General features: G+C 65.7%; 44 protein-coding genes and 1 pseudogene (1 of these 45 running past the window's edge). 22 read left to right on the top strand and 23 right to left on the bottom strand.

Going from position 1 to position 57,671, the window contains the following annotated elements; translation table 11 throughout:
- Together XcuCFBP2542_RS12320 and XcuCFBP2542_RS12315 are read left to right on the top strand one after the other, a co-directional pair.
- Nucleotides 1-385: the 3' portion of a M4 family metallopeptidase gene (locus XcuCFBP2542_RS12320; RefSeq protein WP_104603852.1), read on the top strand. 1,211 nt of this gene lie to the left of the window's left edge; the window shows 385 of its 1,596 coding nt (coding positions 1,212-1,596); its start codon lies beyond the left edge, outside the window; it ends in the stop codon at nt 383-385.
- 109 nt (nt 386-494) lie between these two features.
- On the top strand, nt 495-980 hold the full coding sequence (locus XcuCFBP2542_RS12315; protein WP_104603851.1) for an Mpo1 family 2-hydroxy fatty acid dioxygenase: 486 nt from the start codon (nt 495-497) through the stop codon (nt 978-980).
- Nucleotides 981-1,085: 105 nt separating this feature from the next.
- Here the strand turns inward: XcuCFBP2542_RS12315 and XcuCFBP2542_RS12310 are convergent, their stop codons facing one another.
- Nucleotides 1,086-1,988, bottom strand: a complete 903-nt coding sequence (locus tag XcuCFBP2542_RS12310) for an NAD-dependent epimerase/dehydratase family protein (RefSeq protein WP_104603850.1) — start codon at nt 1,986-1,988, stop codon at nt 1,086-1,088.
- A 169-nt stretch (nt 1,989-2,157) separates the two neighbouring features.
- Here XcuCFBP2542_RS12310 and XcuCFBP2542_RS12305 point away from each other — a divergent pair, with 169 nt between their 5' ends.
- The 6 genes from XcuCFBP2542_RS12305 to XcuCFBP2542_RS12280 are packed head-to-tail and all read left to right on the top strand — an operon-like array spanning nt 2,158 to nt 8,107.
- Complete coding sequence (locus XcuCFBP2542_RS12305; protein ID WP_104603849.1) at nt 2,158-4,986, top strand: monovalent cation/H+ antiporter subunit A; 2,829 nt, start codon at nt 2,158-2,160, stop codon at nt 4,984-4,986.
- Nucleotides 4,986-5,360, top strand: coding sequence for a Na+/H+ antiporter subunit C (locus XcuCFBP2542_RS12300; RefSeq protein ID WP_104603848.1), 375 nt, complete (start codon nt 4,986-4,988; stop codon nt 5,358-5,360). The genes XcuCFBP2542_RS12305 and XcuCFBP2542_RS12300 overlap by 1 nt, the downstream gene beginning before the upstream one ends.
- Nucleotides 5,357-6,901, top strand: coding sequence for a monovalent cation/H+ antiporter subunit D (locus XcuCFBP2542_RS12295; RefSeq protein WP_104603847.1), 1,545 nt, complete (start codon nt 5,357-5,359; stop codon nt 6,899-6,901). Before XcuCFBP2542_RS12300 ends, XcuCFBP2542_RS12295 begins: the two co-directional genes overlap by 4 nt.
- Nucleotides 6,898-7,404, top strand: coding sequence for a Na+/H+ antiporter subunit E (locus XcuCFBP2542_RS12290; RefSeq protein ID WP_104603846.1), 507 nt, complete (start codon nt 6,898-6,900; stop codon nt 7,402-7,404). The genes XcuCFBP2542_RS12295 and XcuCFBP2542_RS12290 overlap by 4 nt, the downstream gene beginning before the upstream one ends.
- Nucleotides 7,401-7,685: a K+/H+ antiporter subunit F gene (locus tag XcuCFBP2542_RS12285; protein ID WP_104603845.1), complete on the top strand. Its 285-nt coding sequence runs from the start codon at nt 7,401-7,403 to the stop codon at nt 7,683-7,685. The genes XcuCFBP2542_RS12290 and XcuCFBP2542_RS12285 overlap by 4 nt, the downstream gene beginning before the upstream one ends.
- Nucleotides 7,682-8,107: a Na+/H+ antiporter subunit G gene (locus tag XcuCFBP2542_RS12280; RefSeq protein ID WP_104603844.1), complete on the top strand. Its 426-nt coding sequence runs from the start codon at nt 7,682-7,684 to the stop codon at nt 8,105-8,107. The genes XcuCFBP2542_RS12285 and XcuCFBP2542_RS12280 overlap by 4 nt, the downstream gene beginning before the upstream one ends.
- A gap of 26 nt (nt 8,108-8,133) precedes the next feature.
- Here the strand turns inward: XcuCFBP2542_RS12280 and hmgA are convergent, their stop codons facing one another.
- From hmgA to hppD, 3 genes are all read right to left on the bottom strand, one after another.
- A complete protein-coding gene (hmgA, locus tag XcuCFBP2542_RS12275; protein WP_104603875.1) occupies nt 8,134-9,447 on the bottom strand; it encodes a homogentisate 1,2-dioxygenase in 1,314 nt (437 codons plus the stop codon).
- Between the two features lie 36 nt (nt 9,448-9,483).
- Nucleotides 9,484-9,876 (bottom strand): endonuclease domain-containing protein, encoded by a 393-nt coding sequence (locus tag XcuCFBP2542_RS12270; protein ID WP_104603843.1) that lies wholly within the window; start codon nt 9,874-9,876, stop codon nt 9,484-9,486.
- Nucleotides 9,877-10,031: 155 nt separating this feature from the next.
- Nucleotides 10,032-11,147, bottom strand: coding sequence for a 4-hydroxyphenylpyruvate dioxygenase (gene hppD / locus XcuCFBP2542_RS12265; RefSeq protein WP_208800438.1), 1,116 nt, complete (start codon nt 11,145-11,147; stop codon nt 10,032-10,034).
- A gap of 121 nt (nt 11,148-11,268) precedes the next feature.
- Between hppD and XcuCFBP2542_RS12260 the strand changes: the two genes are divergently transcribed.
- A complete protein-coding gene (locus tag XcuCFBP2542_RS12260; protein WP_104603841.1) occupies nt 11,269-11,757 on the top strand; it encodes a MarR family winged helix-turn-helix transcriptional regulator in 489 nt (162 codons plus the stop codon).
- Nucleotides 11,758-12,043: 286 nt separating this feature from the next.
- Here XcuCFBP2542_RS12260 and XcuCFBP2542_RS12255 read toward each other — a convergent pair whose 3' ends face one another.
- The 3 genes from XcuCFBP2542_RS12255 to XcuCFBP2542_RS12245 all read right to left on the bottom strand — a co-directional run bounded on the left by XcuCFBP2542_RS12255 (nt 12,044) and on the right by XcuCFBP2542_RS12245 (nt 15,390).
- Nucleotides 12,044-12,634: a thioredoxin family protein gene (locus XcuCFBP2542_RS12255; RefSeq protein ID WP_104603840.1), complete on the bottom strand. Its 591-nt coding sequence runs from the start codon at nt 12,632-12,634 to the stop codon at nt 12,044-12,046.
- 11 nt (nt 12,635-12,645) lie between these two features.
- Nucleotides 12,646-14,157 carry a peptide MFS transporter gene (locus XcuCFBP2542_RS12250; protein WP_104603839.1) on the bottom strand — a complete coding sequence of 504 codons (1,512 nt, stop codon included), beginning with the start codon at nt 14,155-14,157 and terminating at the stop codon, nt 12,646-12,648.
- Between the two features lie 333 nt (nt 14,158-14,490).
- A complete protein-coding gene (locus XcuCFBP2542_RS12245) occupies nt 14,491-15,390 on the bottom strand; it encodes a tryptophan 2,3-dioxygenase (RefSeq protein ID WP_104603838.1) in 900 nt (299 codons plus the stop codon).
- Nucleotides 15,391-15,815: 425 nt separating this feature from the next.
- Here XcuCFBP2542_RS12245 and XcuCFBP2542_RS12240 point away from each other — a divergent pair, with 425 nt between their 5' ends.
- From XcuCFBP2542_RS12240 to XcuCFBP2542_RS12220, 5 genes are all read left to right on the top strand, one after another.
- Nucleotides 15,816-19,403, top strand: coding sequence for a lamin tail domain-containing protein (locus tag XcuCFBP2542_RS12240; protein WP_104603837.1), 3,588 nt, complete (start codon nt 15,816-15,818; stop codon nt 19,401-19,403).
- Nucleotides 19,404-19,578: 175 nt separating this feature from the next.
- Complete coding sequence (pdhA, locus tag XcuCFBP2542_RS12235) at nt 19,579-20,667, top strand: pyruvate dehydrogenase (acetyl-transferring) E1 component subunit alpha (protein ID WP_104603836.1); 1,089 nt, start codon at nt 19,579-19,581, stop codon at nt 20,665-20,667.
- On the top strand, nt 20,660-21,730 hold the full coding sequence (locus XcuCFBP2542_RS12230) for an alpha-ketoacid dehydrogenase subunit beta (RefSeq protein ID WP_167526812.1): 1,071 nt from the start codon (nt 20,660-20,662) through the stop codon (nt 21,728-21,730). Before pdhA ends, XcuCFBP2542_RS12230 begins: the two co-directional genes overlap by 8 nt.
- 1 nt (nt 21,731) lies before the next feature.
- Nucleotides 21,732-22,115, top strand: a complete 384-nt coding sequence (locus XcuCFBP2542_RS12225) for an SH3 domain-containing protein (protein WP_104603835.1) — start codon at nt 21,732-21,734, stop codon at nt 22,113-22,115.
- Nucleotides 22,112-23,629: a dihydrolipoamide acetyltransferase family protein gene (locus tag XcuCFBP2542_RS12220; RefSeq protein WP_104603834.1), complete on the top strand. Its 1,518-nt coding sequence runs from the start codon at nt 22,112-22,114 to the stop codon at nt 23,627-23,629. The genes XcuCFBP2542_RS12225 and XcuCFBP2542_RS12220 overlap by 4 nt, the downstream gene beginning before the upstream one ends.
- Before the next feature lie 211 nt (nt 23,630-23,840).
- Here the strand turns inward: XcuCFBP2542_RS12220 and XcuCFBP2542_RS19380 are convergent, their stop codons facing one another.
- Nucleotides 23,841-24,755, bottom strand: coding sequence for a hypothetical protein (locus XcuCFBP2542_RS19380; protein WP_158251449.1), 915 nt, complete (start codon nt 24,753-24,755; stop codon nt 23,841-23,843).
- A 269-nt stretch (nt 24,756-25,024) separates the two neighbouring features.
- On the opposite strand from XcuCFBP2542_RS19380, the gene XcuCFBP2542_RS12210 reads away from it, so the two are divergent.
- Nucleotides 25,025-26,302 (top strand): DEAD/DEAH box helicase, encoded by a 1,278-nt coding sequence (locus tag XcuCFBP2542_RS12210; RefSeq protein ID WP_104603832.1) that lies wholly within the window; start codon nt 25,025-25,027, stop codon nt 26,300-26,302.
- A 57-nt stretch (nt 26,303-26,359) separates the two neighbouring features.
- Here the strand turns inward: XcuCFBP2542_RS12210 and XcuCFBP2542_RS12205 are convergent, their stop codons facing one another.
- From XcuCFBP2542_RS12205 to XcuCFBP2542_RS12195, 3 genes are all read right to left on the bottom strand, one after another.
- Nucleotides 26,360-26,692 (bottom strand): DUF6172 family protein, encoded by a 333-nt coding sequence (locus tag XcuCFBP2542_RS12205; RefSeq protein ID WP_104603873.1) that lies wholly within the window; start codon nt 26,690-26,692, stop codon nt 26,360-26,362.
- A 183-nt stretch (nt 26,693-26,875) separates the two neighbouring features.
- Nucleotides 26,876-27,307, bottom strand: coding sequence for a VirK family protein (locus XcuCFBP2542_RS12200; protein ID WP_104603872.1), 432 nt, complete (start codon nt 27,305-27,307; stop codon nt 26,876-26,878).
- A 250-nt stretch (nt 27,308-27,557) separates the two neighbouring features.
- Nucleotides 27,558-28,967, bottom strand: a complete 1,410-nt coding sequence (locus XcuCFBP2542_RS12195; RefSeq protein WP_104603831.1) for an FAD/NAD(P)-binding protein — start codon at nt 28,965-28,967, stop codon at nt 27,558-27,560.
- 633 nt (nt 28,968-29,600) lie between these two features.
- Between XcuCFBP2542_RS12195 and XcuCFBP2542_RS12190 the strand changes: the two genes are divergently transcribed.
- Nucleotides 29,601-30,359, top strand: coding sequence for an SDR family NAD(P)-dependent oxidoreductase (locus XcuCFBP2542_RS12190; RefSeq protein ID WP_104603830.1), 759 nt, complete (start codon nt 29,601-29,603; stop codon nt 30,357-30,359).
- Nucleotides 30,360-30,463: 104 nt separating this feature from the next.
- On the opposite strand, the gene XcuCFBP2542_RS12185 is transcribed toward XcuCFBP2542_RS12190, so the two are convergent.
- The 8 genes from XcuCFBP2542_RS12185 to glgA all read right to left on the bottom strand — a co-directional run bounded on the left by XcuCFBP2542_RS12185 (nt 30,464) and on the right by glgA (nt 43,721).
- Nucleotides 30,464-31,096, bottom strand: coding sequence for an NAD(P)H-binding protein (locus XcuCFBP2542_RS12185; protein WP_104603829.1), 633 nt, complete (start codon nt 31,094-31,096; stop codon nt 30,464-30,466).
- 16 nt (nt 31,097-31,112) lie between these two features.
- Nucleotides 31,113-33,275 carry a glycogen debranching protein GlgX gene (gene glgX / locus XcuCFBP2542_RS12180; protein WP_104603828.1) on the bottom strand — a complete coding sequence of 721 codons (2,163 nt, stop codon included), beginning with the start codon at nt 33,273-33,275 and terminating at the stop codon, nt 31,113-31,115.
- Nucleotides 33,276-33,405: 130 nt separating this feature from the next.
- Entirely contained in the window at nt 33,406-33,591 is a 186-nt protein-coding gene (locus tag XcuCFBP2542_RS12175; RefSeq protein ID WP_104603827.1) for a DUF2934 domain-containing protein, read from the bottom strand.
- 30 nt (nt 33,592-33,621) lie between these two features.
- The gene (gene treY, locus XcuCFBP2542_RS12170) at nt 33,622-36,222 is read right to left on the bottom strand and encodes a malto-oligosyltrehalose synthase (protein ID WP_104603826.1); all 2,601 of its coding nucleotides are present in this window, start codon (nt 36,220-36,222) and stop codon (nt 33,622-33,624) included.
- Nucleotides 36,219-38,150, bottom strand: coding sequence for a 4-alpha-glucanotransferase (locus tag XcuCFBP2542_RS12165; RefSeq protein ID WP_104603825.1), 1,932 nt, complete (start codon nt 38,148-38,150; stop codon nt 36,219-36,221). Before XcuCFBP2542_RS12165 ends, treY begins: the two co-directional genes overlap by 4 nt.
- Nucleotides 38,147-39,904: a malto-oligosyltrehalose trehalohydrolase gene (treZ, locus tag XcuCFBP2542_RS12160; RefSeq protein WP_104603824.1), complete on the bottom strand. Its 1,758-nt coding sequence runs from the start codon at nt 39,902-39,904 to the stop codon at nt 38,147-38,149. Before treZ ends, XcuCFBP2542_RS12165 begins: the two co-directional genes overlap by 4 nt.
- Before the next feature lie 2 nt (nt 39,905-39,906).
- Nucleotides 39,907-42,141, bottom strand: coding sequence for a 1,4-alpha-glucan branching enzyme (locus XcuCFBP2542_RS12155; RefSeq protein ID WP_104603823.1), 2,235 nt, complete (start codon nt 42,139-42,141; stop codon nt 39,907-39,909).
- Nucleotides 42,138-43,721: a glycogen synthase GlgA gene (glgA, locus tag XcuCFBP2542_RS12150; RefSeq protein ID WP_104603822.1), complete on the bottom strand. Its 1,584-nt coding sequence runs from the start codon at nt 43,719-43,721 to the stop codon at nt 42,138-42,140. Before glgA ends, XcuCFBP2542_RS12155 begins: the two co-directional genes overlap by 4 nt.
- Before the next feature lie 475 nt (nt 43,722-44,196).
- On the opposite strand from glgA, the gene XcuCFBP2542_RS12145 reads away from it, so the two are divergent.
- Complete coding sequence (locus XcuCFBP2542_RS12145; protein WP_104603821.1) at nt 44,197-45,825, top strand: GGDEF domain-containing protein; 1,629 nt, start codon at nt 44,197-44,199, stop codon at nt 45,823-45,825.
- A 76-nt stretch (nt 45,826-45,901) separates the two neighbouring features.
- Here the strand turns inward: XcuCFBP2542_RS12145 and XcuCFBP2542_RS12140 are convergent, their stop codons facing one another.
- A complete protein-coding gene (locus tag XcuCFBP2542_RS12140) occupies nt 45,902-46,843 on the bottom strand; it encodes a DUF808 domain-containing protein (RefSeq protein WP_167526811.1) in 942 nt (313 codons plus the stop codon).
- A gap of 231 nt (nt 46,844-47,074) precedes the next feature.
- On the opposite strand from XcuCFBP2542_RS12140, the gene XcuCFBP2542_RS12135 reads away from it, so the two are divergent.
- The 4 genes from XcuCFBP2542_RS12135 to XcuCFBP2542_RS20040 all read left to right on the top strand — a co-directional run bounded on the left by XcuCFBP2542_RS12135 (nt 47,075) and on the right by XcuCFBP2542_RS20040 (nt 52,869).
- Entirely contained in the window at nt 47,075-48,781 is a 1,707-nt protein-coding gene (locus XcuCFBP2542_RS12135; protein WP_104603820.1) for an ABC1 kinase family protein, read from the top strand.
- Nucleotides 48,782-48,956: 175 nt separating this feature from the next.
- Nucleotides 48,957-50,462 (top strand): hypothetical protein, encoded by a 1,506-nt coding sequence (locus XcuCFBP2542_RS20045; RefSeq protein WP_249027648.1) that lies wholly within the window; start codon nt 48,957-48,959, stop codon nt 50,460-50,462.
- Nucleotide 50,463: 1 nt separating this feature from the next.
- On the top strand, nt 50,464-52,296 hold the full coding sequence (locus tag XcuCFBP2542_RS12125) for a hypothetical protein (RefSeq protein WP_104603819.1): 1,833 nt from the start codon (nt 50,464-50,466) through the stop codon (nt 52,294-52,296).
- A gap of 27 nt (nt 52,297-52,323) precedes the next feature.
- On the top strand, nt 52,324-52,869 hold the full coding sequence (locus XcuCFBP2542_RS20040) for a hypothetical protein (protein WP_249027647.1): 546 nt from the start codon (nt 52,324-52,326) through the stop codon (nt 52,867-52,869).
- Nucleotides 52,870-52,886: 17 nt separating this feature from the next.
- Here the strand turns inward: XcuCFBP2542_RS20040 and XcuCFBP2542_RS12115 are convergent, their stop codons facing one another.
- Nucleotides 52,887-55,310, bottom strand: a complete 2,424-nt coding sequence (locus XcuCFBP2542_RS12115) for a DUF3772 domain-containing protein (RefSeq protein WP_104603870.1) — start codon at nt 55,308-55,310, stop codon at nt 52,887-52,889.
- 353 nt (nt 55,311-55,663) lie between these two features.
- Here XcuCFBP2542_RS12115 and XcuCFBP2542_RS12110 point away from each other — a divergent pair, with 353 nt between their 5' ends.
- Complete coding sequence (locus XcuCFBP2542_RS12110; protein ID WP_104603818.1) at nt 55,664-56,005, top strand: HPF/RaiA family ribosome-associated protein; 342 nt, start codon at nt 55,664-55,666, stop codon at nt 56,003-56,005.
- Nucleotides 56,006-56,350: 345 nt separating this feature from the next.
- On the opposite strand, the pseudogene XcuCFBP2542_RS20035 reads toward XcuCFBP2542_RS12110, so the two are convergent.
- Nucleotides 56,351-56,581 (bottom strand): annotated as a pseudogene (locus XcuCFBP2542_RS20035) (transposase); the annotation flags it as partial.
- Between the two features lie 135 nt (nt 56,582-56,716).
- On the bottom strand, nt 56,717-57,592 hold the full coding sequence (locus XcuCFBP2542_RS12100; protein ID WP_146090329.1) for a tetratricopeptide repeat protein: 876 nt from the start codon (nt 57,590-57,592) through the stop codon (nt 56,717-56,719).
- Between the last annotated feature and the right edge of the window lie 79 nt (nt 57,593-57,671).

Raw genomic sequence — 57,671 nt, 5'->3', positions numbered from 1 at the left:
CAAGCCGAGCCTGGATGGCAATTCGCCAGACTGCTATCGCAACACCTTGGGCTCGATCGATGTGCACTACAGCTCCGGCGTGGCCAACCATTTCTACTACCTGCTGGCCGAAGGCGCGGTGGTGCCAAGCGGCTTCGGTACGGGCACCAGCTACAACGTCACCCCGGCCGGGCTGGTCTGCAATGGCAACACCGCATTGACCGCGATCGGCCGTGCCGCCGCCAGCCGCATCTGGTACCGCGCGCTCACGGTCTACATGACCTCGTCCAGCAACTACGCGGCCGCGCGCCGGGCCACGCTGAGCGCGGCCAGCGACCTGTATGGCAGCAGCTCCACGCAGTACCTCGCCGTGGCAGCGGCGTGGAGTGCGGTGTCGGTGAACTGATGCCCGCACGACGCTGCCACGCGATTGCCGCGCGGCAGCGTCTGGTTTTCCGCACAGTGCCACCTCGGCCGTTCGCACGCGTATGCTTGGGTCATTCCTGGGAGGGAACATGACCGAACGCACCACCACCGCACGCGCGATCGACCGCTATTTCGCCAGCTATTCTGATGACCATCGCAACGCCACCAATCAGCACATCCATGTAGTGGCCGTGCCGGCCATCCTGTGGTCGGTGGTGGCCCTGCTCTGGTGCATCCCGGTCGGCGGCACCTGGTTCAGCAGCGGGGTGTGGGCGGCGCTGACGATGTTTGCGGCATGGTCGTACTACAACCGGCTGTCGCGCCCGTTGGGCCTGGGCATGCTGGGGATCTTCTTCTTCTTCGGCTGCCTGTGCCGCTTGATCGAGGCCAGGATCGGGCTGGGTGGCCTGTTCGCCACCGGCCTGGCGGTCTTCGTGGTGGCGTGGATTGCGCAGTTCGTCGGGCACACGATCGAAGGGCGCAAGCCGAGCTTCCTGACCGACCTGACCTATCTGCTGATCGGGCCGATCTGGGTACTGGCCAAGCTCTATCGCCAGCTGGGCTGGCGTTATTGAGGCTGGCTGGGACACCGCCATCCTGCGCAGGCAGCCGCAGCGGTGCAGGGCCACAAACGCTCCACGCTTTGCCGTAGCCCAGTGCGCACGATCGCCGCAGCGGCCTTATTCGCCGATGCCAAGTTCTTCCGGCAGCGGCCGGAACGCGCGCGGGGCGTAGCCGAAATCCCGGCGTGCCGGTTCCAGATCGAACACCAGGTCCTGCCGCAGGCGTCGCAACGCGGCCGCATTCATCCCGCGCAGGCGTCCCAGCCGCTGGGCCGCGCCGAGGGCGAGGCCGAACAGGCTGGGCGGCACCCGGTACAGACGTGCGGGCCGTGGCAGCGCGGCGAGCACCCGCTCCACCATCTGCAGATAGGCCAGCACCTCGCCACCGCCGAGGGCATAACTGCGTTGCTGGGTGGCCGGCTGCGCAAGCACCGCCAGTGCGGCATTGGCCAGGTCGTCCACATGCACCGGTTGGCGCAGGCCGGTGGCGTCGGCAGGCAGCACGAAGGCGCCGGTGCGTCGGGCAAGGCCGGCAATCTGGGTCAGCGTCTTGTCGCGTCCGGCACCATAGACCAGGGTAGGACGCAGGACGGTCGCCGTGGCGCCGCGCGCCTGCGCCGCAGAAAACAGCGCCTGTTCGGCGATGGCCAGGCGCTGCGCCACGTCGCGTTCGGCCGCATCGCTGGAATGTTCCTTGACCTGGACGCTGGTGGAGCCGAAGGCGACGATACGCGCGGCGGCGACCGGGTTTTGCGCATACCAGCGCGCGAAATGATCCAGCGGCCCGCAACTGAAGATCGCCTCATAGGTCTCGCCCGCCGCTGGCGGCATCGCCAGATCGCCCTGCCGCCAGATCAGGCCCGCACGCGCCGCGCGCGGCTGGCGCGACCATGCCGTCACCTGCCAGCCGCCAGAGAGCAACCGGGTCAGCAGGCGCTCGCCGATCTGTCCGCTCCCGCCAAAAACCAGGGCGCGGGGCGCAGATGCAGCAGCGGTTGGAGCAGGATTGGCAGCGGTCACAGGATGCAAGACACCGGTCGCAAGATGACCGCAGCATACCGAGTACCCCACGCCGATGCGTCGCCGTTCGGCCACGCCGGTATCGCCTGCGCAGGGTCGGCTTTGACATGGACGTCAGTCAACGGTTTGTTAAGCTCTCTGGCCTGCTCGCGAATCTCGTGTTCCCTGCATGCCTTTTTCACTGGAAATCCTGCTTGCGCTGCCGTTGCTGATGGCAGCGGCCGCTGCGCTGTCCTGGCGCGCGCCCCGTTCGATCACTGCGTGGTTGGCTGCGGCCGCGCCGTTGGCCGGGTTGCTGGTGCTCGCCGCGTTGACGCCGGCGGTGCTGCGCGGGGAGGTGATTGCCAGCGAACATGCATGGTTGCCGCAGATCGGCTTGTTGTTCTCGCTGCGGATGGATGGACTGGCGTGGATGTTCGCGCTGCTGGTGCTGGGCATTGGCGCGCTGGTGGTGATGTACGCGCATTACTACCTGAGCGCGCGCGACAGCGCATCGCGCTTTTTCGCCTACCTGCTGCTGTTCATGGGCGCGATGCTCGGCATGGTGCTGTCGGGCAATCTATTGCTGCTGATGGTGTTCTGGGAACTCACCAGCATCAGCTCGTTCCTGCTGATCGGCTTCTGGTCGCATCGCCGGGATGCGCGCGATGGCGCGCGCATGGCCTTCGTGCTGACGGCCGGTGGCGGCCTTGCGTTGCTCGGCGGCGTGTTGATGATCGGCCGCATCGTTGGCAGCTTCCAGCTGGATGCGGTGCTGGCCGCCGGTGATGTGATCCGCGCCAGTCCACTGTATCCATCTGCGCTGGGCCTGGTGCTGCTGGGCATCTTCACCAAGAGCGCGCAGTTTCCATTCCACTTCTGGTTGCCGCAGGCGATGGCCGCACCCACGCCGGTGTCGGCCTACCTGCACTCGGCCACGATGGTGAAAGCCGGTGTGTTCCTGCTGGCGCGTCTGCATCCGGCGCTGGCCGGCACCGACCTGTTCTTCTACACCGTCACCAGCGTCGGTGCGATCACGCTGCTGGTGGGCGCGTGGTATGCGATCTTCCAGCACGATCTCAAGGGCGTGCTGGCGTATTCGACCATCTCGCATCTGGGCCTCATCACCATGCTGTTCGGGCTGTCCACCCCGATGGCCGTGGTGGCCGGTGTGTTCCACATCCTCAACCACGCGGTGTTCAAGGCCTCGTTGTTCATGGCGGCGGGCATCATCGACCACGAGACCGGCACGCGCGACATGCGCAAGCTGGGCAACCTGCGCCGCCTGATGCCGTTCACCAGCGCGCTGGCCATCACCGCCTCGCTGGCGATGGCCGGCATTCCGTTGCTCAATGGATTCCTGTCCAAGGAAATGTTCTTTGCCGTGGCGCTGGAAACCGACGCGCCGCAATCGATGCGCGTGCTGGCCAGCATCGCGGCGCTGCTGGCTGGCCTGCTGGGTGTGGCCTACAGCCTGCGGTTCGTGTACGACACCTTCTTCGGCCACGGCCCGCGCGATCTGGACACCACCCCGCACGAGCCGCCGCGCTGGATGAAGATTCCGGTGGAGGTGTTGGTGGTCATCTGCGTGGCGGTGGGCATCGTGCCGGCATGGACGGTGGCGCCGGTGCTGCGCGCCGGTGCCAGCGCCATCCTCGGCGAGCGCCTGCCCGACTACAGCCTGGCGCTGTGGCATGGCGTCAACTGGCCGCTGGCGATGAGTGTCGCGGGTATCGTCGGCGGCACGTTGCTGTACATCGCATTGCGCCGCACGCTGGATCTGTACGCGGTGCAGAACCGTTCGCCCGGCAAGGCCGTGTTCCAGTGGAATCTGCGCGCCCTGTTCGCCGCCACCACACGCATGACCGACGCGGTGACCAACGGTTCGCTGCAACGCATGCTGATGCTGCTGGTCCTGAGCGCGGTGGTGGTGGCATCCGTGCCGTTCCTGCAGGGGGGTGCCCTGCCGGTCTGGCCCGCTCCGGCGCCGATGCCGCTGCTGGGCTGGATGGTGTGGCTGCTGATGATGGCGTGTGCGCTGGGCAGCCTGTTCCTGTACCGGCAGCGCCTGCTGGCGGTGCTGGTGCTGGGCGGCACCGGGCTGGCGGTCAGTCTGACCTTCGTCTTGCTGTCTGCGCCGGACCTGGCCTTGACCCAGCTGCTGGTGGAGATGATGACCCTGGTGCTGATGCTGCTGGCGATGAATTACCTGCCCGAGCGTTCGCCACCGGAACGCGCGCGGCTGCGTCAGCTGCGCGATGTCGGCCTTGCGGTGATCGGTGGCGCCGGCCTGGCCGCGCTGTCCTATACGCTGATGACCCAGCCCAGCCCCACCGTGGCCGGCGAGCTGCTGCAGCGTGCGTTGCCCGAGGCTTACGGGCGGAACGTGGTCAACGTGATCCTGGTGGATTTCCGCGGGTTCGATACCTTCGGCGAGATCACCGTGTTCGCCATTGCCGGGCTGGTGGTGCATGCGCTGCTGCGGCGCGCGCGCATGGCACCGGAGCGCAGCATGCCGGGGCCACCGATCAAGCTGCCGGTACCGGCCGACCTGGCGCAGATCATGTTCCCGCTGACGCTGACGGTGTCGTTGTTCCTGTTCCTGCGCGGTCACAATGCGCCGGGCGGCGGTTTCATTGCCGGCCTGGTGCTGGCGGTGCCGTTGCTGATGCAGTACGTGATCCAGGGGACCGCCTCGGTGGAGTCGCGCTTCGGCTTCGACTACATCCGGCTGATCGGTATCGGACTGCTGTGCGCCCTGCTGAGCGGTGCGGGCGCGCTGGCGTTCGGCCTGCCGTTCCTGAGCAGCGGGCACCTCACCCTTTCATTGCCGCTGCTGGGTGAGCTGGAGCTTGCCAGCGCGCTGGGCTTTGATATCGGCGTGTATCTGGTGGTGTTCGGCGCGGCGATGTTGATGCTGTCGATGATGGGCACGATCAAACCGTCTCGCACGCGCACCTCGCAGCGTGGCGAGATCGACCCCACCCAACGGTCGACACGCACCGCGGAGCAGCATTGATGGAACTGGCAGTGGCAAGCGCGATCGGCGTCCTGACCGCATTGGCGATCTACCTGCTGCTGCGTGCACGCAGCTTCGATGTGATCCTGGGGATGACCTTCCTGTCGTATGCGACCAACCTGCTGATCTTTGCCGGCGGGCGCTTGCGCAGCGGCCAGCCACCGGTACTGCGCGAAGGTGTCCCGGCGGATCTGCAGCACTACACCGACCCGCTGCCGCAGGCGCTGGTGCTGACGGCGATCGTGATTGCGTTTGCGATGACGGCGGTGAGCCTGGTGCTGGCGATCCGCAGCCGCAGCGACAATGGCAGCGATCATGTCGATGCACATGAAGATGCCGCCACCGGCATCGATACCCGGCAGGCACGCCGATGAACCATCTGCTGATCCTGCCGATCCTGATCCCGATGCTTGGCGCGTGCGCCTCGCTGTTCGTGGAGCACCGCCGCTATGGGCCGCGTGTGCAGCGCAGCGTGGCATGGACCAGCGTGGCCTTGCTGGCGATCGCGGTGATCGCGTTGTTCGCACGCGCCGCCGACGGGCAGATCCTGGTCTATCTGCTGGGCAACTGGCCCGCGCGGCTGGGCATCGTGCTGATGGGCGACCGCCTGTCGGCATGGATGCTGTTGACCACCTTGATCCTGGGCGCGGCCTGCCTGCTGCATGCCTGTGCCGGCTGGGACCGGCGCGCGCCGCACTTCCACGCGCTGTTCCAGTTCCAGCTGATGGGCTTGAACGGCGCCTTCCTGACCGGCGATATCTTCAACCTGTTCGTGTTCTTCGAAGTGATGCTGATCGCCTCCTATGGCCTGCTGCTCAGTGGCGGACGCGGCCTGCAGATGCGTGTGGGGCTGCATTACGTGGTATTCAACGTGTGCGCCTCGACGCTGTTCCTGATCGCGCTGGGGCTGCTGTTCGGGGTGTTCGGCACGCTCAACATGGCGCAGCTGGCGCAGCGCATCGCCGCGCTGCCGGCACAGGACCTGCCGCTGGCCAAGGCCACGCTGGGAGTGTTGCTGGTGGTGTTCTGCAGCAAGGCAGCGTTGCTGCCGTTGTATCTGTGGCTGCCGGAAACCTATGCGCGCGCGCCGGCGGCCGTGGCCGCCCTGTTCGCCATCATGACCAAGGTGGGGCTGTACGCGACGCTGCGCGTGTGCAGCCTGTGGTTCGGCGCCGGCGCCGGTGCGTTGCAGGGTTTCGGCCGGCATGCACTGCTGTGGCTGGGCATTGCGACCTTGCTGATGGCCGCCTTCGGGGTGATGGCGGCATCCCGCCTGCGGGTGATGGTGTCGTATCTGGTGGTGTTCTCGGCGGCAACGTTGTTCATCGCGTTCTCGCTGGACGATGCGCGCGCACTCGGCGCGGGCCTGTATTACCTGCCGCATAGCAGCTTCGTGGCAGCCGCCTTGTTCATGGTGTCGGACCTGATCCGGCGACGGCGTGGCAGCGCCAGCGATCGCAAGGAAGTGGTGGCGCCGCTACCCGGACGTGCGATTCCGGGCAGCATGTTCCTGATCGCCGCGATCGCGGTGGCCGGGCTGCCGCCGCTGTCCGGATTCCTGGCCAAGGCCGCGTTGTTGCAGCATGTGCCCGCGGGCCTGGTCGGCCCGGTCTGGGGTGCCATCCTGGGCGGTAGCCTGCTGGTGGTGATCGGGCTGACCCGTGCCGGCGTGCGCCTGTTCTGGCGGGTGCCGGCGGCGGCCGAGGATGCACCCGAACTGCAACCGCCGCGTCGCGGCCGCATGCGGCCGGTGGAAACCGCCGCCACGCTGGTGTTGCTGGCCGCGCTGCTGGCGATGACCGTGGCGGCCGGGCCGTTGATGCGCTACACCGATGCCGCCGGCGCGCAATTGCGCGACCCGGGCGCCTATGTGGACCAGGTGCAGGCCAGCGCACCATTGCGGAGGGCGCCATGAACGCACCGGTGTCGTGGCGCCGTCGGATCTTCCCGTCCATCCCGCTGAGCGTGACGGTGTTTGTGTTCTGGTTGCTGCTCAGCGACAGCTTCGGCCCGCAGCAATGGGTGTTGGGCGCCTTGCTGGGCGTGGTGGTACCGATCTTCGCGGCGCGGCTGGACCGTGAATTCGCGCGCATCGGTTCGTTGCGCTCGGTACCGCGCATGCTGCTGGTGGCCGCCGGCGACATCGTGCGTTCCAACATCAAGGTGGCCATGCAGGTGCTGGGGCCGGAATCGCGCATCCACCCGGGCTTCATCTGGGTGCCGCTGGACATCGCCAACATCCATGGTATCGCGGCGCTGACCAGCATGATTACGCTCACCCCCGGCACGGTCTCGGCGGCGCTGTCGGACGACCGCAAGTATCTGCTGGTGCATGTGCTGCACCTGGACAATCCAGATGCGCTGATCGCCGAGATCAAGCACCGCTACGAGAAGCCCCTGATGGAGATCTTTCCATGACCGGTCACACGTTCATCGAATCGACCATCGTCATCTGCATGCACACGGTCGGCCTGGCCATGCTGATGGCGTTGTGGCGCCTGTTGCGCGGACCGACCGTGCCCGACCGCATCCTGGCGCTGGACACATTGTCCATCACCGCCATCGCCGAGCTGATGCTGCTGGGCATGTACCTGGATTCGCCGGTCTACTTCGAGGCCGCGCTGGTGATCGCGATGCTGGGCTTCGGCAGCACCGTGGTGTTGAGCAAGTACGTACTACGGCGGGACATCGTCGAATGATCGCGCTGACCGAATACCTGCTCAGCGCCTTGCTGCTGGTGGGGACCTTCTTCATCCTGATCGGCGCATTGGGCCTGGTGAAGCTGTCCGACTTCTTCAAGCGCCTGCATGCACCGACCAAGGCCAGCACGCTGGGCGTGGGCTGCGTGCTGCTGGCCTCGGTGGGCTACCACCTGTTCCTGGGCGCGGACCCGCAGCCGCGCGAGTTGCTGATTACCGTGTTCCTGTTCATCACCGCGCCGATCAGCGCCCACCTGATGGCCAAGGCCGCGCTGTCGCTGATGATGGAAGACCGGCCGGAGGTGCCCAACCAAGGCGAGATGGAGCAGGAGGGCTTGCCGACGCCGGCCACGCAGGGGGATGTGGGCGAGAACGCAGAGACCGCCAGGCAGCACGAACGGCCGTCGTCCGACCCGCGCTGAGTCCTCGTCTACTGCGCACCGACGGGCTAGTCTGCCGCGCCCAAGCCGGGCGCCTTGAACCCGGCACGCAAGCCGTCCCAGCAGCGCTGGTAGTCGCCCTGGCGATGCGCGGCCTGCAAGGCCTGCTGGGTGGGCCGCAACACGGCGCGGGTTTCGAACATGAAGGCCATGGTCTCGGCGATGACGTCCGGGCGCGACAGATCCGCCTGCGAGGCCTTGTCGAAGGTGGCCGCATCCGGGCCATGCCCGCTCATGCAGTTGTGCAGCGAGGCACCGCCAGGCGCGAAGCCTTCGGCCTTGGCATCGTAGACGCCGTGCACCAGGCCCATGAACTCGCTGGCCACGTTGCGATGGAACCACGGCGGGCGGAAGGTGTGCTGTGCCACCAGCCAGCGCGGCGGGAAGATCGCAAAGTCCATGTTGGCGGTGCCGTGCGTGTCGCTGGGCGAGGTCAGCACGGTGAAGATGCTGGGATCGGGATGATCGAAACTGATCGAGCCGATGGTGTTGAAGCGGCGCAGGTCGTAGCGAGACGGCGCGTAATTTCCATGCCAGGCCACCACGTCCAGCGGCGAGTGATCGATCTGCGCACGCCACAGATGGCCCTGGAACTTGGCAACCAGCTCGAACGCACCGTCGCGCTGCTCGAACGCCGCACGCGGGGTCTGGAAATCGCGCGGATTGGCCAGGCCATTGGCACCGATCGGCCCCAGGTCCGGCAGCCGCAGCAAACCACCGAAGTTTTCGCAGACATAGCCGCGCGCTTCACTATCGAGCAGTTCCACCCGGAAACGCACACCGCGCGGTATCACGCCGATCTGCTGTGGCTCCAGGTCGAGCACGCCCAGTTCGGTGCACACCCGCAGCCGGCCGAGCTGCGGCACCAGCAGCAGCTCGCCATCGGCGTCATAGAAAAACCGATCATGCATGGAGGCATTGGCCGCATACAGATGCACGGCAACGCCGGTCATCGCCTCCGGGCTGCCATTGCCGGCCATGGTGTACAGGCCATCGACGAAATCGGTGGGCGTAGCCGGCAACGGCAGTGGACTCCAGCGCATCTGGTCCGGCGGCACCGGACCGCTGCCGAAGTCGTTGTGCAGCCGGGACTGTTCGATCAGCGAGAAACGGCCGTGCACCGCCGCCGGACGAATGCGGTACAGCCAGCTGCGCCGGTTCTCGCCGCGTGGTGCGGTGAACGCGGTGCCGGACAACTGCTCGGCGTATAGGCCATGCGCCACGCGCTGCGGCGAGTTCTGCCCGACCGGCAGGCTGCCGGCCACCGCTTCGGTGGCGAACTCGTTGCCGAAGCCGGTCATGTAGCGCTGATCGTTTTGCATGGCATGCATCCGAAATGGGCCCCGAGGGGGCTGGAATTAAGCCCCTCTCCCATCGGGAGAGGGGTTGGGGTGAGGGTGCGGCGTGGCGATGATGTTGCCGATCGCCTCGACTACCGCATCCAACGACAGCAACACATCGTTGTTCCAGAAGCGCAGCACGATCCAGCCTTTCGATTGAAGCCACCGCGTTCTTGCCTGATCGAAGGATTCCTGATGCTGCGATCCGTCTAGTTCAACAATCAACATAGCTTCAATACAACAAAAATCTGCGATGTACGGCGGAATCGGATGCTGACGTCTAAACTTGAATCCTTGCAGCTGATTGCTTCGCAGACAGCGCCAGAGTGTGCGCTCTGCAGCGGTCATTTCTTTTCGTAACGCACGTGCATGGGTGAGCACAACGGTAGGCAATGGCGGCTTGATTTTCATCGCTCCACCGTACCCTCACCCCAACCCCTCTCCCGTCGGGAGAGGGGCTTTAAGCACGTGCGGCTTCACTGCTTTGATTGGTCAGATTTCCCTGGAATACGGCCGAACACGTCACGTCTTTCACCACTGCAGCGGCCGCGTCACCTCACCGGCCCTCACAGCACCCCACGCTTGATCTGGTCGCGCTCGATACTTTCGAACAGCGCCTGGAAATTGCCTTCGCCGAAGCCTTCATTGCCCTTGCGCTGGATGATCTCGAAGAAGATCGGGCCGATGGAGTTGGTGGTGAAGATCTGCAGCAGCTTGCGTTGCTTGGTATCCGGGTCGGCGTCGATCAGGATCTTGTTGCGACGCAGGCGCGCGACGTCTTCGCCATGCTCGGGAATGCGCAAATCCACCACGTCGAAATACGTATCCGGCGTATCCAGGAAACTCACCCCCGCTTCGCGCATCTTCTCCACGCTGGTGTAGATATCGTCGGTGAAGCAGGCGATGTGCTGGATGCCTTCGCCCTGGTAGGCGTCCAGGTATTCGTTGATCTGGCTCTTGGGGTCGGACGATTCGTTGAGCGGAATGCGCACGATGCCATCCGGGGCGGTCATCGCCTTGGACACCAGCCCGGTCTTGGCACCCTTGATGTCGAAGTAGCGGATCTCGCGGAAGTTGAACAGCCGCTCGTAGTAGTCCGACCACCGCTGCATGTTGCCGAAGTACAGGTTGTGCGTGAGGTGGTCGATGAAGGTCAGCCCGAACCCGGCAGGATGCGGGTCGGCCCCGTCGATGGCCTCGTAGTCGGCGTCGTAGATGCTGCCTGCCGCGCCGTAGCGGTCCACCAGATACAGCATGCAGTCGCCGATGCCCTTGACCACCGGCGCCGGCACCGCGCGCGTGTCGGGCTTGTTCTGCACCGCTTCGCCGCCGTTGCCCAGCACGGTCTGCAGCACGGTCTCGGCCGGGGTGCGGAAGCGGATCGCAAACCCGCAGGCGCAGGGGCCGTGCGCGGCGGCGAAGTCGGCGGCGAACGAATCGGGGTCTTCGTTGAGCAGGAAGTTGACCCCGCCCTGGCGATAGACGGTAATGGCGCGGCTGCGGTGACGCAGCACCGCGCTGAAGCCCATCTGGCGGAAATAGGCGTGCAGTTGCGCGGCCTGGCCGGCCGGTGCGGCGAATTCGACGAACTCGAATCCGTCGATCCCCATCGGATTGTCGAAGGTGGTGACCTGCATGCCCGGATCCGGGCGGTGTGCAGTAGTGTTCGGTTGTGCGCTCATCGTCGTTTCTCCACGCTGGGTGTCGGCAGGGCTATGCGGAGTGGCAGAAGACCCGCGAGAATGCGCAGGCCACCTTCGGTTTGTAGTTGCAAATGAAACCAAAATCAAGACACAGTGCAACATGAGCGATCTCGACGCCCCCCAGCCGCCGCACCACCCTGTCCTGCTCAACCTGGAGCAGTTCCTGCCGTATCGCCTGAGCGTGCTGTCCAACCGGATCAGCAGCAACATCGCCAAGGTCTACGGTGATCGTTACGGCATGGCGATTCCTGAGTGGCGCGTCATCACCATCCTGGCGCTGTATCCGGGGTCCTCGGCCAGCGAGGTCTCCGATCGCACGGCGATGGACAAGGTCGCGGTGAGCCGCGCGGTGGCCCGGCTGCTGGAGCGTGGCTTCATCCGCCGCGAGACCCACGGCGACGACCGCCGTCGCTCGATGCTGGCGCTGTCGCCGGCCGGGCGCCAGGTCTACGAGACCGTCGCTCCACTGGTCAACGAGATGGAACAGCGGCTGATGTCGGTCTTCAGTGCCGAAGAGCAGCAGTTGCTGGAACGCCTGATCGACACGCTGGCCAAGGACGGTCTGCCGCGCATGGCCGACAAGGACTGACGGCACGCGCAGCGCACGCCCCCATCCGCCCTTCGGGCACCTTCCCCCGCAAGCGGGGGAAGGGAGCAGTTGGGCCAATGCGCAACGTACTGCACTGCCCTTCTCCCGCGCGCAAGCGGGGGAAGGGACCACTCGGGCCAATGCGCAACGTACTGCACTGCCCTTCTCCCGCGCGCGGGAGAAGGTGGCGCAACGCGCCGGATGAGGGCTGCTCACACCGCGCACCATCGCACACGCTGGTCGAGCCACACGCTTGCACGTCCACAGGCCACGCCGCGAGGCTCACTCAGGCCTGCGGCGGTGCCCATTGTTTGAGGAAATCGAACAGCTTCTTGCGGTCGAAACCTTCGCCCTTGCGCAGCTCGGGGCCGGCCTGGGTGGTCAGCAGCTTGCCGTCGTTGTCCAGCACCAGCAGCGCGGGATACGCGTTGAGCTGAGCAAACGGCGACAGGAACGCGGCGTTTTCGTTGGCCGCATCGCGGTTGACCTTGACCACCACGAAGTTCGCATCGCGGAAACTGCGCAGCTCCGCATCGCCACCCATCACCTCGTCCAGCGCCTTGCACGGCTCGCAGGCGGCGTTGCCGACATTGAGCACGATGCGCTTGCCGCCGCGCTTGGCTTCGACCTTGGCCGTCTCCAGGTCCGCCGCCGGATCGCGCGAGGGGTCGTACTGCGCATTGAGCGCCGCCGCTGCGGCGATGTCGGCAGCGGTGGGCGTGTTGCCCGAGGACACCGGCTGGCTGGGATCGGCACTGGGCGGCTTCTGCATCGACGTGTCCAACGGCCGCGGGGCCTGCTGTTGGTCGGCAGGCTGCCCACAGGCACCCAGCAGGCCGGTCAGCAACAGGCCACAGACAAGCGGTTTGATCGGCATCGCGTTTCTCCTCACTTCACACCGTGCATGAGTTTGTTGATGAGCGGCGCGATCAGGAACAGCAGCGCGCCGGCGCCCAGCAACGCCCAGAACCCGAAGGTATACCCACCCAGCGCCGAGGACACGCTCATGCCTTCGCTTCCGCTGACATGGCCGGCAAAGATCCCCGACAGGTTGTTGCCGATGCCGGTGGACAAGAACCAGCCCCCCATGCCGAAACCGACCAGGCGCATGGGCGCCAGCTTGGTCACCATCGACAGGCCGATCGGCGACAGGCACAGCTCGCCCACCGACTGGATCACGTAGACCATGAACAGGGTCCAGAACGGAATCTTGCCGGCATCGCTGACCAGGCTGGACAGCGCGAACATCAGCAGCAGGAAGGCCAGGCCGTTGAAGATCAGGCCCAGGCCGAACTTGCGCGGGATCGACGGGTTGAAGCGACCGGACTTGACCCAGATCCAGGCGATGACCGGCGCCAGCGCGATGATGGCGACCGAGTTGACCGACTGGAACCAGGCGGTCGGGAAGGTCCAGTCGCCAAAATTGCGATTGACGATGTTGTCGGCCAGGAAGGTGAACGAACTCCCGGCCTGTTCGAAGAACATCCAGAACAGCACGTTGAAGGCGAAGATGATCAGCATCGCGATCACCTTGTCGCGCTGTACCTTGCCTTCGCGGATGCCTTCCACCAGCAGCATCACCGACAGGCCGATGAACAGCACCGTCAGCACGATCTGCAACACATCCGCACCGACGGCGAGCAGGAAGTACACGCCCGGAATCGCCAGCAGGCAGCCCACCAGCACCATCAGCACGCGGCCGAGGCTGGCCTGCGCGCCCGGCGCCGGCGCACCGATGCCCTTGAGCTGGGCGCGGCCGATCCAGAACCACACCAGGCTGATCAGCATGCCCACGCCGGAGGCCATGAACACCATCTTGTAAGACGGCATCGCCTCGGTGCCGAACACCTTTTCGGCCAGCAACTGGGTCAGCACCGGCGAGATCATCGCGCCCAGGTTGATGCCCATGTAGAAGATGGTGAAACCGCTGTCGCGGCGCGGATCGGCTACCGAATACAGCTTGCCGACCATGGTGGAGATGTTGGGCTTGAACAGCCCGTTGCCGACCACCACCGTGGCCAGGCCGATCTCGAACAGGGTCCGGTCGGGAATGGCGATCAGGAACAGCCCGGTGGCCATCACCGCCGCGCCGACCAGGATCGAACGTTGGTAGCCAAGCACCCGGTCGGCCACGTAGCCGCCGAAGATCGCTGCTGCATACACCAGCGCCAGATAGGCGCCGTAGGTGCGGCCCGCATCTGCCTGGCCTGTGGCGGCGCCGCCGGAAAACTGCGCCACAATGTACAGCACCAGCGCCCAACGAATGCCGTAGAACGCGAAGCGCTCCCAGAATTCGGTCATGAACAGCATCCACAGCGGGCGGGGATGACCCAGCAAGGTGGGAAACTCGGGCGGCGGTGGGGTGGAAGCGGATGTCGGCGCGGCAGCGTCAACGCTCATAGAAGTCCCTTGCGTATTCAGGAATGGCTGGGTGCACCCGGGCGATCCCGGACAACGCGCGAGCATCACTTAGACGTCATGGACGCGTCAAATTCGCCCGACCCCACGACCAGATGGCAACGGGGCGCAGACATGCGCTCGGGCGGGGGCCGGTAGGGGGCAAACCGCTCAGCGGGGAAAGGCGCCTAGCGTCAGAAGGAGCAGGCAACCCATGGCGCCAAGCGCCGCCCTGCCTGCTCCCTTCCCCCGTGAACGGGGGAAGGTGCCCGAAGGGCGGATGGGGGGAGCATCCCGCAACGCCCCCACCAGGCAAGCACCCCGCCCTTTCGCTCCTCAGCCTTTCGCTGCTTCGGCACTTCCCGCGTCCTGCGCACGGTTTTCCACCCCCACCGAGGTCCGCACGTCGAACAATTCCGGGAAGAACGTCAGCGCCAGCGCCTGCTGCAGGAAGCCCACGCCGCTGGAGCCACCGGTGCCGCGCTTGAAGCCGATCACCCGCATCACCGTACGCATGTGGCGGAAGCGCCAGAGCTGGAACTGGGTTTCCAGATCCACCAGGTCCTCGCACAGCGAATACTCGCGCCAGTAGCGATCGGTGTTTTCGTAGATGCGCTCGAACACCGGGCGCAACGCGTCGTCGGCCACATGCGCGGCGGTCCAGTCGCGCGCCTGGTACTGCGGCGGAATCGCATGCCCGAAGCGCGCCAGGTAGCGCAGAAATTCCTCATACAGGCTGGGCGCGTCCAGCACCTCGCGCAGGCGCGCCTGGCCCTGCGGGTCGTAGGCGAACACCTGCAGCATCTGCGGGTTCTTGTTGCCGAGCAGGAACTCGATATAGCGGTACTGCAGCGACTGGAACCCCGACGAAGGGCCGAGGACATCGCGAAACCCCATGTACTCGCTGGGCGTGAGCGTTTCCAGCACCGACCACTGCTCGGTGAGCTGGCGCAGCACCTGCTTGCTGCGCGCCAGCACCTTGCGGCATTGCCAGACCTGGTCGTTCTGCAGGTGCACCATCGCCGCGCGCAGCTCGTGCGCCAGCAGCTTCAACCATAGCTCGGAGGTCTGGTGCTGGATGATGAACAGCATCTCGTCGTGATGTGCCGGCTCGGACAAGGGCTGCTGCGCCGAGAGCAATTGGTCCAGCCGCAGATAGCCGCCATAGGTCAACCGCCCCTGCAGATCGGTGTGGATGCCGGGTTCCAGGTCACGCAGGTTCTTATCGACAGGCATGGCGAAGCGTTGAGGATCGGGCTGCGCAGGGTAGCGCGCTGGCGGCGGCTTGGCAGCCGCTGCGGAATCGGGAATCGGGAATCGGGAATGGGGAATCGGGAATCGGGAATGGGGAATGGCGGAGGGCTCGCGTTGCCTGGTTGCTTGCCGTCTTGGAGGGGTTGGGCCGGCGATGCCTGTGCGGATGCCTGGCTAACCGTCCACACCTACGTGATTGCGCGCCCCGACCTCAAACTCGAGGTCGCTTGTTTCACCTCTGAATCAATCGGCATGCACCCGACGCAGTCTCGGCTGGTGCGCCGCTGTCACCATATCGTCAACCTAGGTCTGCAAATTCATGCAGAATTCGACAGCGCTACCGGCCAGGGACGTGGCCGGTGCAGGGGCGCGCTTCACGTCTCACCGATCCAGGGGACTCTCATCTCATGCCAGCGTTGCAGCGTCGTGCAGCCTTACTTCTGTGTGGGCTGGCGTTTGCCGGCCATGCCTCCGCCCAGGTCGTCATCAGCCAGGTCTACGGCGGTGGCGGCAACAGCGGCGCCACGCTGCGCAGCGATTTCATCGAGCTGCACAATCGCGGCACCACCACGGTCAGCCTGGACGGCTGGTCGGTGCAATACGCCTCGGCGGCCGGCAGCAGCTGGCAGGTCACCCCGTTGGCGGGCAGCGTGCCGGCTGGCGGCTATTACCTAATCAAGCAGGCCGACGGCAGCGGCGGCAGCGTGGCGCTGCCCACCTCCGACGCCACCGGCACGCTGGCCATGAGCGGCACCGCTGGCAAGGTGGCGCTGAGCAACAGCGCCTTCGCGTTGAGTGGCAACTGCCCCACCGGCAACGCCGATTTGGTCGGCTACGGCAGCAATGCCAGCTGCGCCGAAGGCAATGCGCCCACCCCGGCCCCCAGCAACACGCTGGCGGTGCTGCGCGCAGGCGATGGCTGCACCGATACCGACAACAACGCGGCCGACTTCGCCACCGGCGCGCCGGCCCCGCGCAATTCCGCCAGCGCCGTGCGCCTGTGCAGCGGCGGCGGCCAGCCGATCGCCACGCTGGCCGATGTCAGCCAGGCCGAAGGCAACAGCGGCAACCGCAGCGTCGTGTTCACGCTGAGCCTGAGCCAGCCGGCCGGTGCCGGTGGGGTGAGCTTGACCGCCGCCACCGTCGATGGCACCGCCACCGCCGGCAGCGACTATGTCGCCCTGCCCGCGACCACCTTGCGCATTGCCGCTGGCGAACGCACGGCCAGCATCGCGGTGGACGTGCTGGGCGACGCCATCGCCGAACCGGATGAAAGCTTCCGCTTGCAGATCAGCGGGGTCACCGGCGCGCTACCGGCCACGCTGAGCGCCACCGGCACTATCGTCAACGACGACTTCAGCCTGCTGCCGATCCACGCCATCCAGGGCAAGGGTGCACGCTCGCCGCTGGACGGCCAGGTCGTCGCCACCTCGGGCATCGTCACCGCGCGCCGCAGCGCGGGGTTCTTTCTGCAGGCCCCGGATACCGAAGCCGACGGTGATCCGTCCACCTCCGAAGGCGTCTACGTCTACACCGGCAGCGCACCGCCGGAGGCCGCCGCCATCGGCAACCGGGTGCGCGTGCAGGGCACGGTGATCGAATATGTGCCCACCGCCGACCCGACCCAGCCGCCGCTGACCGAGATCGGCGGCAATCCCACCGTGCTGGCCGATTCCGCCGGCAACCCGTTGCCGTCGCCGGTGATGCTGCGCCCGGACTTCCCCAACCCCAACGGCGCCTATGATCAGCTCGAAGAGCTGGAAGGCATGCGCGTGGCCGCCGCCAGCCTCACCGTCAATGCGCCCACCGGCGGCAGCGTCAACGAGACCAATGCCACCGCCACCAGCAATGGCGTGTTCCATGCTGTGGTCACCGGCGTGCCGCGCGCCTTCCGCGAGCCGGGCGTGCAGTTGCCCGACCCGCTGCCTGCCGGCTCGCCGGCAGGCGTGCCCCGCTGGAATACCAACCCGGAAGTGATCGCCGTCGGCAGTGCCGGCGTGGGTGGCGAGCGACTGGATCTGGCCGCCGGCTGCATGGTGTTCAATGTGGTCGGCCCGCTGGATTACAGCTTCCGCCGCTACACGCTGTATCCGGAACGCACCCCGCAGGTGACCTGCAACGGTGCCGATCAACCACGCCCCGCACCGATGCCGCAGGCAGACGATGTGGCCGTGGCCACCTACAACATGGAACGTTTCTTCGACGACCAGAACGACCCGGCGATTGGCGAGCCGGTCCTCACCCCGGCCGCGTTCCAGGCCCGCCTCAACAAGGCCTCGCTGGCGATCCGCAACTACCTGCATACGCCCGACATCCTGGGCACGGTAGAAGTGGAAAACCTCAGCGTGCTGCAGACCCTGGCCGCGCGCATCAACGCCGACGCGGTGGCCGCCGGTCAGCAGGATCCCCAGTACGTGGCGTACCTGCAGGAAGGCAACGACGTTGGCGGCATCGACGTCGGCTTCCTGGTCAAGACCGCCTGGGTGGCCGGTGGTGTACCCCGCGTGGAAGTGCTTTCCATTGCGCAGGAAGGCAAGACCACCACCTGGACCGAGCCGGCCGGCGGCGTGAGCCTGCTCAACGACCGACCGCCGCTGGTGCTCACTGCCAACGTGCACCAGGCCGACGGCCGCACGCTGCCGCTGACGGCCATCGTGGTGCACCAGCGCTCGCTCAACGGCGCCGACACCGACGATGCGGCCGGTACCCGCATCCGCGCCAAGCGCCAGGCCCAGGCCGAGTACCTGGCGCGCCTGCTGCAGACACGTCAGCAAGTGAACCCTGACGAAAAAGTCCTGGTGATGGGCGACTTCAACGCCTTCGAATTCAACGACGGCTATGTGGATGCCATGGGCACCGTCACCGGCCGGCCGGCGCCGGATGCGCAGACCGTGGTGGCCGGCGATGGCGCCGATCTGGTCAACCCGGACTACACCGACCTGACCTGGTTCAACACGCCCGACCAGAGCTATTCGTACGTCTTCGACGGCAACGTGCAATCGCTGGACCACATCCTGGCCAGCGATGCGCTGATGCGCACGCCGCAGATCGCCTCGCTGTTAGTAGGCCATGCGCGCATCAATGCCGACTTCCCCGGCACCGCGCGCAACGCTGCCAATACGCCCACGCGCTTGTCCGATCACAATCCCACCGTGGTGCTGTTGCGCATGCGCAAGCAGGTCAACGCGGACCTGGGCGTGGCGGTGAGTGCCGCACGTGCGCAGGTCACTGAAGGCGAGCGCATCGACTACACCGTGGATGTGGACAACCGCGGGCCGGATCGGGCACCGTTCACAGCGCTGGCGCTGGTGTTCGACCTACCGGTGCAGGCGCGTATCACGGCTCCGACGGGTTGGCTCTGCCAGAACCTCACCTCTGCCACGCAGACCACGTTTACCTGCAATCTGCCCGCGCTGAATCCCGGCGCAAGGCAGAGCTTTGCGGTGCAACTCGATACTGGCTCGGAACTGGCAGGACGCACCCTGATGCTGGCCGGGTCGGTCGCCTCGCAATCGCCCGATCCGCAACCGGGCAACAACACCGACACCGCGTCGGTCACGGTACAGGCACGTCCGCAACCCCGCAGCGACCTGGCCGTGCGGCTCGACGGCCCTACCAGCCTGCCGACCACCGCCTTCAATGCCAGCTACCGGGCGGTGCTAAGCAACCTCGGCACCGCCCCGGCACAGCACCCCAGCCTGGTGATCGAAGGCAACACGGTGTCTGCGCTGTCGCAGCTGGTCCCGCCGCCTGGCTGGCGCTGCGACAAGCAGCTGCAGTCGCTGCGTAGCGCCCGCTTCGTCTGCAGCAGTGCGACGGTGATGCCGCCGGGCACGCAGGCCGCGTTCCCGCTGACCGTGGCGGCCCGGCCGGTTCCGGCCGACGGCGCGATTCGCGTGCAGGCCAGTGCCACATCCGCATCGCCGGACGCGAACCCGGGCAACGATTCGGCGCTGATCGTCACCCCGGTCGGCGGGGGCGCGGATCGTCGTTGACCGCAGTGCAGCATATCGCCGGGCACAACGGCGGCAACGGGCGCGGGTCGTTCCGCGCCCTTTTTTTGTGCACCCCAACATCCGACGTGCTGCGGTGCAGGAAAGGGTTTTGCAGCGTCCTCCTTAACATGGCAACTCATATCATTTGAAACTTCTTGATGAAGGTGTCGCCGCAATGAGCGTAGCCGCGCAGTTCCAGATCGACTATCTGCAATACATGGACGCGGACGGCAACGTCGTCCGCGACGACCTGCCGGCCGACGCCGCCAACCCGCAGACCTTGCTGGCGCTGTTCAAGCGCATGCTGTTCGTGCGCACCTTCGATAGTAAATCGGTGGCCCTGCAGCGCACCGGCAAGCTCGGCACCTATGCGGCCAGCCTGGGCCATGAAGCCACCCATGTGGGCATCGGCGCGTCGATGCGCAGCGGCGATGTGTTCGCGCCCAGCTACCGCGAATACGGCACCATGTTCGAACGTGGCGTGCGCCCGCGCGATGTGCTGCTGTATTGGGGCGGCGACGAGCGTGGCAGCGATTATCCGCGCACTGCCGATGCGGCGATCGACTTCCCGATCTGCGTGCCGATCTCCACCCAGTGCCTGCATGCGGCCGGCTCGGCGCTGTCGTTCAAGCTGATGGGCAAGCCGCAGGTGGCGGTAGCCTGCTGCGGCGATGGCGGCAGTTCCAAGACCGACTTCTATGCCGCGCTCAACTCGGCCGGCGCCTACAAGCTGCCGCTGATCCTGTGCGTCATCAACAACGGCTGGGCCATCTCGGTGCCGCGCGCGGCGCAGACCGGTGCGCAGACGCTGGCGCAAAAAGGCCTGGCCGGCGGCCTGCACTGCCTGCAGGTGGACGGCAACGACCTGATCGCGGTGCTCGAAGCGATGCGGCAGGCGCGCGTGCGCGCCCTGGCCGGCGACGGCGGCACGGTGATCGAATTCATGACCTACCGCCTCACCGACCACACCACCGCCGACGACGCGCGCCGCTACCGGGGCGAGGACGAGGTCAAGCAGGCCTGGACCCGCGAACCGCTGCTGCGCCTGCGCCGCTATCTCACCGCGCAAGGCCTGTGGGACGAAGCGCAGGAAGCGGCCTGGAAAACCGAATGCGGCGCCCGCATCGACGAAGAGGTCAACGCCTACCTCAATACCCCGGTGCAGCCGGTGGAAGCGATGTTCGATCATCTCTATGGCGACCCACCGGCCGAATTGCTGGCCCAGCGCGCCGAGGCGATGGCCCTGGAGGCACGTCATGGATGAGCTCAAGCCGATGCCCGTAGACGCCTCGCAGCACGCCAGTGCCCCTTACCACGCCGCTGCCGCGCACGGAGAGATCGCCATGAGTTCGCCCATCACCCTGATCGAAGCCATCACCCAGGCGCTGGCCTGGGAGCTGGAACACGACCCTGCGGTGCTGGTGCTGGGCGAAGACGTGGGCGTCAATGGCGGCGTCTTCCGCGCCACTGCCGGCCTGCAACAACGCTTCGGCAGCGCGCGCGTGCTGGATACCCCGCTGGATGAAACCACCATTGCCGGCCTGAGCGTGGGGCTGGCTGCGCAAGGCATGAAACCGGTGGCCGAAGCGCAGTTCGACGGCTTCGTATACCCCATGGTCGATCACCTGATCTGCCATGCCGCGCGCCTGCGCAACCGCACCCGTGGCCGTCTGCACTGCCCGATGGTGCTGCGCGTGCCGTGGGGCGGCGGCATCCGCGCGCCGGAACACCACAGCGAAGCCAACGAAGCCATCTTCACCAACGTGCCCGGTCTGCGCGTGGTGCTGCCATCCTCACCGCAGCGCGCCTATGGCCTGTTGCTGGCCGCGATCCGCGACCCGGATCCGGTGATCTACATGGAGCCCAAGCGCATCTATCGCCAGTACAAGGAAGTGGTGGCCAACGATGGCGAAGCGCTGCCGCTGGACGTGTGCTTCGTGCTGCGCGACGGCACCGATGTCACCCTGGTCACCTGGGGTGCGCAGGTCAAGGAAGCGCTGGAAGCGGCCGACAAACTCGCCGGCGAAGGCATCAGCGCCGAAGTGATCGACGTGGCCACGCTGCGCCCGCTGGACTTCGACACCATTGCCGAATCGGTGGCCAAGACCGGCCGCTGCGTGATCGTGCAGGAAGCCCCGCGCACCGCCGGCTTCGGCGCGGAGATCGCCGCGCGCCTGGCCGAGCAATCGATGTACGACCTGGTGGCACCGGTCGAACGCGTCACCGGCTACGACACGCATATCCCGCTGTTCCGGCTGGAAATGAAGTACCTGCCGAGCGTGGAGCGCATCGTCACCGCCGCGCGGCGTGCGGTGGCTGCCGGCTGACATGCGCGCCCGTCTGCTCTGCGCTCACCGCACCAGAGTCGCCAACCCGATCCGCTTCCATGCCGGCCAGCAGGTCCGCATTGGTGTGCGCGATGAAGAATGGCCGGCGTTTGCCTGGGTCAATACCGGGCAAGGCCATGCCGGCTGGGCACCGGTGGCGTGGCTGCGCCCGCTGGGTGATGGCCTGGCCGAAGCGCTGCGCGATTACGACGCACGCGAACTCGATGCCCAGGCAGGCGATGACGTGTTGCTGCATCACGAACACGGTGGCTGGTGGTGGTCCGAACGCGCCGATGGCGCGCAGGGCTGGCTGCCGGCCGCCGATCTGGAACTCCTCGAAGACACCCTGCCGCCATTGCCGGCGGCACAAGAGAATCTGCCATGAGCCAAAGCAAGACGTTTCACCTGCCCGACCTGGGCGAAGGCCTGCCGGACGCCACCATCGTTGAATGGTTCGTCGCCGAAGGCGACAGCGTGCGCCTGGACGAGCCGCTGGTGTCGATGGAAACCGCCAAGGCGGTGGTCGAGGTGCCCTCGCCGTTCTCCGGCACCGTGGTCAAGCTGGCCGGTGCGGCCGGCGATGTGATCGTGACCGGCGCCATGCTGGCGCAGTTCGCTCTGGATGCCTCGCAGCCGCAGCGTGCCGATGGCCAGGACACCGGCCACGGGCATGGGCACGGCGGCGCGCAGGCGCAAGTGCATACGCCCAGCACCGGCCAGAGCGCGGCCGGCCCCAGCGACCGCGTGGTCGCCTCCGACAATGGCGGTGAGATCGCCGATGCGGATGCCGGCGCCGATGCACCGAGCGAGCGCGACGACGCCGGCACCGTGGTAGGTGCCATGCAAAGCTCCAACGCGGTGCAGAGCGAGCAGGCCATTGCCGTCGGCGGCGTACGCGCCATGCCGGTCGTGCGTGCGCTTGCACGCAAGCTGCGCGTGGACCTGGCCCAAGTGCGCGCCACCGGCCCGGACGGCACGGTGACGCTGGCAGACGTGAAGCAGGCGGCGGCCGCCGGCACCGCGCGGCCCTCACCCGGCGCGCATGGCGCGCCGACCTCTCCCGCAAGCGGGAGAGGTGGCTCGATCGGTGACGGTGGGAAAGCCGCGGGGATCGCCGCCGACGGCAGAGATCGGCCGGCAACCGCGACCCTTCTCCCGCCTGCGGGAGAAGGTGCCCGCAGGGCGGATGAGGGCCAGTCCCGCTCCACGCTCTCGGCCAGCGGCAAACCGATGCGCACCCAGCCACCCGGCACCAGCGTCAAGGGCCAACCCGAACAGCTCAAGGGCGTGCGCCGCAACATGGCGCGCGTCATGGCCGACGCGCACAGCAAGGTGGTCCCGACCACGCTCAACGACGATGCCGACCTGCATGCCTGGCAGCCCGGCAACGACGTCACCGTGCGCCTGGTGCGCGCCATCGTGCGTGCGTGCCAAGCAGTTCCCGCACTCAACGCCTGGTTCGATGGCGACGCGCTCAGCCGCACCCTGCACCACCGGGTGGATATCGGTATTGCGGTGGATACCGAAGAAGGCCTGTTCGTGCCGGCACTGCGCAATGCCGACATGCTGGATGCACACGGCATCCGCGAGGGCATCAACCGGCTGCGCCAGCAGGTGGAAACCCGCAGCATCGCCGCCGCCGAGCTCAGCGGCTACACCATCTCGCTGTCCAACTTCGGCATGTTCGCCGGCCGCTACGCCACCCCGGTGGTGGTGCCGCCGTGCGTGGCCATCGTGGCCGCCGGCCGCGCGCGCTACCAGCTCGTGCCGGTGATGGGCGGGGTGGAAACCCACAAGGTGATGCCGCTGTCGCTGACGTTCGACCACCGTGCTGCCACGGGTGGTGAGGCCGCGCGTTTCCTGCGCGCCATGCTCGACGATCTGGCCGCCCCAACCTAGCCGATTCTCGGTGGCACTCCAAGACGCGACTGCACGGCGTGGAAGAGCAGCAGCAAGCACTTCGCGGGCTACGCCGTGTTTCGCGATTCAGTTGCGTCTATACAGTGTGGCCGCTGATAGGATCACCGGAACTCGCAGTTTATCGGGTGCCAGTTTCTTCCCTGACGCTGCTGAAAAATAAAAATGGCCCCGCTGCTGACAGTAATTTCAGCTAGTCTTCAGCCTTTGGCATATAGTTCTGCCAGATCTGCGGCTCTTGCTCCCAAGGCGGGGCGCACTGTTCAAATTCAAGATGATTTCTTGTGGGCGATTCTATCCCATGGTGCACTTGGCTATAGAACTGGACACGCTGCTGGTAGCCGGGATCTTCGCGATTACGATAAATGTGCCTCAACTCCGCGTCGGTAACACTTGTCCCAGCGTAATATCCATGTTTATAGAATGGATTTTTAGCTGGCGCCGAGCTCATCTCGCTACGACCATTCAGGCCAAATGCAACATCACGGCCGGTCTCAACCGCGAAAGAAAGGGCTCCTTTGGATTTTTTCTTGAAAACGTTGGTCTCGTTGAGGGCGGCCTGCTCAGCGACCTCACGACTTGATCTACCAGCCAAAGCCACCGGGTCACCAATCATCGACAGCGCCCGGCTCATGTCGGGTGTTTCGTCGCTGAAGTTCTCTCTGTTCTGGTCATTTACGGCAGATGCCCACTTCGGATTCGATCGCAAATAATCAGCAAACTGCTGATTCAACTCCGGACAGCGCTCCTCCGGATCGAATGATGGGTGACCACCCAAGAACTGACGTACAGTTATCGGGATATTTTGCAAATTATGCGTCATGGAGGCTGGATCGCCGTCATGTGCCCACAGCAAGAGCTCTTCCTGTGTCTCCTGGCGGCCAAAGAAAAGAGTATTCTCAATCTCTCCAGCGAGGCGGCGCTTGGAACTCCTCGGCGCCTGTGATTGTTTTGGCGCAGGCTTCAGCCCCTCGAATCTTCCGGATGAAGACGCACTTGAACTGATGGAACCACCGCCACGCAATTCCCCTTGGGGACTTAACGAATTAACCGAATTTGTTGCCGGAGAGTTCGGCACGCTGCTGCATTTGGAGATACATGAACCCATTTTAGCCACCTCACATCAGGTTATTACTTGAAATAATACATGCAGATTTTTATTTTCAATAATAGAGAAGTTTATGCTGAATTTTAGAATTATCAAAGTAACGTCGATGGATTTAAACATCACCGCTCTTCACTTTCTTGGCACATGCGAAATTTCTCGCGAGAATACGAACGAGCCTAGACACTATAGGAGCTACGGAGCCGGCTATCTACTAGCGATTGCAATGCCCTCAAACGCATCTGAAAGCGCAGATCCTGGATAATGCATGAATGCCATTTACCCATCTCTCGCTGTCGCCGCAGCTACTGCCGTTTTTCGAGACCGCGCTGCACCAGGCCGGCCACCGCACGCCCACGCCGATCCAGCAACAGCTCATCCCACCGATGCTGGCCGGGCGCGACCTGATCGCGATGGCGCAGACCGGCTCGGGCAAGACGCTGGCCTATGCGCTGCCGCTGCTGCAGCAACGCCTGCTCGCACCGGACACCGCGCCGCGCGTGCTCGGTGCGCTGGTACTGGTACCCACCCGCGAACTCGCCGCACAGGTGGAGACCACGCTGCGCCAGCTGGCCGCGCACCTGCCGCGACGGCTCAAGATCGTCGCCGCCACCGGCGGCAGCTCGATCAATCCGCAGCTGCTGGCGCTGCGCGGTGGAGCCGACCTCGTGGTCGCCACGCCAGGCCGGCTGCTGGATCTGGCGGAGCACAACGCGCTGCGCCTGGGCGACGTGGCCACCCTGGTGCTGGACGAAGCCGACCGCCTGCTGGACCTGGGCTTCGGCGCCGAGCTCGATCGCATCCTTGCACTGTTGCCGGCGCAACGGCAGAGCGTGCTGGTGTCGGCCACGTTCCCGCCCGCCATCGCCGTGCTGGCCAAGCGCCGCCTGCGCGACCCGCTGCGCATCACCGTCGAAGCAACGCCCGAACAGACGCCGGCGATTGCGCAGCGCGCCATCAGCGTGGATGCCGGCCAGCGCACGCAGTTGCTGCGCCAATTGCTGCTCGATCACCGTTGGCCACAGCTGCTGGTATTCGTTGCCAGCCGACACACGGCCGACAAGCTGACAGAGAAGCTGGAAAAGACCGGCATCAGTGCACAACCGCTGCACGGCGAGTTGAGCCAGGGCCGTCGCGAACGCACGCTATCGGCGTTCAAGCAGCACACCGTGCAGGTGCTGATCGCCACCGACCTGGCCGCCCGCGGTATCGATATCGCGCAGCTGCCCGCGGTCATCAATTACGACCTGCCGCGCTCCACCGTGGACTACACCCACCGCATCGGCCGCACCGCCCGTGCCGGGGCCAGCGGCGTGGCGATCAGCTTCATCAGCGCCGACAACACGCAGCAATGGCGGCTGATCGAAAAACGCCAAGGACTGCGTATCGCCCCTGAGGTGATCGCCGGCTTCGAACCCACGCCCGGCGACACGCCCGCCGCAGGCACGCCGACACGCGCAGCCGACGACAATGGCGGCATCAAGGGCAAGCGACCCAGCAAGAAGGACAAGCTGCGTGCGGCCGCGCAGCCCGCGGCCAAGCCGGACTGATGTTCGCGGCACGCAGCGGCGCACCCATGCGGTCACACCGTCATCGTGAAGCCGCGCTCAGTCCTGTTCGAAGTCCAGCTCGCCAGCGGCCAAGGCATCGCCGTCGGCACGCGGGGTGCGCTTGGCGGGCTTGCGCAGGATTTCCACGAAGAACTGGTCGCCCCCATCGCTGGTGAGCGCATTGATCGAACGGATCAGTTCGGCCGGCGGCAGCGGCTGCGCGCTGGCCTCGTCCACGCCGAAGCGCATGTCAAAGTCCCAATAATCGGCTTCTTCCGGCAGATCCTTGCGGCGCTCGCGGCGGATGTACTTGCGGATATCGTGTTTGCTGGCTTCCAGCAGACGGTCGCGGTTCTTGCCTTCGAGGGTGAGTTGGTAGGTCTTGCGCATGGCCACTTGGTTCCGGAACTGACCGCCTATTGTGAGGCCATGCGGTCGTTCCGGGCGAATCGGTGGCGATTCGCGCCGCTGCGAGCCGGGCGCCACCCGGTCAGCCACCGGTTCGCCCGCTCGCCGCTGGCGGCGGCGCCACATCAAACGACCTGGCGCGGCCACCACACCGGGCACCACACCTCAATCGGCGTGGAAATCGATGCCCTGGTTGATCGCGCATTGATAGGCCAGCACCGGCCCGCGCTGCTGCAAGGTCGGCAAATCGAACATGTAGGTGGTGAAGCGCACGCTGCCATCCGGACGCAGCTGATAGCGCATGAACTGCTGGATCGGCTTGCCGTCGTTGGCCACGGTGAAATGCGAGCCGGAGAACGCGACCGTCCCGTCCTCGGTGAGGCGGTAGGCGTCGATATGGCGGCCGCCGCGCGTCTGGCTGGCTGGCGTGCCCTGCTCGGGCGTGCAGCGCCCCAGATCGGTGGTCAGGCTGACGTCGTAACCGGCCTGCAGTGCGGCAATCACCTCGGCACGCGTGGCCAGGGATTCGGTCGCTGCGGCCGGCAGGGCATACGGGCACAGCGCAAGGGCAAGGACGAGGGAAGCAAGACGAGGCATGGCGAACTCCAGGCAGACGAAGGAATGCAAGGCTCCGGACGTGCGTCCAGGGTCGCTAGCATGGATCGGTTGCGTCGGCGGGGTGGCGATGGGCTGCGCATTGCGCCGCATGTTTGCGCTGTTCGACCGAGTGGGTGCGCAGGCGCACAGTTCTTTCATGACGTCTGTCTGCGCAGGCGATGGACACATCTGCGAACGCGGCAGCCTCTCCCATGCAGTGCAGAAGGCAACACGCCTGCGTAGCGAGCCGCTAGCCCAACGCAATGGCTTCATCTCGCGCCTGACCGGGTTCCGGCCACGAGGCAGGCGCTGCCTCCAACAACAGGTGTTCGGCAAGGCGTCGCGTGGCCACGCGCAGTTCGGGCACCGCCGTGATTTCCCAGTAGCGCCCACGCAACAGCGGGCCCACGCAGTACAGGCCCGGCACGATCTGCCCGCTGCCGTCACGCACGCGCAGGTGCGCGTCGGTGTCCACGCCCAGCCCCAGCGGATCGGCGTGCAGCAGACCGGCCTCGCGCATGCCGGCGATCAGCGGATCGCTGGTGCGGTCGATATCGGTGTCCAGGCCGGTGGCGCGCACCACCGCATCGAAGCGCAACGTCTGCGCATCGGCCGCGCCGCGGGTGCGGATCACCGCCTCCACGCCATCGGGAACCCAGCGCGCACGCAGCAGCCGCGCGGCGGCGACCTGCAGCTGACCGGTGCGCTGCAGCTGCGCCAGCTGATCGGCCGCACGCGGCGCGACGCGATGCCGCGCCACTTCCCAATACGGCCGCAGATGACGCAGAAACCGCGCGCGTTGCGGCAACGCCAGGCGTTGCCACAACGGTTGCAGATGGGGGCGCAACGCATCCACCACGCGCCGCCAGTCATCGACCACCGCACTGAGCTGGCGCACACCGCGCAACAGCCCGCGCAGGTCTGCGTCCTTGAGCGCGCGTTGCAGATGCGGCGGCAACTCCAGCGGCGCGCCCGGCTGGCGCAGATGCGCCTGCGGTGCCAGCCCGCGACGCGAGATCGCCAGCAGACGGCCACGGTGACCACGCGCCTGCAGGGTCAGGGCCACGTCCACCATGGTCAGCCCCGTGCCGACGATCAACACCGCATCGTCCGGCGCCAACCGCGCCAGCGCGTCGCCCTGCCACGGCCAGCCGATGTAGCGCGGATGCACGCTCAGGCGCGGGCCGATCCCCGCCAGCGCCTGCGGTTGCAGCCCACCAACCGCCAGCACCACGCGGTCGCTGTGGAAGGCATCGCCGTTGGCCAGGAACACGCGAAATCCCTTGCGCGCGCGTTCCACCGCCACCGCCTCCTGCGACAGGCGCACGATCGACGCCTGCGCGCCACTGACGGCGGCATCCAGCTCGCTGCGCAGATAGTCCCCATACGCCAACCGCGGCAGGAATTCCAACCGCCCGCTCTCACCCAGATGCAAGGTGTCGGCGAACGCAGCGGGAGCCTGGGCATCGATGCCCAGATCCTTCGCACGCACATTGAGCAGATGCTCCGGCCGCGCGGCGCCATAGGCGATGCCGCTGCCGAACGTATCGGCCACGCCGACCAGCGTGATGCGCACCTGTGCATCGGCCGTCTGCGCCAGTGCACGCACCAGCGCGGTGCCGCAGAAGCCGGCACCGATGACGGTGATATGGGTTTCCATGTGCAACTCCCCACTGAATGACCCGCACGTTGTGCCCGCAGCGCGCCGTCGGTGTGTAAACGTTTGGTTAGCGACCTGCAGCCAGAAAGGCATCAGCTGATCGCCAGCGGTGATGAGGCTTACGGGGCAAGCAGTGGATGGCGCACATGGCAATGAGATGACAGCGATCGCCACTGCAATCGATCAAGTCAAACAACGATGTCGGCAGCGGGTTGGCCTGGCATTGCGCAGGGCCGCCCGATTCCCTGCATCCCGGTAAGGACTGAAAGCGTTAGGCAACCGGGATCTGGCGCTGGCGTGGAAATGCTGGCGCCGACGCTGACGGATGCAGGTGCTCATGCTGGTGTGGATATCGATCGTGATGATGGCGCGGGTATGACCCATTGCGCCGGCATGGATGCTGTAGCGGTACGGGCCACTCACCAGAGGGCAGCCGCCCGTGCAGATAAGCGACGCCTTTGCTGCCGCACCAGGCCGTTGCTCCGATGGATGCCGCACGACACATCGCATGGAGCAACGTCACACCCTGCGATGTCGCATGGCGCGCTGGTCTAGCCGCACGTTTCGGCAGTCGCGGGCCACGCAACACCCGCTGTCCGATACTGTGGGGGTCTCTGCTCCCAGGTATCTGGCATGTCCGACTCCACATCGCCTCCGCAACGTGTCCTGATCGCCGGTGGCAGCCGTGGCATTGGCCTGGCGATCGCCGACGCATTCGTGCGCCATGGCGCGCAGGTGTCGATCTGTGCGCGTCACCCCGACGGCCTGGCACAGGCGGCGCAGACGCTGGCGGCGCGCGGTACGCCGGTGCACACACTGTCCTGCAACCTGGCAGATCCGGCACAGATCGAGCACTACGTGCAGGCCGCCGCGCAGGCATTGGATGGCCTGGATGTGGTCGTCAACAATGCCTCCGGCTACGGTCACGGTACGGACGATGTTAGTTGGCAGGCCGGCCTGGAGATCGACCTGATGGCGGCGGTGCGCTGCAACCGCGCGGCACTGCCCCATCTGCGCCGCAGCGCGGATGCGGTGATCCTCAACATCAGCTCGATCAACGCGCAGCGCCCGACGCCACGCGCGATTGCCTACTCCACCGCCAAGGCCGCGCTGAATTACTACACCACCACCCTGGCCGCCGAACTGGCACGCGAACGCATCCGCGTCAACGCCATCGCACCCGGCTCGATCGAGTTTCCCGACGGGCTATGGGACCAACGCAGGCGCGAAGAGCCGGAGCTGTACGCGCACATCCGCGACAGCATTCCGTTCGGCAGTTTCGGGCAGGTGCAGTACGTTGCCGACGCCGCGCTGTTTCTCGCTTCGCCGCAGGCGCGCTGGATCACCGGGCAGGTGCTGGCGGTGGATGGTGGACAATCGCTAGGCGCGTGAGTGCCGTGCCAGCGAAAGTGCACACGCATCCGTAGGAGCGCGCCAGAGCGCGACGGGGCATTACCAGTAAGGCCTCGTCGCGCTCTGGCGCGCTCCTACGAACATCAGCCGGCCAGATCCGCCGCCTCCACGCTGTGCTCGCCACGCGCTGGTGCCAACGCTGCGCTTACCATTGCCGCCGCGATCCGCTCGGCCGGGTTGACACGGAACCGGCGCGGCAGGATCGGGCCCAATGCACCCAGCACCAGGCTGCCGAGATGCTCGCCGGTGCGGCGCTGTTCGCGCTGCCCGCCGATCAGGCCGGGACGTACGAAGGTGAGCGAAGGAAAACCGACCTCGCGTAGATCGCGTTCCAACTCGCCCTTGACCCGGTTGTAGAAGATCCGCGAACGCACATCTGCGCCGGCCGCCGAGTTCAGTACGAACACCGAGGTGCCCTGCGCGCACGCCGCACGCGCCAGCGCCATCGGGTAGTCGTGATCGATGCGATAGAAGGCCTCGCGCGAGCCGGCCTGTTTCATGGTGCTGCCCAGCGCGCAGATGGCCGCTTCCATGCGCGGCGCGGTCCAGCTGGACAGGCGCTCGAAGTCGATCACCTGGTTGCGCAGCTTCGGATGCCGTTGCGTCAGCGGCCGGCGCGTCACCGCCACCACGCCGGTGCAACGCGCATCGGCCAGCAACTGCTGCAACACCTGCCTGCCGACCAATCCGGTCGCGCCTGCCAACAAGACATCCATCAGGCCGTCCTCGCCATCAGCGCGCCCCTTCGGAGACGATGCGTGCGCTGCTGGCAATGCGGTCGCGCTCCACGGCCAGCAGCGTCAACGAACGCGCCGGTGCCTTCCATTCGCTGCCGCCGGCCACCACGCGTCCGCCATGACGTGCGGTGTCCACCAGCACGCGCCAGTGCTCGTCGTGCATGGCAGGAAGAACGAACGCCACGCTGGTAGGCGCGGCGTTTATCAACATCAGCAAGGTGACATTGGCGGCGATCTCGCGCAGGCCGGTGGTGGGCGAACGGCCATCCAGGCGCAGCATCAGCGCGCGCGCTTCGGGATCGTGCCAGGCGGCCTGGTCCATCTCCACGCCGTTGGGCGCCAGCCAGGTCAGGTCCTTCAGGCCCAGCGCGTCGTCGAACTTGCCATCGAAGAAGCGCGCGCGATGCAGCAGCGGGTAACGCTGGCGGATGCGGATCAATCGCCGCACGAACGCGGCCTGGTCGGCGGCGGCGGCCTTGGCGGCGGCGGTCCAGTCGATCCAGGTCAGCTCGTTGTCCTGGCAATAGGCGTTGTTGTTGCCGTTCTGGCTGTGGCCGAATTCATCGCCCGCCAGCAGCATCGGGGTGCCTTGCGACAGCAGCAGGGTCGCCAGCAGGTTGCGCATCTGCTGCCGGCGCAGCTGTTTGATCGCCGGATCGTTGGTGTCACCTTCGACACCATAATTGGCCGAAATATTGTGGTCGCTACCGTCGCGGCCGTCCTCGCCATTGGCCAGGTTGTGCTTGCCCTGGTAACTCACCAGATCGCGTAGGGTAAAGCCGTCGTGCGCGGTAACGAAGTTGACCGAGGCGGTCGGGCGGCGGCCGCTGCGATCGAACAGGTCCGCCGAGCCGGTGAGCCGTGTGGCCAGTTCGGCCAGCTGGCCGCCATCGCCGCGCCAGAACGCGCGCACGTTGTCACGGAACTTGTCGTTCCACTCCATCCAGCCGGGTGGAAAATTACCCACCTGGTAGCCACCGGGACCGATGTCCCACGGCTCGGCGATCAACTTGGTCTGGCTCAGCACCGGGTCCTGGCGCACCGCGTCCAGGAAGCTGCCCGACGGATCGAAGCCGTAGCGCTCGCGGCCCAGGATGCTGGCCAGGTCGAAGCGGAAGCCGTCCACATGCATTTCCTGCACCCAGTAGCGCAGCGAATCCATCACCATGCGCAGTGCGCCGACGTTGCTCAGGTCGAAGGTATTTCCGGTGCCGGTGTCGTTGATGTAGAAGCGGCGATCGTCGGCCAGGCGGTAATAGCTGGCGTTGTCGATGCCCTTGAACGACAGCGTGGGGCCGAGTTCATTGCCTTCGGCGGTGTGGTTGTAGACCACGTCCAGCAACACTTCCAGCCCGGCATGGTGCAGCCGCGCCACCATCTGCTTGAATTCGGCCACGGTGCGGGTAGACATGTAGCGCGCCTGCGGGGCGAAGAAACCCAGCGTGTTGTAGCCCCAGTAATTGCGCAGGCCTTTTTCCAGCAGGTACTGGTCGTCGACGAAGGCGTGCACCGGCAGCAACTCCACGGCGGTGACCCCGAGAGAGCTGATGTGGTCGATCAGCTCGTCGGTCTTCAGTGCCGAAAAGGTGCCGCGATTTTCCGGTGGTACTGCCGGGTGCAGCATGCTCAGGCCACGCACATGCGCTTCGTAGATCACCGTGCGGTTCCAGGGCGTCTGCAGTGGGCGGTCCTGGCCCCAGGTGAAGGCCGGGTCGATCACCGCAGACTTGGGCATGAACGCGGCGCTGTCGCGGCGGTCGAAACTCAGGTCCTTGTCGCGGTGCCCGATGGTGTAGCCGAACAGATGCGGCGCCCATTTGAGTTCGCCGACGATCTGCTTGGCATACGGGTCCAGCAACAGCTTGTTGGGATTGAAGCGATGCCCCGCATACGGCGCGTACGGCCCGTGCACGCGATAGCCGTAGAGCTGGCCGGGGCGCGCGTCGGGCAGGTAGCCGTGCCACACCTCGTCGGTGTACTCGGGCAACGCGATGCGTTCCTGTTCGCGGCCGCGCTCATCGAACAGGCACAGTTCCACCCGGGTGGCATTGCGCGAATACAGCGCGAAGTTGACGCCCAGGCCATCCCAGGTGGCACCGAGCGGGTTGGGACGGCCTTCGCGGATGCGCGAGCGCTGGGTGAACTTGCGGGTGGCCATCGGTAACTCCTTGAGACGGGAAACGCGAACGCGGCAACCCGGAATTGCGGGGCAGCGGTGACGCAGGCGGGTCGGCGCATCTGTGCGCCTTCAAACCCTCGATGCGCCGGGCAAGATGACAGGCGCCGCGTTACTGGCGTGCAGTGATCGGCGTGACCACATGCTCGGCCGATTGTTCGGCCGCACGCTCTTCGGCATCCACCAGCCGCTCGGCCATCGCCCAGTGACGCTCTGCATGCCCGTCCGGGCGGCCTTCGGCCTCCCAGATCTCCTGTGCCAGCTGGCGCAGCCGTGCCTGCCGTTGCATCTCGTTCATTGCTTACGATTCTCTCGAGGTGTGTAGGGGTTACAGGAGCGACAACACTGCCACCGGCGCCCGTGCAAACAGCGTCGACAATGGCACGCGGCCGCGCTGGGGCTGCAGCGTGCCGCCGTCCAGGACATTGCGGTAGCTGCCGTCGGGAAGGGTCAGTGCGGCCTGTCCCCAACGGGCTGGCGGTACCAGCAACGGTAGATCGCCGTCGTCGTGCGCGCCCGCACCCAGGCGGGTCACCGCCACTACCAGCCACTGGCCCCGGTAGTGGCGACGGAACGCCAGCACCTGCGCATCGCCGCCAGCGACCTGCAGGGGGTGATAGTCACCCTTCGCAAACAGCGCCGGATGTTCGCGGCGTAGGTGCAGCAGCACGGCGATCAGGCGGGCCTTGACCGCGCCATCGCGCCAGTTGCGCAGCAGCGTGGACCAGTCGCGCGCCTGCTCCAGCCACTGCTGGCGTTGCGCATAGTCCACCGGGCGGCGGTTGTCCGGGTCCACCAACGACAGGTCCCAGCCTTCGGTGCCCTGGTACAGATCGGGCACGCCCGGCACGGTCAGCCGCAGGGCGGTCTGCACCAGCGCGTTGCGCGCACCGGCCGCGGCGATGTGGTTGCTGGCGCGCAGCAGCGCGCGCCGCAACGGCAGCCCGGCGCGGCCGCGCAGCACCTGCTCCACCGTGGCCTGCACCGCCTGTTCGTAGGCGGCCGAGCCATCGGTCCAACTGGTGTGCAGCTTGGCTTCGCGCACCGCCTTGAGCAGCCACTGCGCCACGCGCTCGGCGAAAACAGCCAGCGGCTCGGCCTGATCGGCGCCCAAGCCAATCGGCCAGGCCGCCACCAGGGTCTGCCACAGCATCTGCTGATCGCCGCCGGCCAGGGACGGCGCATCCAGCGCCTCGGCCAGGGTGTCGAACTGGGCACTCTGCTCGATCCACCAGCGCGGCTGTTCGGACAACACGGCCAGCCGCATGCGCAGGTCTTCGCCGCGCTTGTGATCGTGCGTGGCAGTGGCCAGCAGCGCGCGCGGATAGTGCCTGGCACGTTCCTGGTTCTGCGCGTGGAACTGCGCCGCTTCATTGGCGAAATGGGTCGGATGGCTGCCCACTTCGTTGCGTGACAGCAGCACGCCGTGCCGATAGAAGGCGGTGTCTTCCACCGCCTTGGCATTGAGCGGGGCGGAGAGCTGCTCGACACGGCGGCGCAGGATACGCCGCAACGCGATCTGCGCGCGGTCGGCGCCGGCATCGTCCAGCAGCCAGCGCTCGATGGCATTGACCGCCGCCACGATCGCTTCGGGCATGCCCTCGCGTGCACGCGCGGCAGTGGCGCGCAGGCGCTCGGCTTCGCTGCCGCCGATGCCCTTGGCGCCGGCGTAGGTGCGGTACACCGGGAACCAGCGCAGCAGCACGCACAGCCCGCGCGCCAGCATCTGCGGGCTGAACTCGCGGGTAGGCGGGTCCAGCCGCGCCAGTGCCGACAACGCACCCACCGCGCGATTGAATTCGCTCTGCAGCGGGCCACGCAGCATCTCGTCGCGTGCGTTGCGCTCTTCCTGCGCAAAGTCGCCACTGCGGCCGCTGGCCTTCTGCCACGCGCGTACCAGCGGCTTGAAGCCGGCGGCGGCGTGCAGCACGCCGCCCACCTGGTCCATGAAGTCGTAGCCGGTGGTGCCGTCGCACGGCCAGTCGGCCGGTAGGTGTTCGCCGGGGGCGAGGATCTTTTCCAGATACAGGCCCAGCGTGCCGGGCTTGAGCCCGCGCGCGCGGCCGGCCGCATCCAGCCGGCTGCGCAGCTTGCGCACGTAGCCGGTGGGGTCGGTGAGTCCGTCCACGTGATCGATGCGCAGGCCATCCAGGTGCCCTTCGGCCACCAGCCGCAGCGGCAACGCATGCACCGCATCGAATACCGCCGGCAGTTCCACCCGCAACGCGACCAGCGAGGTGATGTCGAAGAAGCGGCGGTAGTTGATCATGTCGTTGCCCACGCGCCACCAGTTCAGGCGGTATGGCTGGCGTTCGATCAACTTGTGCAGGCGGCCATCGCCGCGCTTGGCGCCGTCGTTGTAGTCGCGCAACCACTGCGCGCGTGCCGCGGGCTCCGGCACGTCCAGGGTTTGCGGGCGAATCGGGTAGCGCTGGTCGTAATGCGCCAGTGCAGCGCTGCCATCCTCTTCCACCACCAGGGTCAGCAAGCCTTCGGCCAGGGCACTGGCATACGGGCGATCCAGCACCGCCAGCCACAGCTTGCCGTCGCGCCCCGGGGCGCGCCAATCGATGTCGAACCAGTCGGCATGCCTGGCACTGCGGCCATGCCGCAGCACATCCCACCACCACGCGTTGCCTGCATGCGTGGCCATATGGTTGGGCACGATGTCTGCGATCAACCCCATGCCGTGTTCGCGTACGGCCTTCGACAGCGCGATCAACGCATCTTCGCCACCGAGTTCGGGGTTGACCACCGTGGGGTCGATATTGTCGTAGCCGTGCGTGGAGCCCGGCACCGCCATCCCGATCGGCGACAAGTACAGATGGCTGATGCCCAGGCCGGCGTAATACGGCGCCTGCGCGCGTGCATCGTGCAGGGTGAAGCCGGCATGCAGCTGCAGGCGGGCGGTGGCGCGAAGCTCGATCATGACTGGGAGTCCGGAACAGCCGCGACGCGACGCGCCTCGGCAACGCCGTGCAGCGCCGCGGTCAGGCGCGCATGCGGCAAGGGGTCGGGCAGGCGTCGGCGCCAGTTGGGATGGACCTCGACGGTGCCCGGCAGATTGGGTTGTTCTTCCAGTGCCAGCGCATCTTCCACCGGCAGCAGCATCAGCGGCGACACGCCGCTGGCAGTGAACCGCAGCGCCCCCAGCAACGGGTCCTCGCCCTGCAGGCCGGCGTGTTCCACCGCCGCGTCCAGGCGGGCCAGATCCTGCGTGCGCGCCTTGGCGTCATCGGCCGCCTGGGCGGGCGGGATCAACTCCAGCTGGCGCCGCCAGTCGATATCGCGGCCCTTGCGCCAGCCGGTGAGCGTGGGCAGATCGTGGGTGGTGGTGGTGGCCACCGCATCCGGGCGCCACAGCGCCGGAGCGATGAATGCACCGTGCCTGTCGCGGGTGAACATCAGCACATCGATGCCCATCACCCCGCGCTGGGACAGTTCTTCGCGGATGCCCGGCGGCACCACGCCCAGGTCCTCGCCGATCACGATGGCGCGGTGTCGCCACGACTCCAACGCCAGCAGGTTGAGCAGGTCGTGCAATGGATAAGACAGGTACGCACCTTCATTGGAGCCGGCGCCATCGGGCACCACCCACAGCCGCAGCAGGCCCAGGATGTGATCGATGCGGATGCCGCCGCGCTCGCGCAGCACCGCGCGCAACAACGCGATATACGGTGCGAAGCCGCTGCGGCGCAGCGCGGTGGGCGAATACGCACCGATGCCCCAGTGCTGGCCGTCGGCATTGAAGGCATCCGGCGGCGCGCCCAGCACCAGGCCACGCAATACGCTGTCGCCGGCCGCCGCAGCTTCGGCGCCGTTGGGATCGAAGCCCACCGCCAAGTCGGCGATCAGGCCGATCTGCATGCCGCGCTCGTGCGCTTCGCGCTGTGCGTCGGCCCAGCTGCGCGCGGCCAGCCACTGCGTGAACACATGCAGCGGTGGATCGTTGTCGCCGAAATCGCGTGCGGCAAAGCGTGCAAACCCGTCCAGCTCCGCGCCACCGACCGCGCGGAATGCCAGCAGATCCGGATGCTCGGGCGACACCCGCGTGTGCAGCTCGCGCAGCAAACGCCACTTGGCCTGCGCCGAGGTTGGCCAGTCGATCAAGGCATGGGTGTGCAATGCGTTGAAGTGCTCGCGCAGGCCGGGCACGGCGGCAAGCGCTTCCAGCGCCGTCTCGCCGAGCATGCGCACCGGCGCGGCATGCAGGGGGTCGAAGAAGCGCCGGTCACTGGGCGAATACGGGCTGTAGCCGCCGGTGATCGGCCGCGAAGCGTGCACCGGGCTCAGCGCCAGCGCATCGGCGCCGGCCAATGCGGCATGCCGCAGCCATTCGACGGTGCCGGCAGCATCGCCGATGCCGCCATCGTCGGGGCTGCCGGCCGAATACACCTGCAGCGCCATGCCCCAGGCCCGCGGCGCGGCGTGGCCGCAGGCATCGGCCACGCCGAAACATCGCTGCGGTGCCACCGCTACCTGCTGCGTGATTCCGCCGATCTCCAGTGTCCAGTAGCCATGGCGCGAGGGCGCACGCAGCTGCCCCTGCGCATTGGCCTGCGCCGCTTCGCTGGCACCGCTGTCATCGCTCCAGCGGCCGCTGGCGTCGGCGGCAACGCGCATCGCCAGCGGTGCGCCCACCTGCACGGTGACCAAAACGGCAGGTTCGGCGGCCTGGGCCTGGCAGCGACGCAGGCTGTCTTCGCGCTGCGCGGCGGTGGCGGCCGGCAGCTCCAACGCCGTGAGCACCGCCTGCAGCGACGGCTCGGACACCTGCCGCGGTTGATCGCTGGCATCCACCCAATCGACCATCACCCCGGCCGCAGTGGCCAGGGTGTGCAGGGGATGGGCACTCATGCCTGCGCCTCGTGCCAGGCGATGAAGCCATCGACCGGCAGTGACTGCGCGGCGGCATCCACGTTTTCGACATGCACCACCTGCCCACGCCGCGGCGGCAGCGGCACGGCGGCGGCGCCGACGTTGAATGCGATATGCCACAACCCGCCCGGCAACTCCCAGGTGGCGGTGAGCGCGCCATCGGCCAGGACGCTGGCACGCAGCGCGCGTGCCTGCGCCAGGCCCGGCACCAGCCAGTGGCGCCGCACGCCCAGCAGCGCAGTGAACCAGGCCGCCCATTGCGCGCCCTCGCCTTGCGCGGCGTCCTCGATCGGCGAACGCGAGGCGGCGAAGGTGGCATGGCTGTTCGGATCGGGGATGGTGGCGCGCTGCGCCTGGTCGGCGAACGCGGCAAAGTGCGCGAATTCGCGGCGACGGCCTTCGCGCACGGCCTCGTCCAGCGGCGGACCGAAGTCGGTAAAGAACAGGAACGGCTGGGTAGCGCCCCACGGCTCGCCCATGAAGAACAACGGGATCATCGGCGTCAACGCGGTCAGCGCCAGCGCCGCGCGCAGGCGCTGCGGCGAGACCAGTACGCTAAGCCGTTCGCCGTGTGCGCGGTTGCCGATCTGGTCGTGGTTCTGCGCGAACACCACGAATTTGTGCGGCGGCAATGCCCCGCTCGGTTCGCCACGCACATGCCCACGCGGATCCGGCTCGCCCTGGTAGGCAAAGCCTTCGCCGAGCACGCGCGCCAGGTGCGCGGTCGGCTTGTCGGCGAACGCGGCGTAGTAGCCTTCTTCTTCGCCGGTCAGCAGCACGTGCAAGGCGTTGTGGAAGTCGTCGTCCCACTGCGCCGTGTAGCCGCGTTGCAGCTGCGAGGCCTGGTTGGCTTCGTTCTCCAGCACCAGATGCACATGCCGGCCGGCGGGCAGGCTGGTGTCGATGGCCTCGCGCAAGGTATCCAGGAAGGCGTTCGGGGTGATCGCATGCACCGCGTCCAGGCGCAGCCCGTCGAAGCGGTATTCGTGCAACCACATCAGCGCGTTGTCCAGGAAGTAACGCTGTACCGGCGGCTTGCGGAAGTCGATCGCCGCGCCCCACGGGGTGGGCTTGTCTTCGTTGAAGAATGACGCGGCGTAGCTGTGCAGGTAATTGCCGTCCGGGCCGAAGTGGTTGTAGACCACGTCCAGCAGCACCATCAGGCCATGCCCGTGCGCGGCGTCGATCAAGGCCTTCAGTTCGTCCGGCGTGCCATAGGCTTCGGCCGGCGCATACGGCAGCACGCCGTCGTAGCCCCAGTTGTGCGCACCGGGGAAGGCACTCAGCGGCATCAGTTCGATCGCGGTGATGCCCATCGCCGCCAGCTGCGGCAGCTGCGCCTGCACGCCGGCATAGCCACCGCAGGCACCGACGTGCAGTTCGTAGATCACCGCCTCGTCCCAGGGCCGGCCCTGCCACTGCGGGTGGCTCCAGCGGTAGCCATCGGTGGGCTGCACGGCGCTGGCACCATGCACGCCGCCCGGTTGCCAGCGCGAGGCCGGGTCCGGTACCGGCTCGCCACCGTCGATGCTGTAGCGATAACGCGCGCCGGCGGCACAGGCCAGCACCGCACGGAAGAAGCCGTCCGCCCCCGCCTGCAGCGCAGCGCGCGCGCCATCGGCGAATACCACGTCCACGCCGCTGGCATCCGGCGCCCAGAGCGCAAAGCGCACCTGTCCTTCCCCCGCTGGCCATGCGCCCCAGGCCGGGGTGGTCGCGTCGCGCTCGTTCATGGTTATTTCTCCGCTTGCAGGTAGATCGTGGCCAGCGGCGGCAAGGTCAGGCGCAGCCGTTGCGCATGCCCATGCATGCCCATCGGCTCGGTCGCCAGAGGACCGCTGTTGCCGAGGTTGCTGCCACCGTAATGGGCGCTATCGGTATTGAGAATTTCGCGCCAGATGCCGGCACGCGGCACGCCCACGCCGTAATCGTGCAGCGGTTGCGGGGTGAGGTTGCTCACCGCCAGCAGTGGCACGCCGCCACCGTCGGGATCGTGGCGGATGAAGGCCAGCACGCTGTTGCGCGCGTCGTCGGCCACGCTCCAGTCGAAACCGTCGGCACGGTGGGTGCCACGGTACAACGCCGGCACGCGGCGCAGCGCGGCATTGAGGTCGCCCACCAGCCGCTGCACGCCGCGATGCGGCGCGCCATCGAGCAGATGCCAGTCCAGCGACTGGTCGTGGTTCCAGTCGGCCCATTGGCCGAATTCGGCGCCCATGAACAGCAGTTTGTCGCCCGGGTGTGCCCACATCAGCGCCAGGTAGGCGCGCAGGTTGGCAAAGCGCCGCCAGTCGTCGCCGGGCATCTGCCCGAGCAGGCCGCCGGTGCCATGCACCACTTCGTCATGCGAGAGCGGCAGCACGAAGCGTTCGGAGAACGCATACACCAGGCCGAAGGTGAGCTGGCTGTGGTGCTGGGCGCGCTCGGCCGGATCGCGCTGCATGTAGCTCAGCGTGTCGTGCATCCAGCCCATGTTCCACTTGTGGGTGAAGCCCAGCCCACCATCGGCCAACGGTGCGGTCACACCGGGCCAGGCGGTGGATTCTTCGGCAATGGTCAGCACGCCGGGAAAGCAGGCAGCGATCTCGCGGTTGAGCTGGCGCAGGAAGGCCACCGCTTCCAGGTTCTCGCGGCCGCCATGCGCATTGGGCACCCACTCGCCCTCGGCGCGGCCATAGTCGCGATACAGCATCGAGGCCACCGCATCCACGCGCAGGCCGTCGAGGTGGTAATGGTCGATCCACTCCAGCGCACTGCCCAACAGGAACGCGGTCACTTCCGGGCGGCCATGGTTGTAGATCAGCGTATTCCAGTCGCGGTGCATGCCTTCGCGCGGGTCGGCATGCTCATACAGCGCTGCGCCATCGAACTGCGCCAGGCCATGTGCGTCACCCGGAAAGTGCGCGCTGACCCAATCCAGGATCACCCCGATGCCGGCGCGATGGCAGGCATCGACGAACGCGGCCAAACCCTCCGGGCGGCCATGCCGGGCGGTGGGCGCATACAGGCCCAGCGGTTGGTAGCCCCACGAGCCACCGAACGGGTACTCGGTGATCGGCAGCAGCTCGATATGGGTGAAACCGAGCTGCTGCACGTACGGAATCAGCTGCGCGGCCAGGCTGGGCCAGTCCAGCGGCTGGTCATGCCCGTCGCGACGCCAGGAGGCGGCATGCACCTCGTAGATGGACATCGGCGCCGGCAGGGTCTGCGCATTGCGCCGGCCCATCCACTCGGCGTCGGTCCAGGCAAATGCCGCGTCACCGGGCACCACCGAGGCGGTGGCCGGCGGCAGCTCGCTCTGGCGCGCCACTGGGTCGGCCTTGAGCAGCACGCGGCCATCGGCGGCGGTGATGGCGTACTTGTAGCGGGCGCCGGCTTCCACCCGCGGCAGGAACAACTCCCAGAAGCCGCCGGTGCGCTGGCGCATCGGGTGTCGCCGCGCCTCCCAGCCGTTGAAGTCGCCGACCACGGCCACGCGCTGCGCGTGTGGTGCCCATACTGCAAAGCGCACACCCGGCACGTCGCCGCAGTGCATGTGCTGGGCGCCCAGCGCGCGGCGCAGCGCCTGCCCGTCGCCGGCAGCGATCTGCAGCAGCAGCGATTCGTCCAGGAGTGGGCCGAATGCGTAGGGGTCCTCGATCTCCTGCACCACGTCCGGCCACACGATGCGCAACCGGTAAGGGCCATCGCTGGCCAGCTCGCCTTCGAACAGGCCCTCGGTCTCGGTGGCCTGCATGCGTGCCAGCAGCTTGCCGCGCGGATCGATCAAGCCCATCGCCTCGGCGCCTGGCGCCAGCACGCGCACGCGGCGGCGCCCGTCGGCCTGCGGATGCGGGCCCAGCACCGCGAATGCATCGGCGGGCAGCCCCTGGGCCAGCGCCTGCAGGGTCTGTGCAATATCGGACATGCCTTCCATGGTCACCGCGTCAGTTTCCGTCGCCTGGCCCTGCCCGCCCAGCCGTTCGCTCATGACACCGTCGCAAGCGCGGGCGCAGTGGCGGCAGTGTGTTCGTAAAGGGAGAGATACTTCTTGCCGGCCACATCCCAGCCGCTGGGGCGCAGCATCGCCGCCCGACGCATTGCCGACAGCAGGCTGGGCAGGCGGAAGGTGCGAAACGCACGTTCCAGGCAGCGGCGTAGCGCCTCGACGCTGGCGTGCTGGAACAGGAAGCCGGTGACGCCGTCGTCCACGGTGTCGATCAGCCCGCCGGTGGCGTGGGCGATCGGCAGGCAGCCGAAGCGCTGTGCGTACATCTGGCTCAGGCCGCAGGGCTCGAAGCGCGAGGGCATCAACAGGAAGTCGGCACCGGCGAACATGCGCCGTGCCAGGCCTTCCTCGAAGCCGATGAAGGCGCCGACCTGGCCGGGATAGCGGCGGGTCAGCTCGGCCACCTGCTGCTCGATCTCCGGCTCGCCGCCGCCGATCACCGCAATCTGGCCACCGGCCGCCACGATCTGCGGAGCGACCTCGCAGATCAGGTCCAGGCCCTTCTGGTGCACCAGCCGCGAGACCACCGCAAACAGCGGTCCAGTGCTTTCGCGCAGCCCGAACGCCTTGCGCACCTGCCCGGCATTGGCCTGACGGCCCTGCCAATGGTTCACGCTGAAATGCGAATCCAGGTACTCATCGGTGCGCGGGTCCCAGCTGGCATCGATGCCATTGACGATCCCGGTCAGCGCGCCCTTGGCGGCGCGTCCGGCCAGCAGCCGGTCCAGCCCGCAGCCCTGCGCCGGGCCGGTGATCTGCTTGGCATAGCTGACGCTGACGGTGTTGACGTGGTCGGCATTGACGATGCCGCCGCGCAGGAACGACATCTGCCCGTAGAACTCCAGCTCGGCCACGCGCTCGGCGGGAATGCCCAGCGCGGCGGCCATCGAATACGGCACCAAGCCCTGGTAGGCCAGGTTATGGATGGTCAGCAGGCACGGGGTGGTGCCACCGGACCAGCGCACATAACCGGCCGCCAGCGCGCACGGCCAGTCGTTGAGGTGCAGCAGGCGCGGCTTCCAGCCCAGCCCGGCATGGCCGGCGGCGATCTGCGCGGCGGCATGCGACAAGGTGGCGAAGCGGATGGCGTTGTCTTCGAACTCCGAACCGCTGGTGCTCACATACGGCGAGCCATCGCGTTCGAACAGTGCCTTGGACAACAGGATGTAGATCGGCAAGCCGTCCGATTGCACGATCCGGCCGATGTCGCAGGCCGGCAGCGCCGCATGCGCCAGCACACGGCCCACGATCTCCACCTTGCCGGCGCGCTCGAGCACCGCGCGATACCCGGGGATCAACACACGCACGTCATAGCGATGGCGCAGCGCGCGCGGCAGCGCGGCCGCCACGTCGCCCAGGCCACCGGCCTTGATGAAGTCGGCCATCTCCGACACCACGAACAACGCGCCGCGCGTGTCGGCCAGCGACACCGGCAACCGCTCGTGATGACGGATGAAACGCCCGCGCGCATCGCGCGGCCGCCCACTCTTCTTCAGCGTGGGGATCAACGCGCTGCGCTCGATGCGTGCGGTACTGGCGTGAAGCGACATCGTGGCAACCATCTGAACGTCCGTCGTGAAGTGGGGTGGAGACGGAAAACGGCGAAGCGAAAACCACCGCCTGCCGATTCAGCCAGGCGACCTGCTGCGAGTGAGGAGCGTGGACGACGCGCGTGCCCCACGTTGTCCCTGCGATGAATCTACACCTCGTCCAAATAAAATATGCGTGAACATGTTCTGCCTTTTCTGCGACAACGCACATTCCATTACACACGGCGGCGTATGTCAGAAGGCATAAGCCGGGATGACACGGCGATGACATCCCCGCAACGGTGCACGGCGCCTGCAACGCACCGAATGAGGGCGCTGCAGTCGCGGCCCCTCTCACCTGGATAACCGGTTCATGCAGGCATGCGCAGGCGTCACGGACGGGCAGCGGTCTCCGTGTCCGGCCGGCGCGGCATGGTCAAGCCCGCTCAAGGCGGGCGCGCGCACGCCGATAACCTGCGACAGCAAGAGGATCTTCGAGAACCGGCGCATGGCACAACCGCCTGACCACCCTGGCCGCCCATCTGGCGGGCTGCGCCGTCTATTGCCCTGGGGCGGCAATGGCGCGGCGCGCCACACCGCGCCGTTGCCCACCATTCACAGCGGCGAACGCGGCGGTACCGGCCTGGCCGCGCACGCGCTGGTGCCGGCCAAGGCCAAGTCCGGCGCGCACGATCCGGCCGCCGCTACCGCGCTGCTGGTGCGGTTGTTCTCGCATGCCGCGCATCCCGAGGCGCTGTTGCAGGCATTCGCCGAAGGCATCGCCAGCCTGCATGGCGAGCTCGGCGACATGGGCGTGCGCCTGGGTGCAGCGTATGCGGCCGGTGACTGGCTCGGCTACGGCCGCACGCTGCGCCAGCTGATCGACAAGTACATCCGCACCATCGATACCGGCGACTCGCTGGCCGAAGGCCGCACCGAGGCCGAGCAGCTGCGCGATCTGCTGCGGCATGCGCTCGGCAATGCCCTGGCCATCCTGCTGCAACGCAGCCCGGAGCTGGCCGATGAGGCACAAACCCTGGCCGCCGCCCTGCGCCACTGGCGCCCCGGTCACGAGCTGGTCACGCTGGAGCAGCGGCTGCGCGAGTTGAGCCACCAGGTCGGCCTGCGCGCCGAGGACGCCAGCGAACAGCAGAACCTGTTGCTGGGCCTGTTCGATCTGCTGCTGGAGAACGTTGGCGAACTGCTGGACGACCGCAGTTGGTTGCAGGGGCAGATCGCGGTGGTGCGGCAGTTGATCGCAGGCCCGCTGGACGTGGGTTCGATCGAGCAGGCACGCGGCACCCTGCGCGAGGTGATCTACAAGCAGGGCCTGCTCAAACAGGGCATTGCCGAGTCCAAGACTGCCATGCGCGAGATGATGGTGTCGTTCGTGGATCGGCTCGACGGCATGGCCACCAGTACCGGCGCGTACCATGACCGCGTTGCCGGCTATTCGCAGGCGATCGGCGACGCTCGCAGCATTCCGGATCTCAACCGCCTGCTGCAGGACCTATTGCAAGACACCGCCGGAGTCCAGGCACAAGCCCTGGCCGCCCGCGACGAACTGCTGTCGGCACGCCGCCAGGTCGAAGAGGCCGAACAACGCATCGCGTCCCTGGAGCAGGAACTCACCACGGTCGCCGGGCTGGTGCGCGAAGACCAGCTCACCGGCGCACTGAACCGGCGCGGATTCGAGGAATTGTTCCAGCGCGAAGCGGCCCGCACGCAGCGCAGCGGCCAGCCGCTGTGCGTGGCGATGCTGGACCTGGACGACTTCCGCCGCCTCAACGAGGCGCATGGCCATGCCGGTGGCGACGCCGCGCTGCGGCATACCGTGGACGTGGCCAAGGCCGCCTTGCGCACCACCGATGCCATCGCGCGTTTTGGCGGTGAGGAATTCGTGCTGCTGATGCCGGACTCCAGCATCTTCGAGGCCAGCGCGGCAGTGATCCGCCTGCAACGGGCGCTGGCACAGCGCTCGTTCCTGCACGACGACGTGCGCGTGTTCATCAGTTTCAGCGCCGGCGTGGCCCTGCGCCACGCGGACGAGGCCCAGGACGAGCTGATCCGACGTGCCGACCGCGCCATGTACGAGGCCAAGGCCGCCGGCAAGAACCGGGTCATCAACGCCGATTAGCGCGCAACCCCGGCTCCTGCGTCGATTGCATGCCTGAGGCCGGGCATGCGATCGACGTCGGGACGCCAGACAGGCGTCAGTGCGCCGCCTTGGTCCCGCGCAGCTTCTGGAACCCGGTCACCACCGCCAGCACCACCGCACCGGCCACCACGCCCACCAGCATGTTGCCCAGCGCCTCGACCAGCCAGCCCAGCCCGCCGGCCGCCTTGGCCAGATCCACCACCACGTGATGCAGCATGGGGATGTTGTGCACCAGGATGCCGCCGCCGACCAGGAACATCGCCAGCGTGCCGGCCACCGACAGGAACTTCATCAGCCACGGCGCGGCCACCAGGATGCTGCGGCCCAGCGCGGCCAGCGATGCCCCTTTCCGGGTCAGGTACAGGCCCAGGTCGTCCAGCTTCACGATCGCCGCCACCAGGCCGTATACGCCGACGGTCATCGCCAGCGCGATCGCCACCAGCACGGCCACCTGCTGCCCGAACGACACGCCCGCCACCACGCCCAGCGACAGCACGATGATCTCGGCCGACAGAATGAAGTCGGTGGTGATCGCACCCTTGATCTTGCCTTTTTCCAGCGCCACCACGTCCACGCTTTCATCGGCCAGCACGCGAGTGCGCTCGGCATGCCGCTGCGCGTCTTCGTCTGCGCTGTGCAGGAATTTGTGCGCCAGCTTCTCCACGCCTTCGAAGCACAGGTAGGCGCCGCCGAGCATCATCAACGGCATCACCAGCGGAATGGTGTAGCCGCGCCCGCGCAGCCAGGCCTCCAGTGCGCTGATCGCCAGCGCCGCCGGCACCAGGATCACCTTGTTGACCAGCGAGCCCTTGGCCACCGCCCACACCACCGGCAACTCGCGGTCGGCGCTGACGCCGGTCACCTGCTGGGCGTTGAGCGCCAGATCGTCGCCGAGCACGCCGGCGGTCTTCTTGGCCGCAACCTTGGTCAGGATGGAGACGTCGTCCAGCAGCGTGGCGATGTCGTCGAGCAGGGTGAACAGGCTGGCACCGGCCATGCGCAAGGTCCTTCGTGGGTGGCCGGCGATTCTCGCCGATCCGGTGCCCGCGTGGGGTGATGGCAGGCCATTGCATGATGGTTAGCCGCCGATGCGAGGGCGATGCCGGCCACGGCCCGCAGGCATGGCCGGTGCGTGCCGCCCCGCTCGCAAGCGGCCGCATGATGCGCCCGGATTCACCACTTGACGACCTGGCGCTGGCCACACTCGCCGCTTGCACGACGCCCGGAGATGGCCTTGAGTCCGAACGATCCACACCGCAGCACGACCGACCAGGCCGTGGTCGGCGGCATGAGCCGGCGCACGCAGATCCTGCGCCTGCTGTTGCGGTATCGCGGGTCGGGCGTGTTTGCCGGCATGAATCTGGACCCGGCCGCCATCAACGACTACGAAGTACCTGCCGAAGGCACACCGGACCAGTTCGTCTCCGACCTGGAGGCGCTGGGCCCCACCTTCGTCAAGCTGGGCCAGATGCTGTCCACGCGCCCGGACATCGTGCCGCCGGAGTTCGCCACCGCGCTGGAACGCATGCAGGAGAACACCAGTGCGGTGCCGGTGGAACGCATCCGCCAGATCATCGAAGAAGAGCTCGGCGTCTCGGTCAACAAGGCGTTCTCGCATTTCGATCCGGTGCCGCTGGGCTGCGCATCGCTGGCGCAGGTGCATCGCGCCGCCCTGCGCGATGGCACCCCGGTGGCCATCAAGGTGCAAAAGCCCGAAGTGGCCGCGCAGGTGCGTTCGGACCTGGAGGTACTCAAGAGCTTTGCCACCGCCGCCGACCGCCTCACCGGCATCGGCCGCCGGGTGCGCTTTGCCGATTGGCTGGGCGAATTCGGCAAGACCCTGCGCGCGGAACTCAACTACCAGGACGAAGCCGAAACCCTGGTGCGCTTTGGCAAACATCTCAAGCCGTTTCCGCTGCTATGGGTGCCGCAACCGATCTGGGACCTGAGCAGCCGCCGCGTGCTGACCATGCAACTGGCCGAAGGCGTGCGCGTGGACAAGATCTCCGGCCTGCGCCGCACCGAGCAGCCCATGGACGATCTGGCTGCCGAACTGGTCAAGGGCTACCTGGATCAGATGTTCGTGCATGGCGAAATCCATGCCGACCCGCATCCGGGCAACCTGCGGGTGCTCTCCGATGGGCGGTTGGCCATCTTCGACCTGGGCATGGTGGCGCATGTGCCGCCGCGCTTGCGCGAGCGATTGCTCAAGCTGCTGTTTGCCGCCGTCGATGGCCGTGGCGAAGAGGTGGCCGAAGAGACTATCGCGCTCAGCACGCGGCTGGAGGATTACGACGAGGACCGCTACCAGCGCGAAACCGGGCAGATGATTGCGCGCTACGCCGCGCACGACGCCACCTCCGAAGGCCGCGTGGTGCTGGATCTGGTACGCATCGCCACTTCCACCGGGCTGCGCACGCCGCCCGAGCTCAGCCTGCTCGGCAAGACGCTGCTGAATCTGGAAGGCGTGTGCCGCACCCTGTCGCCGACCCTGGACACCCGCCGTATCGTCGAACGCCATCTGCAACACGTGATGCGCGCACGCCTGAAGAAGTCCATGTCTGCCGCCAACCTGGCCAGCGAAGCGATGGAGCTGCAGCATCTGGTGCGCGAAGGGCCGCGACGCATGTCCGAGATCCTGTCGCTGGCCGCAGAGAACCGCCTGCAGATGCGCGTCACCGGGTTGGAAGAATCGCACCTGATGGAAAGCCTGCAGAAGATCGCCAACCGCGTCGCGGCCGGCATCGTCACTGCCGCGCTCATCATGGCCTCGGCGCAGATGATGCGCATCGAGACTGGCTTCAAGCTGTGGGGATACCCCGCCATTGCGATGGTGCTGTTCCTGCTGGGCGTGGCACTGGGGCTGGGCATCGTGGTCAGCGCGCTGCTGTTCGACCGCCGCGTGCGCGCGCGCGAAGAGCGTGGGCACCGCTAACTTCCCAAAGATGGCGGTTCGACAGTCAATAAGTAAATTCTTTCGTTTGGGACGCTACGCTAGCCCAGATAAGTAGAATCCAGAGTTCATTATTGGCTAGACTGCCCGCATGTGATAGGCGGCGGGAAACCATATGGCAAGGGTGATGCGCTGGTTCGCTTGTGCAACAGTTGTCGTGTTGTTCTACACCGCCTGCTCGGCGGAGACGCCGGCCGCCTCGTCATTGCCCCCGCCTGGCAACGACCTTCCTTCGACAGCCCCAACGAAGGCCGCTGGCAGCGGTCTCTTGCAAGCGGGCGAATACATAACGGAGAAAGGTTGGGGACACCTCCAACTCAGCAAGCGAGGAGACACGCTGAAATTTTCCCTTGAAAGCATCACCGGCGAAGACACCTGCGGGCTCGACGGTGCTATCCAGGGCGATGAAGGTATCGCTAAGAGCGATAACGGTGAATCCACCTGCACTGTGAAATTCGCGAACACCCCGCAGGGCATCGATGTATCAGCAACGACAACAGCTGAATGCAAGGCGTTTTGCGGCTATAACGGCAATTTCGAAGGGTCTTACCTGCGGGTCAAGGAAGGATGTGGCAGAAGCGATCTTGATCAAACGCGAGATGCGTTCCAGCAGCTTTACAACAGCAAGGATTACAAGACAGCACTAGCAACATTGTCTCCGGCGCTGGCGAACTGTCTACCAACATTGGAATGGGAAGAGGAAGGGGCAATCCGCAACGATCTGGCGATCACCCAATACAAGAACGGGCTATATGCGGAATGCTTGGCTACGCTCGACAAGTATGCAGAGGATGCCGACAAGAATGATGATGCAGTAATAGATGGATGGACACCGGTTTTGGCTGATCGCTACCTAGCGATAGTTCGTGCTGCAAGAACAAACATTGGCTTATGCGGCAAGGGACAAACCAGCCATCAAGAAAGTGAGCAAAAAGCGGAAAGAGCAGACTGGCCACAGACCAAGATCGCGCAACGCGACTTTTCTGTGGCGGCGATATTTATCGACAGACGTAGCAGGCCGTGGAAGCTATGGATGATTTCAAGGAAAGATCGAGAGTCGGCGAAAGCAATGGAGTTCTTCACAGGAGAGCTAGTGTCCAATGTCCGCATTGAGGCGGGGACCAGTGGAGCGAATTCGCCAAAAGGAATTTCCAATATCGAATATTTTAGCTTCACCGATGCAAAGGGTCACAGCTATTCATCCATTCGTGCCACTCCTTCCAGCGTCGAAATCGAGCAACCATCAGTTTATGCCGGATGGGAGCGAAATGGGCGAGGGCATGAAGTTGTGCTGGGCGGCTATCTTTTTGAAAATAAGGGATCGCACAGCCAGGATCACATCTACTCGACGAAAGCTGTCTCAGCTGACCCAAGCATCTTTTTCAATGGTCAGTCGGCATGCCAGTCAGTGGCGTACATCGTCCAGACGCAAGGTTCTCGGCTCGAGGAAAGCGATGCCAACTTCACTGAGAGAACCAAGATCATCGCTGATTACGACGCAGAGAAGGGCTGTTGGAATACAAGGCCCTTTCATGCGCTTGACCTGCAGGACAACACCTTCCTCCTTACCACTGCTAGCCGAGCCTTCCGCATCAACAGCTATGACCTGACACCTGTGGGGGCGGCACCTGATATCCAGATCATCGACATCAAGGATAAGTGAAATGACTGGCCAAGAATTAGCAGATCCGAATCGCGAGCGTCCAGCGGAAACCATCACCGACAACGAGCTTAAGGCCACTATCTACCTTGCCGTTGGTGTGGCTTCGGAAGGAAGTGTCCGGGGGCGCAATGTAGCTTACGAACTCTCATTCGCAGGCTATATCCACCAAAGCGGTGAAACATCTCGACGCCAGCCCATCGAGGCGGGCGCGTTCCGAGATGGCCAACTGGAACCGATTTACAACAGCGGGTATTCCATCGGCACCTTGCAGACGGATTTCGGACAGCAGCGAAATGATCCCGACCGGAACGCGGATCAACTATTGAATGCCTATCAGGTGTGGGCGCGGGAACAAGTAAACGAAAACCCAGGGATGCTGCTCACGCAGCAGGAATATAACCAGGCGAGCCTGAGCTTGCGACGCCAAGGCAATGAGATTCGGGGCGACCGGCAAACGGCGATAGATAACGGATATGATATACCTACGGGCATCAAGACCAGATTGAATGCTTTCATGGCTTCCGACGCAGGTATCACCTATGTCCACAACCAAGACGTGAGACAAATCGATCACCTATTGCGCGAGGGAGGAGCTGTTCGTCAGTTGGAAGACACCTCGCTGTATCAGAATGCCACGCAGGACGATCAAATCCGCATGGCGACGGTCATAGCAAAATTAGAAAATCAGGATGGTGCTCGCCATTGGCCTGGAGTCATCGAGCAAATCAACGACGGAAGCATAGATTCTTTAGATGGCATCAAGGCCGGTGTACCGCAGCATTTGCGCGGCGATCGTGACAACGCCCTACGAGGCGCTGAAGTGGTGATCGCATTGCGGAATGCGGAAGATCACAACCCTCTGCATACGGCGTGGCAGAACGTTGTCGCCAATCCGCTCGCGAATCCGACCCAGTTAAATCAGGATCGCGCACGCCCAAATCTAGAAGCTGAGTATTCGACGGTCAAGAGCCTGTTCCTGATTTCTGGGCAGGCCAAGGCGTTCGTCCAGACGTTGGATGACAGTGGTCATCGCGCACAGGACGTTCGCTTTCAGGGCGCTCCACGAGATCAAACAGCCGGGCTATATGTCTCAGGCAACGATTTCGCCCAGTGGAACCGGGATGGGCACGGCTACGCCAACATCGATGGACAATGGAACGAAATCGAACGGAGCCAGATTAGACGAGTAGATCAACGGAACGGAGTGGTAGACCTCAACATCAACCGAAATGGAACAACGGAGCGGCTGCTTCATGTTGACCCCAATGAGCCTGTTTTGCGCCCTGTTCAACAACCAGCCGAGCCAGCGCAACCAGCACCGATAGCGCCAACTAATCAACAAAACGTGGGGTCATTCGCTGCGAATCAAGCCCCTACTATTGCACCTGTGATGGCTCCCCCCAGCATTGGAGGTTCGCAGAGCATGTACGACGACGGGCGTCAACCTGCGATCGAGGCAGGCCGCGCGCTAAGCAACGCCATAGGGCCGATTGACCCATCGATCACGAATCCAGCCTTGGCTTTCCCTCCGCTGATACCTGCTACTAATGAACGCGAACGCGATGAGCGAGAGGAAAGTCAGCAGCGTGAGCCACAGATCTCAACGAGTGGGCCATTCAATGATCCCTACCTCGACAAAACCTATGCCGCTTTGATGGCTGGGGACAGCAATCAACTTGATCGGATCGCCATCGAGTTCGCCCACTCTCCCGAAGGACAGCGAATGGCGCAAATGGGAGACCAACTGCTGGCCCAGCAGCAGTTGCTGGAACAACAGCAACTGCAAGAACAGCGACAGACTCAGGCCCGTCAGGGGCCGGTGATGAGTCGATGAGATATACAAACCCAACGGGAAACAAAGATGGACAGCGATGATCCGATGAGGGATGCCATCAAGGCAATCTTGATGCTGCGCTCGGAGATGGCCCAACGCGAAGCGCGAATGAGTGCGTCGTTCAGCCAGCAAATCCAATCGCTGCAACAGCAGGTGGGCCAATTCCGACAGGAAGTGAAGAGCATTGTCAGCGCCGCAAGCACTCAAATCGCCACGGAAGCCAAAGACGCGGTATCGCCTGTCGCTAAAGAATATGACCGCGCCGTGTCAGTCACATCCGCGCACCTGCAAGGGGCTAGTAAGACCGTCTGGATGTGGTTCGCCGCCGCTGCGGCAATCCTGCTTCTGGTGCTAGTTGTCGGCTGGACCGTGCTGGGTTACTTCCGCCACGAACTGTCCACCGCCAGGGAAGAGCTGCAGCGCTACGAAAACGCCATCCCTGTCCTCCAAGCGTATTCCGCATCCGATGCGGTCATTTGCGATGGCCGCGTGTGCGTGAATGTCGATCCCAACGGACAGCGTACAGGCGACAAGCGCCAGTATCGGCAGGCCAAGCCGCGACCCCAGCAGTGAAGTCTGAGCTCGCCAACTCAGTCTTCCGAAACAGACATACCATCGCCCATATCGCGCACCACTGCGGCACCTGCACGACTGAAGCGGATTTCCTGCGGCGACTGCAACGCGATGCCGGCCGCCTCCATCCGCTGCAGCAGCGCAAAGAACAGCTCGCTGCGCACGCCGTACGCATCGCGCGGACTGCTGACGTAGGCGAACGAATTGAAGTTGACGTGGCCGCCGGCCAGCGAGTCGATGAACACCGACGGCTCCGGCTCGGCCAACACCTTGGCATGCTCGGCGAACAGGCTCAGCAGCATGTCGCGCACCTTGGCCACCTCGGTTTCCAGCGGCACCGAGAACTGCAGCTGCACCCGCCCCATCGGATTGGACAGCGTCATGTTGCGCACGCTCTTGGTGATGAGCTCGGAATTAGGCACGATCAGGGTGGAGCGATCACCGACCTGGATCTCGGTCGCACGCACGCTGATCTTGCGCACGTCACCCTCCTGGTCGCCGATGCGGACCCAATCGCCGATCTTGACCGGTCGCTCGGCCAGCAGGATCAGGCCAGACACGAAGTTCTGGGTGATCGCCTGCAAACCGAAACCGATACCCACCGACAGCGCGCTTAACACCAGTGCCAACCGCTTGAGGTCCAGCCCCAGCGCGGTCAGCCCCCAGATCGTCACGACCAGCCAGCCCAGGTAGCGTGCCACCGTGCTGATCGAGTTGCGCGCGCCGGCGTCCAGCTCGGTTCTGGGCAGATAGGTGTTGATGAGCCACCGCTGCACCATGTGCACCAGGCCCAGGCCCAGCAGGAACACGCAGAGTGCCCGCGCCACATCGCCAGGCGTGATGACCAGTTCCTTGCCGATGGCGATGCCGTGGGTGATGTTCTCCATCCAACCGGTGACCACGCTGATATTGGCGCCGTAAGGCGTCAGCAATACCGCAATGGCCAGCAGCACCAGCACCACGCGCACCGCTGCGGACATCAGCAAGCCCAGTTGCACCAGGCGGCTGCTGCCGATGCTGAGCGCATGCGACAGCGCCCGGCTGAAACGGCCGTCGGGCTTGAACACCCAGGTCAGCAGATCGTCGGCAAACACCACCAGCAGGCCGAGCAGGCTGCAGATCAGCGTGATCCAGATGATCTGGCGGGCAATGAACAAGGCCAGGTTGAGATAGCCGAACAACGCCGCCAGCAGGGCCACGATCACCGCCAGATGGCCCAGCAGGCGAATCAACACGATCACCCCGCCGCCCCGCGAGACCACCGGCGGCGGCTCGCTGCTATCGGGTTCGGCCGCGCCCACGCTGGCCGCGCGGGCACGCAGCGACAGGCTCAACCCCGCCAGCGCCGACAGGATCAGCCCGGCATACAGCAACGCCGCCACCGCATCGGTGGCGGTAGTGGCCGCATCGCTGGTGCGCGCCAGGTCGTTGAGCTTCATCGCCATGCCACTGGCCCAGCTCACCACTGCCGTGGCCAGGCAGTGCACCCGCAGCCGGTCGACGGTGGCGTCGTCCAGCGGGAACAGGCGCCAGCTTGGCTGCTGCTTCATCATGAGGCTGGCACTGAGCGAACCGACAAAGGCCGCAAAGAAACTGATGAATACGAAAGCATCCAGCAGCTCGTCCAGCTCCGCCGGCACCTGCGCGATCATGCGCACGCCTTCGGCCAGCACCACGGCCGCCATGCCCAGGCTGAGCGTGCCGACCAACAGGAACCACAAAGCCAGCCCGGAACGCCGCAAACGCCCGCCCGGGGCGCGCGATGCGGCGTAACGGCGGCCGAGGTGACGCAGGAAGATACGCAGCGGAAACGCCAACAGCAGCGCCACCAATGCGCTGGCCACCAGCCCACCGACGCCGCGGGTGGCAACGGCCGCGCGCAGCATCTGCGCCGCGTCGGTGTACACCCCCTGCAGGCGCGCCCAGTCATCCGGCCATTGCTGCGCGATCCGGCTCCACAACGCAGGTGACAGCGGCGAGGCTACGCGCGTGGACAACTGCACACTGAACAGCTGTGCCCGCTTGCGCTCCAGGCGATCGGCAAGTTCGCCTGCCTCCGATGCCAACAGGTTGGCGCGTTTGAGCTCGGCATCGAGCCGGTTCTTTTCGTCCGCCAGACTCTTGCGCTGCTTGCGCAGATCGAACGGATCGGTCTTCTGCTCCACGCCCAGGCCATCGAGCCGCATGCCGAGCTGCTTGAGCGGCGGATCCAGCTGACGTGCCAGATCCTGCGCCTGCCGCTGCGCGGTGGTGACCTGGTCCAGCAGCGCGCGCAGTTGATCGGCATCGGCCTTGTCCAGCCCGACCTGGACCTGATCCAACACGGTCTGCGCGCCGTCGAGCTGCGTCTGCGCGGTCTGCAACAGGGAATCGTCGTCCTGGGCCACGGCCCCGGCGACACAGGCCAGCCACAGGCTGCAGCACAGCAATGCCCGCAACAACACGCTCGAACGCGCACGCAACACAGATCGGACTTCAGGCACAGGCAGGCATCGGACAGCGCGGGTAGCCGCAATCGCGCCATCTTAAACCCCTGCCCCGCTGCCCTGATTCTGCCGAACCCGGCGAGGCTGCGGCGATTCAGTCGAGCTGCCCGCCGACCGGCATCTGCCGCGCGTACACGCCCGGGCGCGCTAGGCACCGAGGTCATCCCGGCAGCGGGAGCCGCCATGACACACATAGCCAACCTGCACGTGAACGCCTGGCTCCTCTCACCTCGCGGCAACACCGGGCTGTCGCAGAATCGGGTTACCGCTACGGCAAACGCAGCGGATGACCGCGAAGGAGATCCTCAATGCAGATTCAGATCCAGACCGACAACCACGTACCGCACGATCCCTCTGTCGTGCAGCATGTCGAGAAGACCTGCACCGCCCAGCTGGCGCATTTTGCCAACGACATCACCCGCGTCGAAGTGCATCTGCGCGATGAGAACGGTCAACGCGGCGGCGCGGCGGATCGAACCTGCAGTATCGAAGCGCATGTCGCCGGCCTGCCTCCGATCGCCGCCACCAACAGCGCCGAAACCACCGCCTCGGCCGTCACCGGCGCCGCACGTAAGCTGCGTACCGCCATCGAGCATGCGCGCGGCAAGCAGCATGCCAAGGCCACCGCACCAGCGCCGGACACGCTCTGAACCATCGCCCGGCAGGCATGCCCTGCCGGGCTGCACAGCACCCGGCCGTCCCGAAGACGCTGCAGGTGAGGTTTTAGCGGCTGCTTAGCAGGGTGTAACGCTGGCCCGTGATGTCGCTGCGATCCTGGCCTTGAAAGCGCTTGTATTCGTCGCGCTGCGGCTGGTCGCACGAAGCCAGGACAGGAAAACAACGCGCCCAGCCGACGGCCCGTCTTCATGCAGAACACCGCGTCAAGAATTCGGCACAGGACGCTCCACCCTCTGGGGCGCCGGGAAGGGCCTGTGTCCAAGGCTCAACGCAGCTCCAAGGGCCTCAAGGCACCCACACGAACCCGCGATGAACCACTTCCTTGACAGCAGGTCGTGCAACGCTACCTCGTCCAGGCTCAAATCGGCCACTCGCTGCTTGAGCTTGCGTTTCTCTTTCCTAGGCTGGCGCAGCTGACGCAGTTCGGCAACACCAAGCCCGCCGAACTTCCTGCGCCACGCATAGAGCGTGGCCTGGCTGATGCCCATCTTGCAGCAAATCTCCTCGACCGTTGTACCGGTCTCGGCATGCTGCAGGGCGAGTACGATTTAACCTTCGGCGAACTTCGAATTCTTCATGGCGACGGGCCTCCTTGGGGCTGAGTGTCGCGGAATTTCCCAGCTCTGGCTGGTGCAAGTTACAGTGAGGAGGTCAGCAGGATCTTTGCGTTGCTCATAGGTTCCCTAGCTCAGCAACTTCGAGAACCAGCCTTTCTTGGGTTGGGCCAACTTCTGAGCCAGCACGTAATTTTCACGCACGTCGTCTCTGTCGTCGTGAAAAAGGGAGGCCTCGTAGGCTGGAATCGCAGCAGCATAGTTACCCAGATCAAAATGGCTGTTCGCGAGCATCATATGCAACTGCGCCACCGACAGTTGGTCGTCACGAGTGATGGCAGCGGTGATCTGCTCGACGGCGCGTTGGCCATCAGCCAGCGTCGCCTGCACATTTTTCAATAGATAATGACAATTTGCTTGGTAGTAGCAGGTATAGAAGTCGAGATAGCCAGTTCGTTCGAGGGCCTCATAGTCTTGCAGCGCTTGAGCCGGATCGTTCAAGAAGTACAAGTGCAAATGCCCACGCATGCTCAGTGCATTGCGATACGCCCACATGTTTTCGGCTTCCGCCGCCTTGTGCAACAGGGTGCCGTACAGCATGAGAGCATCCGCATACGCCTGCTTGTCCACCAACAGCTTGCAATGCGCCGCGAGCAGCCCGAGATCCTCGGGATTTTCCTGTTGCGCTTGCTTGATGAGGCCATCGTCCAGATCGGAGGGCTGTAGATTTCCCAATCGAGATGCGGCCGGTGCTTTGAGCACCGAGAGTTTTGCATAGATGGGTAAGCAGTCGCGCTGCTCGGTGTCGGAAAGCGACTGGAATATTGCATCGGCAGCCTCGACGATCTCCACAACCTCCTCGCTCCGGCCAACGCGGTTGAGATAACTGGAGGCGGTCTCTGCACAATGAAAAAACAAGGCCGGATCCAGGTCGTACTCCTGCATCAGCACCAGCGAACTTTCGGCCGCTTCCTGATGCATATCGAGATAGAGGGGTGGATTCACTCACGAAGTGCAAGGGTATCGTAGTTGAAAAAGACCTCGGCTGGAGTGAGATAGCTCAATCGTTTTCTGGGTCGGTTGT

Origin of the sequence: Xanthomonas cucurbitae, assembly GCF_002939885.1 — a bacterium.
In the GTDB taxonomy this organism is placed as follows: domain Bacteria; phylum Pseudomonadota; class Gammaproteobacteria; order Xanthomonadales; family Xanthomonadaceae; genus Xanthomonas; species Xanthomonas cucurbitae.
The sequence above is the reverse complement of the archived record's forward strand: the minus strand, read 5'-3'. Positions and strand labels throughout refer to the sequence as shown.

What these genes read in the sequence shown, in the direction of transcription:
- treY (WP_104603826.1), bottom strand. Translation starts at nt 36,222, where the DNA reads ATGATCGAGCTTCGCGCCACCGCCCGCCTGCAGCTGCATGCCGGCTTC.
- XcuCFBP2542_RS12280 (WP_104603844.1), top strand. Translation starts at nt 7,682, where the DNA reads ATGATCGCGCTGACCGAATACCTGCTCAGCGCCTTGCTGCTGGTGGGG.
- XcuCFBP2542_RS12190 (WP_104603830.1), top strand. Translation starts at nt 29,601, where the DNA reads ATGTCCGACTCCACATCGCCTCCGCAACGTGTCCTGATCGCCGGTGGC.
- XcuCFBP2542_RS12110 (WP_104603818.1), top strand. Translation starts at nt 55,664, where the DNA reads ATGCAGATTCAGATCCAGACCGACAACCACGTACCGCACGATCCCTCT.
- treZ (WP_104603824.1), bottom strand. Translation starts at nt 39,904, where the DNA reads ATGAACGAGCGCGACGCGACCACCCCGGCCTGGGGCGCATGGCCAGCG.
- XcuCFBP2542_RS12185 (WP_104603829.1), bottom strand. Translation starts at nt 31,096, where the DNA reads ATGGATGTCTTGTTGGCAGGCGCGACCGGATTGGTCGGCAGGCAGGTG.
- XcuCFBP2542_RS20040 (WP_249027647.1), top strand. Translation starts at nt 52,324, where the DNA reads ATGGACAGCGATGATCCGATGAGGGATGCCATCAAGGCAATCTTGATG.
- XcuCFBP2542_RS12300 (WP_104603848.1), top strand. Translation starts at nt 4,986, where the DNA reads ATGGAACTGGCAGTGGCAAGCGCGATCGGCGTCCTGACCGCATTGGCG.
- XcuCFBP2542_RS12240 (WP_104603837.1), top strand. Translation starts at nt 15,816, where the DNA reads ATGCCAGCGTTGCAGCGTCGTGCAGCCTTACTTCTGTGTGGGCTGGCG.
- XcuCFBP2542_RS12195 (WP_104603831.1), bottom strand. Translation starts at nt 28,967, where the DNA reads ATGGAAACCCATATCACCGTCATCGGTGCCGGCTTCTGCGGCACCGCG.
- XcuCFBP2542_RS12250 (WP_104603839.1), bottom strand. Translation starts at nt 14,157, where the DNA reads ATGAGCGTTGACGCTGCCGCGCCGACATCCGCTTCCACCCCACCGCCG.
- pdhA (WP_104603836.1), top strand. Translation starts at nt 19,579, where the DNA reads ATGAGCGTAGCCGCGCAGTTCCAGATCGACTATCTGCAATACATGGAC.
- XcuCFBP2542_RS12205 (WP_104603873.1), bottom strand. Translation starts at nt 26,692, where the DNA reads ATGCGCAAGACCTACCAACTCACCCTCGAAGGCAAGAACCGCGACCGT.
- XcuCFBP2542_RS12285 (WP_104603845.1), top strand. Translation starts at nt 7,401, where the DNA reads ATGACCGGTCACACGTTCATCGAATCGACCATCGTCATCTGCATGCAC.
- XcuCFBP2542_RS12270 (WP_104603843.1), bottom strand. Translation starts at nt 9,876, where the DNA reads ATGAAAATCAAGCCGCCATTGCCTACCGTTGTGCTCACCCATGCACGT.
- XcuCFBP2542_RS12295 (WP_104603847.1), top strand. Translation starts at nt 5,357, where the DNA reads ATGAACCATCTGCTGATCCTGCCGATCCTGATCCCGATGCTTGGCGCG.
- XcuCFBP2542_RS12305 (WP_104603849.1), top strand. Translation starts at nt 2,158, where the DNA reads ATGCCTTTTTCACTGGAAATCCTGCTTGCGCTGCCGTTGCTGATGGCA.
- XcuCFBP2542_RS12315 (WP_104603851.1), top strand. Translation starts at nt 495, where the DNA reads ATGACCGAACGCACCACCACCGCACGCGCGATCGACCGCTATTTCGCC.
- XcuCFBP2542_RS12210 (WP_104603832.1), top strand. Translation starts at nt 25,025, where the DNA reads ATGCCATTTACCCATCTCTCGCTGTCGCCGCAGCTACTGCCGTTTTTC.
- XcuCFBP2542_RS12225 (WP_104603835.1), top strand. Translation starts at nt 21,732, where the DNA reads ATGCGCGCCCGTCTGCTCTGCGCTCACCGCACCAGAGTCGCCAACCCG.
- XcuCFBP2542_RS12165 (WP_104603825.1), bottom strand. Translation starts at nt 38,150, where the DNA reads ATGAGTGCCCATCCCCTGCACACCCTGGCCACTGCGGCCGGGGTGATG.
- glgX (WP_104603828.1), bottom strand. Translation starts at nt 33,275, where the DNA reads ATGGCCACCCGCAAGTTCACCCAGCGCTCGCGCATCCGCGAAGGCCGT.
- XcuCFBP2542_RS12145 (WP_104603821.1), top strand. Translation starts at nt 44,197, where the DNA reads ATGGCACAACCGCCTGACCACCCTGGCCGCCCATCTGGCGGGCTGCGC.
- XcuCFBP2542_RS12290 (WP_104603846.1), top strand. Translation starts at nt 6,898, where the DNA reads ATGAACGCACCGGTGTCGTGGCGCCGTCGGATCTTCCCGTCCATCCCG.
- XcuCFBP2542_RS12135 (WP_104603820.1), top strand. Translation starts at nt 47,075, where the DNA reads ATGGCCTTGAGTCCGAACGATCCACACCGCAGCACGACCGACCAGGCC.
- XcuCFBP2542_RS19380 (WP_158251449.1), bottom strand. Translation starts at nt 24,755, where the DNA reads ATGGGTTCATGTATCTCCAAATGCAGCAGCGTGCCGAACTCTCCGGCA.
- XcuCFBP2542_RS12230 (WP_167526812.1), top strand. Translation starts at nt 20,660, where the DNA reads ATGGATGAGCTCAAGCCGATGCCCGTAGACGCCTCGCAGCACGCCAGT.
- XcuCFBP2542_RS12155 (WP_104603823.1), bottom strand. Translation starts at nt 42,141, where the DNA reads ATGAGCGAACGGCTGGGCGGGCAGGGCCAGGCGACGGAAACTGACGCG.
- hppD (WP_208800438.1), bottom strand. Translation starts at nt 11,147, where the DNA reads ATGAGCGCACAACCGAACACTACTGCACACCGCCCGGATCCGGGCATG.
- hmgA (WP_104603875.1), bottom strand. Translation starts at nt 9,447, where the DNA reads ATGCAAAACGATCAGCGCTACATGACCGGCTTCGGCAACGAGTTCGCC.
- XcuCFBP2542_RS12140 (WP_167526811.1), bottom strand. Translation starts at nt 46,843, where the DNA reads ATGGCCGGTGCCAGCCTGTTCACCCTGCTCGACGACATCGCCACGCTG.
- XcuCFBP2542_RS12255 (WP_104603840.1), bottom strand. Translation starts at nt 12,634, where the DNA reads ATGCCGATCAAACCGCTTGTCTGTGGCCTGTTGCTGACCGGCCTGCTG.
- XcuCFBP2542_RS12125 (WP_104603819.1), top strand. Translation starts at nt 50,464, where the DNA reads ATGACTGGCCAAGAATTAGCAGATCCGAATCGCGAGCGTCCAGCGGAA.
- XcuCFBP2542_RS12175 (WP_104603827.1), bottom strand. Translation starts at nt 33,591, where the DNA reads ATGAACGAGATGCAACGGCAGGCACGGCTGCGCCAGCTGGCACAGGAG.
- XcuCFBP2542_RS12245 (WP_104603838.1), bottom strand. Translation starts at nt 15,390, where the DNA reads ATGCCTGTCGATAAGAACCTGCGTGACCTGGAACCCGGCATCCACACC.
- XcuCFBP2542_RS12200 (WP_104603872.1), bottom strand. Translation starts at nt 27,307, where the DNA reads ATGCCTCGTCTTGCTTCCCTCGTCCTTGCCCTTGCGCTGTGCCCGTAT.
- glgA (WP_104603822.1), bottom strand. Translation starts at nt 43,721, where the DNA reads ATGGTTGCCACGATGTCGCTTCACGCCAGTACCGCACGCATCGAGCGC.
- XcuCFBP2542_RS12260 (WP_104603841.1), top strand. Translation starts at nt 11,269, where the DNA reads ATGAGCGATCTCGACGCCCCCCAGCCGCCGCACCACCCTGTCCTGCTC.
- XcuCFBP2542_RS12220 (WP_104603834.1), top strand. Translation starts at nt 22,112, where the DNA reads ATGAGCCAAAGCAAGACGTTTCACCTGCCCGACCTGGGCGAAGGCCTG.